A 57671-nucleotide genomic window follows, 5' to 3' on the forward strand; every position below is an offset into this window, starting at 1 on the left:
CAGCACGACCTGAGTTTTTTCGCCGGTATGGACGACCTGTCGGAACTCATCGTTTTCTTTTGCCATCTTGACGATGGGCATCGTGGCTCTCTTGCTGTCGGACATGATGGCCTCCTTTTCCGTGTCACGGTTCACCTGCAACGTAAGGCTGTGCGGGGTGGTTCCATCAAAGGGGCCAGAAAACCAGGATGGATGGTACCGAGACTGTGACGACCAGAATCTCAAGCGGCAGGCCCATGCGCCAGTAATCACTGAATTGGTAGCCGCCCGCGCCCATGATCAGCGTGTTGTTCTTGTGTCCGATGGGCGTCAGGAATGCACAGGACGCTGCCACGGCCACCGCCATCAGAAACGCATCAGGCGAGACACTCAGCGCGCGCGCCATCTCGATTCCGACGGGGGCGGCGACGATGGATGTCGCAGTGTTGTTGAGGATGTCCGACATTGTCATGGTCAGCACCATCAGCGCCGCCATCACCGCCCATGGCGGCAGACCCTCGGTCAATGTCACAAGCTGAGTGGCAAGCAGGTCTGTCCCGCCGGTGTCCTTGAGCGCGGTGCCAAGCGGAATGAGCGAGCCCAGAAGCACCACCACGGGCCATTCGATCCGCTGATAAATGGCGCCGGCGGTCAGGACACCTGTCACGATATAAGCCACCACCACACAGCCCAACGCGATCGGTAGCGAAACAAGCCCTAAAGTGGCCGCAAACACGGCTGCGGCGAAAAACCCGACGGCCAGCCACACCTTTTCCGGTTGGATCACCGACAGGTCGCGTTCGGCCAGCGGAATACAGTTCAGCCAATCGCTCACGTTGGCCGCATCGTCCTTGGGGGTGAGCAGCAACAGGATATCGCCGGGCTGAATCCGAGCATTTTGTAGATGGTTGCGGATTTGTTGCCCCTGTCGTGAAACGCCTACGACCACGGTCCTGTGACGCCAGTTCAGGCCGATGTCCCGGGCGGTCTTGTCCGCGATTCGCGCATCGCGGGGTACCACCAGTTCCAGCAATTCAAGCCCGTGGGAATTCTCCTTGGTCGCGTCGCGCCGTTCCGCATCGGTATACTCGAGATCCTTGCTTGAGCGAAACTCCTCCAAGGCTTCGGCGGTGGCTTCCAGAAGGAAAATGTCGCCAGCTTTGATCTTTGTCCGCCGGTTGCTGCCGAAGCGGCGTTTGCCATCGCGGATCAGGCCAATGATGTTTGCGCCTTTGACACCCATCTCGTCGTAAAGCTCATCGAGGATGTGATCTATCAGATCGTTGTCCTCGGGGACGGACAATTCGGCGATATAGACTGATGTATCGCGTAGGTGCGCACTGCTGTCCTGGTCTGCGACACGGGCGGGCATAAGCCGCCAACCGATCAGGGCGACGAATATCACGCCGACCAGCGCGGTTAGGGCCCCGACGGGCGTGTAATCGAACATCGCAAAGCTTTCGCCTAGCTCCTCCTCGCGGATGGACGCGACGATGATGTTGGGCGGCGTGCCGATCAGTGTGACCAACCCGCCGAGGATCGTGGCAAAGGAAAGCGGCATGAGCGTGAGGCCCGGCGCGCGCCCTGCCTTGCGCGCGGTTTCCACATCGACCGGCATCAGAAGGGCCAATGCGGCCACGTTGTTGATGAAGCCCGAAAGCGCGGCGCCCAGGCCGCTCATGATGCTGATATGGGTGCGCATCGCGTAGCTTTTCTTGATCAGCGTGCGGGTGATCAATTGAATCGCGCCAGAATCCACCAACCCGCCGGACACAAGCAGCACCAATGCGACGATAACCGTGGCGTGGTGGCCGAACCCGGAAAATGCATCCTCGGCAGGGACGAGGCCCAGAATGACCCCTATGAGCAAGGCCGCGAAGGACACCAGATCAAAGCGCACCCGCCCCCACATGAAAAGCGCGAAAATAACGGCGAAAAGGGCAAAAAGCATCACTTGATCTTGGGTCACGATGACCTCCGTGGCTGGCATGCGTACCAAGCCCTAACGCACGAGACCGCAACCGGGTTGCAGCGATGGCGCCGGGTGACATATAGAAATGCAGATCGTCACCAATATTTCGGAGGTCACCATGGCCGGCCACTCAAAATGGGCCAACATCCAGCACCGCAAGGGGCGGCAGGATGCGGCGCGCTCGAAGCTTTTCTCGAAGCTTGCGAAGGAAATCACTGTCGCCGCCAAAATGGGTGACCCGGACCCCGAGAAGAACCCGCGCCTGCGGCTGGCGGTGAAGGAAGCCAAGACCAGTTCGGTGCCCAAGGACGTGATCGAACGGGCCATCAAGAAGGCCATCGGCGGTGAGGCCGAGGACTATGAGGAAATCCGTTACGAGGGGTATGGCCCGAACGGCGTGGCGGTGATTGTCGAGGCGATGACCGACAACCGCAACCGCACGGCCAGCACGGTGCGCTCGACCTTTTCCAAGAACGGCGGCAACCTTGGCGAGACGGGCAGCGTGGCGTTCATGTTCGAACGCAAGGGCGAGGTGATCTATCCCGCCGAGGCGGGGGATGCCGACACGGTCATGATGGCCGCGATCGAAGCCGGCGCCGAAGACGTGGAGAGCAGCGAGGATGGACATGTCATCTGGTGTGCGGATACCGACCTCAATGATGTGTCGAATGCACTTGAGGCCGAACTGGGCGAGAGCGAGTCGACCAAGCTTGTCTGGAAGCCCACGACCACGACCGAGATGGACCTCGACGGGATGCAGAAGCTGATGAAGCTGATCGAGGCGCTTGAGGACGATGACGACGTGCAGCGCGTGACATCGAATTTCGACGCGTCCGACGAGGTGATGGCGCAGCTCTGAGCCTCTGCGTGATGGTGGGCAGATTGCCCACCCTACGGTTCAGATTTGATTAACGGGACGGGCGGTGGTCAGATATCCAGCTTGCCCTGCGCGCCGCGATCCTCCTCGCGCGCGGCGCGTTTGAAGGCGTCGTCGCGCCGCGCGGGCAGGCGCACGGCGCGGTCGCGCAGGCGAAGCGCCTCCTCGATGGTCACGATCTGAATGCGTGGCACCGGCTCGAATCCCTCCATCTCGAACTGCCCCGCCGCCGCCGCCTCGGCGATCATGGTTTTCTTGGGCTCGGTCAGGGTGAGGAAAATGCCGATCTCGGCGTGCTCGCGTTCGATCACGCCGCGCAGGTCGCGGATCATGCCGACGCCAATGTTGTCGCCCGCCTTGACCGAGACGATGGCGCGCTGCGTCTTGCCGAAATAGACATTGCCGTCGATGCCCCGGTCGGCGCCCTTTTTTCCGAGGTTGCCGGGTTGGGCGGCGATGAGCGACAGCGCCCATTTCTCGAATTCGAAATAGTAATTCTTGTCCTCCCGCCCGCGATTGGCCATGTCGCGCGCGCCGGCGATGTCCTGCGGCACGCCGTGGGTTGTGAAGGCAACCTTGGGGAAGGCGTCGCGCAGGCGTTTCTCGATCAGGCCGATGGCGAGGTGGGTGACGTCGATGCCGATCCACTGCCGCCCGAGTTTCTCGGCGGCGTGGACGGTGGTGCCGCAGCCGCAGAACGGATCGAGCACCACGTCGCCGGGATTGGACGAGGCGGCGACGATGCGTTCCAAGAGGGCCACGGGTTTCTGCGTGGGGTAGCCGAGGCGTTCTTGGGCGCGAGAGTTTATTGGGGAAATATCGGTCCAAACCGTGCCCATGACGCCCCCGTCCATTTCGGACAGATAGCGTTTCAATCTTGGTCGCTTGGACGTATCCGGCGACCCGTCTTTGTGCGTCGGATAATATATCCTTCCATCGTCATGCAAGCGCTGCATCGTTTCGAGAGAATAACGCCAACCTTTCGGCGGGCTTTCATGGCCCTTCCATTCATACATCATATTTGGTCTGGGGTTGGGGCTTGTCATGTTATCAAGCTGATATTTTCCGCGTCCATCACCATCATCGTGGCGATATTTCGAGGCCAGATATTCCTCTGAATGCGGTGCGCGCGGCGTGTTCCAGATAAAGTCATTCGGAGATTTTGCGTAGAAATAAATCGTGTCTGCAACCCGACTCCAAGTCTTTGAGTCGCTATGGGTCGTCGTTCTTTTCCAAATGATTTCGTTCTTGAAGCAGCGTGCCCCGAACACCGCGTCCAGCAGGATCTTCAGGTAATGGCTCGCCGTCGGGTCGCAGTGCAGGTAGAGGCTGCCGGTGGGTTTCAGCACCCGGTGCAGTTCCAGCAGGCGCACGGCCATCATGGTCAGATAGGCCATCATGTCGTTCTCGCCCAGAAACGACCGCATCGCGCGCAGCATCTCCGCCGCTGCCCCGTTGCCCGAGCGCAGCACCTCTCCGAACGCCTCCTCGGCGGCATCGGTCCAGTGCCAGGTATCATCGAACGCCTCGATCTGGGCGGCGCTCTCGTTCCCCTTCGGCCCCTTGAACAGCACGTTGTAGGAGGCGTTCGAGTTGAACGGCGGGTCGAGATAGACGAGGTCCACGCTTTCATCCGCGATGCTCTCGCGCAGGACGGCAAGGTTGTCGCCGTAATAGAGGTGGTTCATTGAGACGCCCCCGGATAAGCCCGTTCAGGATGACGGGTCTTGGTTAACGCGAAGTGTATCCGTGACGCGGCGGCGCGGCAACGGTTGGATGAGGCATCGGCGACCGTCACATCCGCGTCATGCAACCGCGCTAATCAAGCGGTGCATCTGGTGGCTTGTCAGATTTTTACCACCGGATATAGTGGATTTGACGAGACCGGCGTGAGGGCGGGACACTGCGATGATGGATGGTGATTTCAGGACGGATTTTGTGCGCAGCCCCGGGGCCTTGAGGGATCATCCCGCGCTGGTTCTCAATGCCGATTACAGGCCGCTGAGCTACTATCCGCTGTCGCTGTGGACATGGCAGGAGGCGGTCAAGGCGGCCTGGCTTGACCGGGTGGATATCGTGGCCGAATACGACCACATGGTCCGAAGTCCCTCGACCGAGATCAGGATACCTTCGGTCATCGTTCTCAAAGATTATGTCAAACCCCAGAAGCGCGTGGCCTTCACGCGCTTCAACCTGTTTTTACGGGACGAATTCTGTTGTCAGTATTGCGGGACGCGGGGTGAGCTTACCTTTGATCACGTGGTGCCGAGGGCGGCGGGCGGTGTGACGAGTTGGCAAAACGTGGTGGCGGCCTGTTCGGCCTGTAACCTCAAGAAGGGCGCCAAGAGCCTGCACCGGACGGGTATGGCGCTTCGCAAGCCGCCGCGGGCGCCGGGGGCGGAGGAGCTGCGCAATATGGGCCGGAAGTTTCCGCCCAATCACTTGCACGAAAGCTGGCTCGATTTTCTGTATTGGGATGCGGAACTGGAGGCGTGAACCGCGCCGGAGGTTAACGCAGCGTGCGGGAGATTTTCCGCATGACGCCCCGCATGTCGCCGAAACCCCAAGGTTAACAGGCAAAACCCGCATCGGTATACACGTCGGTATTCACGTCGGTATCGCGTCGGTGAATGGCGAGTCGCGCAGGGGGTTAACAGGGCGCCCGGTGGCAGGGCGTTAACACGGCGCAGAGCCGCTGCGCATCGACGGGGTGAAGGTGTATCGGCATTGACCCCTGCTGCCGTAGCGCCAATCGCAACCGCCAAAACGAGGTTGACTACCGACTGGCCGCTCTTTGGGACCGGTATCAGCCGGGTCGATGTGATGATCTGTAAATCATGAAAAAGGGGTCAGGTCATGTCGTTGGCTGCAAACGAGATTGTCGCCCCCACCTGCTTTTTTGATTGGTATCGCCGCAGGAAATGGTCATACAGGCATATGCTGACCGTTCCTCTGAAATCAGTTGCTCATTACGTGCGATACCTACCGTTGTGGTCGGCGTTGACTGTTGTTCGCTGGCGGTCCTTTGATTTGCGCTCTCGTGGGTTGGGCACGACATTCGCAGCGGTCATGCGATGGTTTCCGCCTGCGCGGCGGCGATTTGAGCGCGAGGCAAAGCGTGTGTTTCCGGGCATGACGCGCGGTGCTCGCGCGAAGCTTGGGCAAGACATGGGCCGATATATGGGGCGGACGCTCTTCGAGATATATCACGACGCCGAGTTTCAGACACAGCACCAGAAATTCAGGGCCTCGGGCCCCGGCCTTGATGCGTTGCTCGAGGCCAAGGCCGTCGGCAAGGGGGCAATCATCGTTTCCGGGCATTTCGGGCAATGGGAAGCCATTCGCGCCGTACTCAAGATGCACGGGCTTGAAAGCGGGGCCGTCTACCGCCCGAACAAGAACCGCCATTATGAGCGCCGGCTTCGTGCCGGGATCGAGGCGGCGGGCAGGCCGATTCTGGCAACCGGTCGGGTGGGCACCAGAGCCCTTGTGCGGCATCTCAAGGATGGTGGCATCATTTCCATTCTGCTCGATGAAAAATATGCGGAGGGGGTGCCCCTGCCTTTCCTTGGACACAACGCTCTTACGTCGTTGTCCGCGGCACAGCTTGCGCTCAAATATGATCTGCCCCTGATCCCCGCCTATGGAACCCGCTTGGATGATGAGAATGCCTTCCGGGTGGAGTTCGAAAGTCCGATCCCGCACACCGATAGCATCACCATGACCCGCGCCTTCAATGACAGTCTCTCGGCGCGGATCATGGCGAACCCGGATCAATGGTATTGGATGCTGAGGCGGTGGGACGGTCAGTGAATGTTCAAAGCGTGTCGCGAAAGGCTGTGTTCAGGTTTTCCTGAACCGCTTCGGAGCACAAAGCAAAGCTCCCGAAGGGGGCTTCGGGAGCTTCATGACGCGGGAGTCATATAGCGGCAGAGGCTGATTCCGCGCTCCGCACCATGGCCCGGAAAGGGTTGGCTGCGCAGCAGGGCACCTACTGGGATGCGATCTCGGCCGTGCCGATTATTGGGCGGCTGTCGGCGTGGACGGCTTCGCGCTGTCTTGGGCGGGGGCGGCACTGCCTTGTTGCGGGCTGCTGCCGGATTTGCCCTTGCTGTTGAGCGGGTCATCCTGACGCTGAACCGAGCCTTCGAAATGGGCCCCTGATTCGATGGCGATCGTCTTGTGGATGATGTCGCCCTCAACGCGCGCGGTGGAGGTCAGGCGCACCTTGAGGCCACGGACGCGACCGACGATGCGGCCATTGATCACCACGTCATCGGCGATCACTTCGCCCTTGATCGTGGCGCCTTCGCCGATCGTGAGCAGGTGCGCGCGGATGTCGCCTTCGACGGTGCCTTCGACCTGAATATCGCCGGTTGTCTTGAGATTGCCGGTGATGTGCAGGTCCGAGGACAGCACCGATGCGGGCGGCTTGGCCTTGGGCGCGGAGGCCTTGAAGTCGCTCGACGCGGGGGTCGCGGGCTTGGCCGTCTCGGTGGGTTTTGTGTCAGCCTTCTGCGCGCCGCTGTCGGCGGGCTTGGGGCTTGGGTCGTTGATTTTGCTCTTAGAAAACATCTCGTGCAGCCTTGATGTAGATCATGGGGTTTACGGCTTTGCCGCCGACGCGGACTTCGTAGTGTAGGTGTGTGCCGGTTGAACGTCCAGTGTTACCCATAGCAGCAATCTTCTGCCCACGCGATACCTTTTGGCCTTTTTTGACGTAGAGCTTGGAGTTGTGCGCATAGCGGGTTTCGATACCGAAATCGTGCTTGATCTTGACCAGACGGCCATAGCCGGATTGCCACCCGGCATAGGTGACAACGCCGTCGGCGGTGGCGTGGATCGGGCTTCCGTGGGCGCCGGCGAAATCGGTGCCGGCGTGCAAACGCCCCCAACGCATGCCGAACCCGGAGGTATAGCGGAACGCGGTCTTGAGCGGCACGTCGAATGGTGCGCGTTCGGCCGCGATGCGGTAGAGGTTCAGCTTGTCGAGTTGATCGAGGATCGCGTTGGCGCGGGTCGTGTCCGGCGACAGCTCACCACCGCTTGTCGAGATCGAGAGTGGCCGGAGCGGCCCGCCCTGACCCGAATAGCCGCGCCGCACGCTGTCGAGAAGCGTCTTGGTGTTGAGCCCGGCCTTGCGGAACATCTTGTCCAGCGGTTCGACCGAAATGGTCATGGCGTCTTCGAGCCGCCTGAAAATCTGATCGTTCTGATCCTGCATCAGCCGGATCTGATAGGCCATGTCGTCGGCGTGCTGAATCGCGTCGCGCGCATCGGCGATGACCTTGTCGCGCTGCTGCGCGGTTTCGGCCAGTGCGTTGGTGACGAAATCGAGTGTCCGCGTCTGGGTTTCATCCGTGCTGGCGCTTCGGGTCGTGGCGGCGGCGCCGGTCTCGTCGGTGAGGGCGGCGACGCGCTCGCGCGCGGCATCGCGTTCGCGCATGGTGCGGCGCAGGGTCGACTGAATGACGTCGACCCCTTTTTCCATCTCGCGGCGGCGGGTTTCGGAGGCCAGAAGCTCGGATTGCATGGTGGAGACCTGCGCCAGAACCGCGTTGAAGCGTTCCTGTGCCGCGCGGGCCTCTTCGGCGCGCTTGTCGCGTTCGGCCGACAGCGTGTTGAGGCGCTCTTCGTAGATGCGCTGATCGCGCTTGGCCTGTTCGCGGAAATTGCCCGATCCGATACTGTCCATCAGCAGGATCGCGGTGGCGATGATCGTCCAGGACACGATGAGCGACGCGCCCGCGAACGCAAGGAGTTGAGATCCCGGTTTGAGGCGAATGAAGCGGGTTTCGGTATCCGACCGCAGGAAGACCCTGCGTTCCGGGAAATACCGTTCCAATATGGCGTGAAGCCGAATAGCCAGACGTGTGCGCAAAATCCGTCCTTCTGTGTTGTCCGTCCCCTGAATGGCCCGCTCTTGCCGGCGTGCCTTGGCAGGTGATTACCCGAGCGGATAACGCGTGGGCAAGAAATTTACGAGCCCCGGCCCCTGAAACCCGGCTAAACCCCGCCGAATGGCGAAAAATTGCCGATATGCAACGGTTTGAGAGCTGAAATGGATGCTGCACGCAAAGCGCCGTTGGTTTGACACCGGGTCTGATCGGCGCGAAATTGCCGGGAAAAGGAGACCGCAGGCATGTCATTTCCGATTATCGCGCTTTGGGCGCATCCCCGATCAATGTCGACCGCGACCGAGCGTGTGATGCGTGAGCGAGGCGATCTGGACTGTGCGCATGAGCCGTTCATGTACGATTATTACGTTGCGCGTGGCGCGGGTGTGACGCCGCATTTCGACGTTCAGGAGGATCATCCCGCCGCCTATGACGACATCCGTGACATGCTGTTGCGGCGGGCCGAGACGCGCGGCGTCTTTTTCAAGGACATGAGCTATTACGTGATGCCCCGCCTACTTGAAGATGCGCGGTTCCGTGACCGGGTGCGGCACGCGTTTTTGATCCGCAACCCGGAGGCGGCGATCGCGTCCTATCATCGGCTTGATCCGAATTTCAGCGAAGAAGAGATCGGGATCACGGCCCAGTGGGAGCATTATGACGGGCTGCGCGCAGCCGGGCACGATCCCGTGGTGCTCATCTCGGAGGCGATCCGCGACGCGCCGGCGCGCGAGATCGGACGCTGGTGGCGGTCGGTCGGGCTTGGTGATGCGCCACATGCCTTTGAGTGGGAGGGCGACGCCATACCGGACGATTGGGAGCAGGTGGGTGCATGGCATGGTGCGGTCAGCCAGAGCACGGGCATTCGCCCGATGGAGCCGGGGCACGAGGCCCGCGCGCACGAAAAATTCGAGCGTGCGGCGGAAGAGGCCCCGCACCTGCGCGACTGGCTGGCGCGGCTGCGGGGGCCCTATGAGCGGCTGCGTGCCGTGGCCGAACGCCAGCAGGCCGAGAATGGCTAAAGCGCTTCGCGAAACGCTTTAGCTGCGGTTTGCGTCGGATGGTTCAGAGGGCGCGCGCGGCCTCGAGCACCTCTTCGGCGTGACCCGGCACCTTGACCTTGCGCCAGACCTGCGCGATGCGCCCGTCGCCGTCGATCAGGAAGGTCGTGCGTTCGATGCCCATGAAGGTCTTGCCATACATCTTCTTTTCCTTCCAGACGCCGTAGCGCTCTGCTGTGTCGCCTGCCTCGTCCGAGACGAGCGGGATGCCCAGATCGTGCTTGATCACGAACTTGTCATGACTGGCCACGCTGTCCTTGGAAATGCCGATAACCTTGACCCCGGCGGTGGCGAATTCGTCCGCAAGTGCGGTGAAGGCCGTTGCTTCCTTGGTGCAGCCGGACGTGTCGTCGCGGGGGTAGAAGAACAGCACGACAGGTGCCGGGCGCAAGTCACTGAGCCGAATTTCGCCACCTCCGTCACGCGGGAGGGTAAAATCGGGGGCAATATCGCTTATTTCTGTCATAACACGCTCGCTGTTGCTGCTTTAGGAATTTCAAATTAGGCCGCGGCGGGCAAGTATAAAGAGGCGCATGGCAGCACAGGATCATATGACCCGAACGGAGCGGGGCCACGGCCCGGCGCGGGACGCGACGCGACACCGACGCCGGAGACGGCGTCGGACGGTGGGTCTTTGGTCGCTTCTGAGTGTTGCTCTTCTGATGATTATGGGCGGGCTTTTCGTGCTGTCCTATCTGGGCACCCCCATCGTGGTGCCCGACTGGCTTCATGCCAAGGTGGTCGAGCGCCTCAACGAGGAGACCGGCGGCGTTGAGGTTGAGATGGGCGAGGTTGTCGTGGTGGTCGAGCAGGGCTGGCAACCGCGCCTCGAACTTCGGGATGTCCTCTTTTCAGAGCGTGGAGGCGCGCCGATTGCCTCCCTGTCGCGTCTGAGCGGGACCGTCGCGATGGAGCCGCTTCTGCGGGGCGAGTTGCAACCCAAGGTGATCGATCTTTCGGGGGCCGCGCTGTCGCTCAGGCGGGACACGGACGGCAATATCAACATTGCACTGGGCGGCGGTGGCGATGTGGATCTGGCCAAGGTGATCGCGCAGATCGACCGGGCGATGCAAAGCCCGGGCCTTGCGACGCTGAGCCGGGTCGGGGCCGACAACATCACGCTGCGCTATGAAGATGCGCGGGCGGGACGCGCGTGGAATGTCGATGGCGGTAGCCTCGGACTCACGCGGACCGGTGATGACCTGCGCCTTCGGGGGGATTTCACCCTATTGGGCGCGCGGGCCTATGCCACCACCCTCGAGATGAGTTTCGCCAGCCGCATCGGTGACGCGGCGGCGGAAATGTCGTTCAACATCGAGGATATGCCAGCCGGTGAGATCGCGGGGCAATCGCCGGCGCTGGCTTGGCTTGCCGCACTTGATGCGCCGATTTCGGGTGCGCTTCGGGCGCGGCTTGACGAAAACGGGCGGCTTGGCCCGCTGGATGCGACGCTACACATCGGGAAGGGGGTTCTCAAACCCAATGACGCGGTGAAACCCGTGGCCTTTACCCGCGCGCAGACTTATTTCACCTATGACCCGCGCGAACAGGCGCTGAGATTCAATGAAATTGCGATAGACAGCAAGTGGGGGCAGGTCCGGGCCGAGGGGCAGGCGTTTCTGATCGGCCCCGAAGATGGCTGGCCTACCGAGCTTCAGGCGCAGCTTCGGTTGCGCGATATCGTGGCGAACCCGATGGACTTTTATCCCGAGCCGGTGCGCATGGAAGCCGCGACCATGGACATGCGGCTTGTCCTTGATCCCTTTGACCTGACGCTGGGAGAGTTGACGCTTCTGGATCAGGGGCAGCGCCTTGTCATGAACGGATCGCTCAAGGCCGTGGACGAAGGCTGGGATCTTGCGATGAATGGCGAGATGGATGCGCTGAGCTATCAGCGTCTGGTGGAGTTGTGGCCCACCGAGGTCAAGACCAACACGCGCGAATGGCTTGTGGAGAACATCTCGGACGGGCAACTGACGGATATCCAGATGGCGGTGCGGTCCGACCCGGGAGAGGTGCCGGACGCCTATATCAATTTTGCCTATCACGATCTGAAAACCACCTTCGCCAAGGGGATGCCGCCCATTGAGAACGGTGTTGGACAGGCGTCGCTTTATGGCAACCGCTTTGCGATCACGGCGACGGGCGGGCATGTGCAGGCCGAGGAAGGCGGGCGCATCGACATCGCGGGCACCAGTTTCATCATCCCGGATGTGAGCATACGTCGGGGGCCTGCGCGCGCCGAGGTCAAGATGAACAGCACCATCACCGGCGCGCTGTCGCTTCTGAACGAAGCGCCGCTCAACCTTATGGACAAGGCGGGGCAGCCTGTGACGCTGGCTGAGGGGCGGGCCGAACTGGAGGGGCGGCTTGAGTTCCTCCTCAAGCCCGAGCTCAAGACCGAGGACGTGGCCTTTGACGTCGCGGGGACGCTCCGAAATCTGCACAGCGAGACCATTGTCGAGGGGCGCGTCCTGTCGGCCGACACGCTTGAAGTGAAGGCGAGCGGCGAGGAGGTGCGCATCACCGGCGACGCGCGTCTTGGGCAGGTTCCGATCAGTGGCGTGTGGCATAGCGCGCTGGGCAAGGCGAACGCCACGGGCGGCAGCCGCCTTGAGGGCAGTGTCGAACTTTCGGAGCAGTTCGTGGAGGAGTTCGGCATCGGCCTGCCGCCCGGATCGATCAGTGGCCGGGGCACCGGCGAGATCACGGTCAACCTGACCAAGGATGGCGCGGGACGTTTTGTTCTTGAGTCGGATCTTCGGGGGCTTGGGATGCGGCTGTCGCAACTCAACTGGGCGAAGCCCGCGGCAAGCGCGGGGTCGCTCAGGGTCGAGGGAGAGCTTGGACAACCGCCGTCGATCGAGCGTCTCGCGCTGGATGCGCCGGGCTTGGAGGCGGCGGGAACGGTGCGGCTGCGTCCCGACGGTCAGCTTGACCAAGCCGCCTTTACCAAGGTGCGGGTCGGTCAATGGCTCGATGCGCCGGTGACGCTGATCGGGCGGGGTGCGGGCGCCACCCCGGCGGTTCAGGTCTCGGGCGGGCGTGTCGATCTTCGGCAGACATCGCTGAGTGCGGGGCCGGGTGCGGAAAGCCGACGGGGGGCGCCTGTGACGCTGATGCTTGACCGGTTGACGATTTCGGACGGGATCGCACTGACCGCGTTTCGCGCCAACCTTGATACCAAGGGAGGCACGAGTGGCCAGTTTTCGGGAAAGGTCAATGGCGGCGCGCCGATCAACGGCACGATCATCCCCGAAAAGGGCCGCAGCGCGTTTCGCATCATATCGGACAACGCTGGCGGCGTGCTGCGTTCGGCCGGGCTTTTGAAACAGGCGCGTGGCGGGTCGATGGAACTTATCCTGAAACCCGCCGACGAAGAGGGGAGCTATAACGGGCGGCTGAAGGGAGAGAACCTTTGGCTCACGGATGCGCCGGCGATGGCCGCGCTTCTCAATGCGCTGAGTGTCGTGGGGCTGCTTGAACAGATGTCGGGCAATGGCATTCATTTCGGGGATGTCGACGCACAATTCAAACTCGGTCCCGAGCAGCTTACGCTTTACAAAGGGCGGGCTACGGGGGCGTCGCTGGGGATCACGATGGATGGCTATTACTGGATGGATCAGGGCCGGATGGACATGCAGGGCGTGATTTCACCGGTCTATATGCTCAACGGGATCGGCGGGGTTCTGACCCGCAAGGGCGAGGGGCTTGTCGGTTTCAACTATCAGATGAAGGGCTCGGCACAGGATCCGAGGGTCAAGGTGCTTCCGCTCACGCTCTTTACGCCGGGGATGTTTCGCAACATATTCCGCCGCGCGCCGCCCGGCGAACAACGCGCCGAGGATCGGCTGCGCGAATTAGAGCAGGAAACCGGACGCAGCGGCGTGGCCACGGGCGGGCCGCAGGGTGAACGATAAAAGACCGGGCAGGGCCGCGAGATGAAGCTGAGCGATTTCGATTTCGATCTGCCCGAGGCCCTGATCGCGACGCGGCCGGTGCGGCCGCGCCCGGCGGCGCGGCTTCTGGTGGCCGAGGGCGACGCGATCACGGATGCGCATGTGGCCGATCTGGGCCGGTGGCTGCGACCGGGGGACCGCCTGATCCTGAATGATACCAAGGTGATCCCGGCGCGGCTCAGTGGCATGCGCCATCGCGACGGATCAGAGAGCGGCGCGCGGATCGAGGTGACTTTGCTGGAGCCGGTGCCGGGTGGGCAATGGGCCGCGCTTGTCAAACCGCTCAAGAAGCTGCGCGAAGGCGAGCGGATTGTCTTCGGTGCCGGGCTGAGTGCCGATCTGGTGGACAAGTCCGAGGGGCGCGGGCATTTGCGGTTCAACCTTGATGGCACGGATTTCGATGCGGCGTTGGCCGAGGCGGGTGCGATGCCCCTGCCGCCCTATATCGCGGCACGACGGGCGGCGGATGCACAGGACCACGAGGATTATCAAACCGTCTGGGCGCGCCATGCGGGGGCTGTGGCCGCGCCGACCGCATCGCTGCATTTTGACGAGGCCCTTTTGGCCAAACTGAAGGCGCAGGGCGTGGAGACGACGCATGTGACGCTGCATGTCGGGGCGGGCACGTTTCTTCCGGTGAAGGTAGAGGACGTGACCACCCACCGGATGCATGCCGAATGGGGCGAGGTGAGCCCGAACGCCGCCGCCGAGATTGCCGCGACGCGCGCTGCGGGCGGGCGGATCATTCCGGTGGGCACGACCGCGCTGCGCCTGATCGAGACGGCGGCACGCGACACCGGTGAGATCGCGCCGTGGCAGGGCGACACGGACATATTCATCTATCCCGGCTTTGATTTTCGCGTGACCGATGCGCTGATGACCAATTTTCACCTGCCGAAAAGCACGCTGATGATGCTGGTCTCGGGGTTGATGGGGCAGGAGCGTATCCGCCGCATCTATGATCACGCTGTCGAGGCGGAATATCGCTTTTTCTCATACGGTGACGCCTCGTTGTTGATCCCGGAATGAAACCCTGTCAACGGGGGCGAAACTTGGCGCGGATGAGTCGCGTTCATGTCGGACAGACCACCCGCGACGTGGCAGGAAGGCCGCGGAAAGACTCGGAGTCAGCGAATGATCAAGGTTATGTCAAGCGCCTGGGCGCTGCTTCTGGGCATGATGCTCTTGCAGGTCGGCAATGGCATGCAGGGCACGCTTCTTGGTATTCGGGGCGAGATCGAGGGCTTTTCTACGATAGAAATGTCGCTCGTGATGTCGGGATATTTCGTCGGGTTCCTTTTTGGGTCACGGATGGCGCCGGATATGATCCGCAGGGTCGGGCATGTGCGTGTGTTCGCCGCGCTCGGATCGCTCATTTCTGCGGTGATGATCCTTTATCCGGTGCTTCCGAACCCGGTGGCGTGGGGCGCGGGGCGCATCTTGATCGGGTTCTGCTTCTCGGGGGTTTACGTGACTGCCGAAAGCTGGCTCAACGAGGCGGCGGATAACGAGAATCGGGGCAAGGCGCTTTCGCTTTACATGATCATGCAGATGGTCGGTATCGTCAGTGCGCAATACCTTCTGATCCTTGGTGAGCCGAGCGGTTTCGTGCTGTTCATCATTCCGTCGGTTCTTGTTTCGATCGCTTTCGCGCCGATCCTTCTTTCGGTGAGCCCGACGCCCGCTTTCGACACGACCAAGCCGCTCAGCCTGAGGGAAATCATGCGGATTTCACCGCTCGGCTGTGTCGGTATGTTCCTTCTGGGCGGGGTTTTTTCGGCACAGTTCGGCATGGCGCCGGTTTACGGGGCCGAGGCGGGGCTGAGCGTTGCGCAGATTTCGACCTTCGTGTCGTTCTTCTTTATCAGCGCGCTTATCGTGCAGTATCCCATCGGTTGGCTGTCGGACCGAATGGACCGGCGCGTGATGATCATGGCGGGGGCCCTGATCATCGGAGTTGGCGGTCTGATCGGAGTTTTCCTTGGGGACGTATTCATCCTTCTGTGTGTGGCGGCGGCGATGATCGGGGGCATGTCGAACCCGCTCTATTCACTGCTCATCGCGTATACGAACGACTTTCTGGAACATAGTGACATGGCCGCCGCCGCCGGCGGGATGGTCTTCATCAACGGTCTGGGTGCTGTGTTCGGTCCGCTTTTGACCGGGTGGATCATGGGCGTTCTCGGGCCTTGGGGCTTTTTCATGTTCATCGCCGTGCTTGGCTTTGCGATGGCGGGGTATGCCGGATACCGCATGACGCAGCGCCCCGCGATCTCGGTCGAGGATCAGGATGCCTATGCGGTCGTGATGCCGTCGGCCTCACCGGTGGCGGTTGCGATCGCGCAGGAATGGGCCATCGACGAGGCGCAAAGCGAAGATGACGAAGACGAAGCCGCCAAAGAGGCATGACGCGCGAAATGATTGCGTTAACGTGAGCGGAGTGTCGCTATTGAAGCATTTTATGACTTTCACCTTATGTTAACGGCGCGTTAACATTCATAAATCTGTCGTATGGATTGAAGAGGAGCATTCCATGGCAACGCCCGAAGAGGTGCTGAATTTTTGGTTGGACGAGGTTGGTCCGAAGGGCTGGTATGAGCGTTCCGACGAACTGGATGAGACGATCCGCGACAAGTTTCTGGAAGCCTGGCAGCAGGCGCGCGATGGCACCTACGGATTGTGGCTGACTTATCCCAACGGCACGCTGGCCTATATCATTCTGATGGATCAGTTTCCGCGCAACATGTTCCGGGACGAAGGCAAAGCCTTCTCGACCGATCGGACCGCGCTGGCCGCGGCCAAGGCGGCGATCAACCGCAAATGGGATTTGCGCATCGATGAGCCCGCACGGCAGTTTTTCTATCTTCCGCTGATGCATTCCGAGAACCTTTGTGATCAGGAACGCTCGATCCGGCTTGTCTGTGAGCGGATGCCCGAGACCGGCGCTGACACGCTCCTGCATGCCCGTGCGCACCGTGAGGTGATCCGGCAGTTCGGGCGCTTCCCCTATCGCAACGAGGCGCTGGGCCGGGCGACGACGGGCCCTGAGCGCGGGTATCTGGACGCGGGCGCCTATGGCGAGACGCTCCGTCGACTGCAAGGGGCCGACGCGGCCTGACATTGGCCTAATTCTCCTTTAGGATGGTGGGGCGCGGCAATGATTGCCGCGCCCTTTTTCGTGCCGCGTTGCGGCCCGGCGGGAAATAGTTTAATGCTGAACTAAAGCGCTTCGCCTCAAACTTGAGGCACTCACTTAGGGCGAGACGCGCGCAACGCTAAATCTGTGCGAGGCGTTTCCCGAAAAGCCGTGATGCGGGTTTTTCGCGAAACGCTTTAAATATAGGATCGGAGTTGGACTATGGCGGCGCAAAGCTTTGACATGATCGTAATCGGGGCCGGGCCGGGCGGCTATGTGGCGGCTATCAGGGGGGCGCAACTGGGCCTCAAGGTCGCGGTGGTGGAGCGCGAGCATCTTGGCGGTATCTGTCTTAACTGGGGGTGCATCCCGACAAAGGCGATGCTGCGGTCTTCGGAGGTGTTTCACCTGATGCACCGGGCCAAGGAATTCGGGCTGAGCGCGCAGAAGATCGACTATGATCTTGATGCGGTGGTCAAACGGTCGCGCGGCGTGGCCAAGCAGCTTACGTCCGGCGTGGGCCATCTTCTCAAGAAGAACAAGGTCACGGTGATCATGGGCGAGGCCACGCTTCCGGCGAAGGGCAAGGTGAGCGTCAAGACCGACAAGGGCGAGACGCAGGAGCTTAGCTCCAAGCATATCGTTCTGGCCACCGGGGCGCGGGCCCGTGAACTTCCGGGGCTTGAGGCGGACGGCGATCTTGTCTGGACCTACAAGCACGCGTTGCAGCCGCCGCGCATGCCGAAAAAGCTTCTGGTGATCGGATCGGGCGCGATCGGGATCGAATTCGCTAGTTTCTACAATACGCTGGGCGCGGAGACGACCGTGGTCGAGGTGATGGACCGCGTGCTTCCGGTGGAAGACACCGAGATCAGCGGTTTCGCCAAGAAAGCCTTTGAAAAACAGGGCATGAAGATCATGGAGAAATCCACGGTCAAGCAGCTGGACAGGGGCAAAGGCAAGGTCACGGCGCATATCGAGCGCGGCGGCAAGACCGAGAAACACGAGTTCGACAGCGTGATTTCCGCGGTGGGCATCGTCGGCAACATCGAAGGGCTGGGCCTTGAGGATCTGGGCGTAAAGGTCGACCGGACCCACGTGATCGTGGACGAGTATTGCCGCACCGGCGTGGACGGGCTTTTCGCTATCGGCGATCTGGCGGGCGCGCCATGGCTGGCTCACAAGGCGAGCCACGAGGGCGTTATGGTGGCCGAGCTTGTGGCGGGGGGGCATCCGCACGCGGTGCGCCCCGAAGCGATTGCGGGCTGCACCTATTGTCATCCGCAGGTGGCGAGCGTCGGTTTGACCGAGGCGCAGGCCAAGGACGCGGGGCACGAGATCAAGGTCGGACGCTTTCCCTTTATCGGGAACGGCAAGGCCATCGCACTTGGCGAGGCGGAGGGCCTGATCAAGACGGTGTTCGACGCCAAGACCGGCGAACTTTTGGGGGCGCACATGATCGGGGCCGAGGTGACGGAGCTTATTCAGGGCTACGTGGTGGGCCGACAGCTCGAGACCACGGAAGAAGACCTGATGAATGCCGTTTTCCCGCATCCGACGCTGAGCGAGATGATGCATGAAAGCGTGCTTCAGGCTTATGACCGCGCCATTCATATCTAGGGTGCCGGTGGGTTGAAAACCCACCCTACGGGGGCAGGAGAAGACGTGCCGAGTATTAACCGCATCGTGATGCAGCAGACCTCGAAGGAGTGGCTGAGCGCGCTGCCTCTTGACCGGATGGATTGTGCAGAGGTGTCTGGCAAGAACGGGCGGCGCTACAATTTCCGGAGCTATGAGCGGTTCCGCTTTCCGAAATACGATATCTGCGACAGCCCCTATATGGACCGCGATGGCGCGGTTCTGAGTTTCGATATCGTGCTGGCCAATCAGGTTTGGGAGCATCTGGACCGGCCTTATGCCGCCACGCGCCATGTGCGCGAGATGCTGCGCCCCGGTGGATATTTCTGGGTCGCGGTTCCATTTTTCATACCCTACCACGGGGCGCCTGTGGATTGTTCGCGCTGGACGGCGCGGGGATTGAAAAATCTGTTGATCGAAGCCGGGTTTGAAGCAGGCAAGATACGGGCGGCGCAATGGGGCAATCGCCACGCGGCGCGGCGTAATCTTGAGGATGACTGGCCGCCGGAATATGATCCCGAGCGCGACGATTTGACGAACGATCCGGATTGTCCGGTTTGCGCATGGGCGCTTGCGGAGAAATGAAGCGGCGAGGGTGCCGGGCTGAAGCCCGGCCTACGGGTGAGCAGTTGGTTAGAGTGCCGGGCTGAAGCCCGGTCTACGGGTGAGCGGTTGGTTAGAGTGCCGGGCTGAAGCCCGGTCTACGCATTTTTGCGGAGGTAGTCGCGGAGGGCGATGGCGTTGTTGTGGTCTTCGTCCTTGGCGGCATAGACCAGCGTGACGCGGCCCTCGCGCGCCCGGTCGATCAGGCCATTCACCGCGTCGTTGTCGTCAAGCTCACCGTGGTAGCGTTTGCGGAAGTCATCCCATTTTTCAGGGTCATGGCCGAACCATTTCCGCAGGTCCTCGCCGGGGGCTACGTCTTTCATCCAGTCATCGAGCTGTGCGGCCTCTTTCGAGACGCCGCGGGGCCACATGGCATCCACGAGAACGCGGTGCCCGTCATTGTCGGCGGGCTCGTCATAGGCGCGTTTGAGACGGATATCCAAAAAGGTCTCCTTCGGTCGTTGCTCAGCTATAGGCGATCATGCGGCCAAAGATCAGCACGGTGGGCCAGAGCGCCAGCGACAGAGCGGCGGGCAGCCGCAGGTGCGCATGGCCCGGGCGAGCCAAGTGGAGATGCAGAGCGGCGTTCAGAATTGCGGCCGCCAGCAGCGCCATTTTCCACCGGAACCACGGGTTCATGATGTAGTCGGTCGCCTGTGTGACAAAGAGGAGCGCCCCGCAGGTGATGGCCAAGGCCAAGCCAGCGGCGGCGAAGGGGCGCAACAGCGCCACCGCGTCCTCAACCCTGCCGCGCCGCACGAGCCCAAGAAGGCGCAGATCCATAGGCACCACCGCCCCCAAGAGCAGAGCGAGGCCCAGAATGTGCCCGGCATTGACGAGCGGATAGACCCACCGCGACTGCTTGAGGAACTGCGCCAGCGCGCCCGCTTCGAGCCACGCGGCAAGATCGGTCACACGCGGCCTTCGTAGAGAATGTAGCGGGTGCCGTCGATCACCACCGCCTCGGCCTTGACGAGCCTCTCGTCAGGATCGGCGGAGCGTTCGCCCTGAATGGTGATCTCGGTTCCGGGTGCCATCATGTCGTCGGTGAGGCCCGCGCGCTCGTTGCGCCAGGGTTGTCCCACTTCGGCGGTCCAAATCTCGCCCTCGGCGTCGATGGTGAGCACGCCGTGGGGATTGCCCAGATCGGCCTCGGTGATGATGCCGGTCAACTCGAATTCGCCCGAGTCGGTCCAGCGCCAGCCGTGATGCGCCATCGCCGGAGCGGCCAGAAGGCCGGCGGTCATGGCTATGAATGCGCGTCTTGTCCTGTGCATGGTATCCTCCTTCGCTATGGTGGAAGGTAGGCGACATTTGCGGCATGTCATCCCACGCGCCGCGAGGGTGGAGTTTTTCTGCTCATCCGTTCGTGAAATGTTCTCAATTTTTCATTGGAGTCCGGGAGTCGATACACTATCTGTTAACTTCGTAGCCGAGGGGGCCACATGGCAGAGCAGACACATATCGAGGTGCGCGGCGCGCGCGAGCACAATCTCAAGAGCATCGACGTGGACATTCCGCGCAATGAGCTTGTGGTGATTACCGGCCTCAGCGGGTCCGGTAAATCGAGCCTCGCTTTCGATACGATCTATGCCGAGGGGCAGCGGCGCTATGTCGAGAGCCTCAGCGCCTATGCGCGGCAGTTCCTCGATATGATGGAAAAGCCGGATGTGGACCATATCAGCGGCCTGAGCCCGGCAATTTCCATCGAGCAGAAGACCACCAGCAAGAACCCCCGTTCGACCGTCGGCACGGTGACGGAAATCTATGACTACATGCGTCTTTTGTTCGCGCGGGCGGGCACGCCCTATAGCCCGGCCACCGGCAAGCCCATCGAAGCGCAGCAGGTGCAGGACATGGTGGATCGGGTGATGACCATGGACGAGGGCACGCGCGCCTTTCTTCTGGCCCCCATCGTGCGCGACCGGAAGGGCGAATACCGCAAGGAATTCCTTGAGCTGCGCAAGCAGGGCTTTCAACGGGTGAAGGTGGACGGCACCTTCTACGAGTTGGACGAGCCGCCGACGCTCGACAAGAAGTTCCGGCACGACATTGATGTGGTGGTGGACCGGCTTGTGGTCAAAGACGGGCTTGAGACGCGGCTGGCCGACAGTTTTCGCACCGCGCTCGATCTTGCTGACGGAATCGCCATTCTGGAGACAGCGCCGAAGGAGGGGGAGCCGGAGCGGCTGACTTTTTCGGAGAATTTTGCCTGTCCTGTCAGTGGCTTCACAATTCCCGAGATCGAGCCGAGGCTTTTCTCGTTCAACGCGCCGTTCGGGGCCTGCCCGGATTGTGACGGTCTGGGGATCGAGCTTTTCTTTGACGAGCAACTCGTGGTGCCGGATGCGGCGCTCAAGCTTTACGACGGGGCGCTGGCTCCGTGGCGGAAAGGCAAGAGCCCGTATTTCCTTCAGACCATCGAGGCCATCGCGAAGCATTACGAATTTGATACGCAAACCCCTTGGAAAGACCTGCCCGCGCATGTGAAGCAGGTCTTCCTATACGGGTCGGGAGACGATGAAATCCCGTTTCGCTATGACGAGGGTGGGCGCGTTTATCAGGTGACCCGAAGCTTTGAGGGGGTCATCCCCAACATGGAGCGGCGCTATCGCGAGACGGACAGCAATTGGATCCGCGAGGAATTCGAACGGTATCAGAACAATCGCCCCTGCGGCACATGCGGTGGCTATCGGCTGCGTGAAGAGGCGCTGGCGGTAAAGATCGGTCCCGAGGGGGCCCGCCTGCATATCGGGCAGGTCGTGCAGATGTCGATCCGCGAGGCGTATGAGTGGTGCGAAACCGTGCCCGGGGCGCTGAGCGCGCAGAAAAACGAAATCGCGCGGGCCATTCTCAAGGAAATTCGCGAGCGGCTTGGGTTTTTGAACAATGTCGGGCTGGAATACCTGACCCTGAGCCGGAACGCCGGGACGTTGTCGGGCGGCGAGAGCCAGCGGATCAGGCTGGCCAGCCAGATCGGCAGTGGGCTGACCGGGGTGCTTTACGTGTTGGACGAACCCAGCATCGGCTTGCATCAGCGCGACAATGGCAGGCTTCTGACCACGCTCAAGAACCTGCGGGATCAGGGCAATACCGTGATCGTCGTGGAGCATGATGAGGAGGCCATACGCGAGGCCGATTACGTGTTTGACATTGGCCCCGGCGCGGGCGTGCATGGCGGGCAGGTCGTGAGCCACGGGGTGCCCGAGAGTGTGGCGGCGGACGAGAATTCGGTGACCGGACAATACCTGTCGGGGATGCGCGAGATCGCGGTGCCGGCATCGCGGCGCGAGGGCAACGGCAAGACCGTGGAGGTGGTGAAGGCGACGGGCAACAACCTCAAGGAGGTGTCGGCGCAATTCCCGCTGGGTCGTTTCGTCTGTGTGACGGGCGTGTCGGGCGGGGGCAAGTCCACGCTGACGATCGAGACGCTGTTCAAGACCGCATCCATGCGGCTTAACGGAGCACGCCAGACGCCAGCCCCATGCGAGACGATCAAGGGGCTCGAGCATCTCGACAAGGTGATCGACATCGACCAGCGCCCCATCGGGCGGACACCGCGTTCGAATCCAGCGACTTATACCGGGGCCTTCACGCCGATCCGGGACTGGTTCGCCGGGCTGCCCGAGGCCAAGGCGCGCGGCTACAAGCCGGGACGGTTTTCGTTCAACGTCAAGGGCGGGCGCTGTGAGGCGTGTCAGGGCGACGGTGTCATCAAGATCGAGATGCACTTCCTCCCGGATGTCTATGTCACCTGCGAGACCTGTCAGGGCGCGCGGTATAACCGCGAGACCCTGGAGATCAAGTTCAAGGGCAAGAGCATCGCGGATGTCCTTGATATGACGGTGGAAGATGCGCAGGAGTTCTTCAAGGCGGTGCCCAGCATCCGCGAGAAGATGGATGCGCTTATGCGGGTTGGCCTTGGCTATATCAAGGTGGGTCAGCAGGCGACCACCCTCTCGGGCGGCGAGGCGCAGCGCGTCAAGCTGAGCAAGGAATTGGCCAAGAGGTCGACCGGGCGAACGCTCTATATCCTCGATGAACCGACGACGGGGTTACATTTCGAAGATGTTCGAAAACTGCTAGAAGTCCTGCATGAGCTTGTGGATAGTGGCAACACCGTGGTTGTCATCGAGCATAATCTTGATGTTGTCAAAACCGCCGACTGGATCCTTGATATCGGTCCGGAGGGGGGCGATGGCGGTGGCGAGATCGTGGCCGTGGGCACGCCCGAGACGGTGGCCGAGGTGGCGGCGAGCCACACGGGCAGTTACCTCAAACCGATGCTTACGGTGCGTAAACTGGCGGCGGAGTAGGGCTCAGAGCCCGGCGCGGTAGAGCCAGATCATTCCCCGAACGGCGAAAACGCCAACGAATGACACGACGATGGTTGTCGTCTCGAGCATGGGGTTCTCGTGCGAGCCTCGCACGCTGCGGCGCTGTGACGTTGGTCAGACTACCCCGTTTTGCCAATTCTGGCGCGTGTCTGGCAGACTGATGTGCAATGTGCTTCGGACTTCGCTTCGCGACGCGCGCAAGATCACCTGTCACTGGCGAAACGCCACCGAGCCTTCGCAGATCAGCCGAATTCGAGCTGTTCAGCAGTTCACGACGCCGTTGGCGATATCCGGCGAGAAGAAGCGGTTTGTCGCGTGCATGTTGCAGGCATTGACCCAGGCGGCCGAGGACGAATAGTAGGGCCCCGCATGTTTGAGCCAGCCCTGACCAGACCAGTTTGCCGGCGCAACGCCAATCGTGGGCGGCGTCGTATAGCTGTTCATGAAGATGTAATAGATCGTCTGCTGGGCATAAATTGCAGTTCCCGAAACCGCTGTCAAAGTGATCAGCGCGGCGGCTATGCCCGCGCGCGCCGATGTCAGTCGCGCTGCGAGAAATTTGGTGATCTGTGGCATGTTTCCCTCCATTTTGCGATCACTAGGATATCACAGGGGGCCGAATCGCCCAAATTCGCGACATCTCGCTTATTGCCGCGCGCAGGTGTTGATCCCCAAAAGCGCATAGGGCGGGCAGATGCCCAGCGCGGCCGTCCCCAGCAGAACGATCCCGGCGATCAGCGCGACCCAAGACCAAGTTCCTGAATGTACGAAGAAAAACGTGAGGATCAGCGCGGCGCCGATGAGCCCGCCAATAGTGCGATCGGTGGTGCCGACATTCTTGGCGAACCTGTCCGTGTCTCCTGTCGTGAAATGATGACAGCAGGATACACCGACGGCGCGCGTGCCGATTTGATCGGCGTCAGCCGCGCTTGCGCTTTTCGAATCGGGGGAGCATGGCCGAGAAATCGCGGCCCGTGCCGCCTTCGTTCTCGACGAATTGCGCATAAAGATCGGTGGCCGCCTGACCGAGCGGCGTGTCTGCGTTGGCGTCTTCGGCGGCCTGTTGTGAAAGGCGCAGATCCTTGAGCATGAGTTCGGCGGCGAAGCCCGGCAGATAATCATTGTCGGCGGGCGATTGCGGGCCGACGCCGGGGGCCGGGCAATAGGTGTTCATCGACCATGAATAGCCCGAAGAGGTCGAAACCACGTCGAACATCGCCTCGCGCGAGAGGCCAAGTTTGTCGGCCAGCGCGAAAGCCTCGCAGGTGACGATCATCGTGGCTCCGAGGATCATGTTGTTGCAGATTTTGGCCGCCTGACCATTGCCGGACGGGCCGCAATGCACCGCCTTCTGGCCCATGATGTCGAATAATGCGCCAGCCTTTTCAAAACCGTCTTCATCGCCGCCGACCATGAAGGTGAGCGACCCGTTGGTCGCGCCGCCGACACCGCCCGAGACCGGCGCATCAAGAGCGAGAAGACCGGCCTCGTTGGCCATCTCTGCCACCGCGCGGGCGCTTGCCACATCGACGGTGGAGCAATCGAGCAGGACCGCACCTTTGGTCATCGCGGGAATGATCGCCTCGGCCACCGAGCGCAAGATGCCGCCATTGGGCAGCATGGTGATCACGACCTCCCGCCCTTCGGCGGCCTGATGTGCATCGTCTGCCATTGTGACGCCTTCGATGCTGACCTCGGCGGTGTCAAAGCCCGTCACCTCGTGGCCAGCCCGTGCGAGATTGGCGGCCATGGGGCCACCCATGTTGCCGAGTCCAATGAATCCGATTTTCATGCTGTCGCATCCTTCTTGTCCAGAGTCAGGCTGTTTTCCTTGAGCGGCATCAGCATCTGTGCGGCCGCCATCGTGGGAGGGGATTCGAGATCGTGTTGCCAGTTGGGTGAGCGATCCTTGTCGATTACCGCGGCGCGCACCCCTTCGAGAAAGTCGCCATGCTCCATGGCGCGGAAGGTATAACGGTATTCGAGATCGAGCGCGCGGCGAATATCGGCGGAGGGGCCGCGCAGGCGGTGGATCATCTCGACCGCGCAGGCCATGGAGAGCGGCGAGTTGCGCGATATGGATTTGAGGGCCTTGCTGGAAAAATCGCCCTGATCGTGGCGGAGCGCGTTGAGAATATCGAGCAGCGTATCGCCCGCGAAGAGCGTGTCGATCTTGGCGCGCTGATCCGGCAGGTCGCCGTCCGGGGGGGTGCGGGCCGCCTCTTGGATGGCTGTGGGGCTGCCGCTTTCACAGAGGGTCGCGATCAGGGCGGGCCAATCGTCCCTTGGGATGTAGCTGTCCGCGAAGCCGGCAAAGATCGCATCGCCCGGACCCATGCGCGTGGTGGTCAGCGCAAGGTATTCACCGACCCGCCCCGGCGCGCGCGCCAGAAGCAGCGAACCGCCCACATCCGGCACAAGGCCGATGCCGCATTCGGGCATCGAAATCTGCGTGCTGTCACAGACGATGCGGTGTGAGCCGTGGCAGGAAATGCCGACGCCACCGCCCATGTTGAAGCCCTGCATGAAGGCCACGTAGGGCTTGGGAAATTCGGCGATCAGGGCATTGAGGCGGTATTCGTCAGCCCAGAACCGTTGGCCATAGGCGAAATCGCCCGCGCGGCCGATTTCATAAAGCTTTTGAATATCGCCGCCCGCACAGAATGCCTTGTCGCCCGTCGCGTCGATGATGACGATTGATATTTCATCGTCTTGGGCCCAGGCATCAAGCGTCTCTTCTATCGCCATTGCCATTTCATAGGTGAGCGCGTTAAGCGCCTTGGGCCGGTTGAGGGTGATGCGTCCAGCGCGGCCGTCCTTGCGGATGTTGATGTCAGATGATGTCACGCGGCAAAGTCTCCGATTGGGGCCGATCAGGTTCCGTCTCTGGCCCAAGCGCGGGCCTTGTCGCGATCCTTGGGGTCAAAAAAGCGCATTTCCGCCTGAGGGAAAAGCCCATCGGCCATTTTTGTTGCCCAGTCCAGCCAGTCCTGAGAGCCGACCATCGCGATGCGAGAGAAGGCGTTGCGATATTCGGCCCCCATTTTCGCATCACGCCAGAGCGCGCCCACGTCCCAGCCATCGAAGGCCGGTGTGATCTCGACCAGCATCGGCATCGGACCATCATGCTGTTCGGCGATGCGCGCGAAGGCAGGCTCAAAGCGGTCATAATCCTCGGTGCTGAGCTTGCCCGAAAGAGTGAGGTGCAGCAGGCCGTTTTCGTCGTCATAATGAAGCATGGTCCGTCTCCTTGTTGTCTCTGAGAGGGCAACGGATGATCAGGCGGCATGTTCCGACAGGAGCTTGCGCGCGACGATGAGGCGCATGATTTCATTGGTGCCTTCGAGAATCTCGTGCACGCGCAGATCGCGGACCAGTTTCTCGATGCCGTAATCGGCGAGGTAGCCGTAGCCGCCATGGAGTTGCAGGCATTGGTTGACGATGCGGCTTCCGGCCTCGGTCACGAATTTCTTGGCCATGGCGCAGAATTTCGTTGCGTCCGGTGCGCCGGTGTCCAGTTTCCAAGCTGCTTGGCGCAGGAAGGTGCGGGCGGCCTGAAGCTCGATCTCGATCTCGGCGAGGCGGAATTGAAGGGCCTGAAACTCGTTGATGGGTTTGCCGAAGGCGTGACGTTCGGCCATGTAATCGAGCGTCATGTCGAGCGCGGTCTGCGCGGCCCCGAGCGAACAGGCGGAAATGTTGAGGCGGCCCCCGTCGAGGCCGGCCATGGCGTAGGAGAAGCCGCGCCCTTCGTCGCCCACGAGATTGGCGGCGGGCACCTTGCAATCGTCGAACTGGACCTGTGCGGTTGGTTGTGAGCGCCAGCCCATCTTGTCCTCGAGCCCGCCGAAGGAGAGGCCGGGCGCGCCATCTTCGACCAGCAGGGCCGATATCCCCTTGGGACCGTCCTCACCAGTGCGGCACATCACGACATAGGCGTCTGAATAGCCGCCGCCCGAGATGAACGCCTTGGTCCCGTTGAGCGTGTAGCCATCGTTGGTCTTGGTCGCGCGGGTCTTGAGCGCCGCGGCGTCCGAGCCGGAGCCGGGTTCCGTCAGGCAGTAGGACAAGACGGTTTTCATCGACAGAACGTCCGGCATGACGCGCGCTTTCATTTCGTCGCTGGCGAAGGTATCCAGCATCCGGGCGCACATGTTGTGGATCGACAGGAACGCCGCTACGGAGGGACAGGCCATGGAGAGCGCCTCGAACACGAGCGTCGCATCGAGCCGCGAGAGCCCGGAGCCGCCTGTTTCTTCGCTGACATAGAGCCCTCCGAAGCCCAGTTCCGCGATCTCGGGCCAAAGGTCTTTGGGGATGGTGCCCTGAGCCTCCCATGCGCGGGCATGCGGCGCGATGCGGTCTTGCCCGAAGGCGTGGGCCATATCGAAGATGGCGGTCTGTTCCTCGGTCAGTGCGAAATCCATGGCGGCCCCCGGTTGATGGAATTGAACGTGCGTTTAATTACCAAAGTTTGCGACAGTGTTGCAAGCGGTGTGGCAGGTGCCCTTGGTGATGTGCGGCAAGATGCCAAAACCAAGCCCATTCCCGCGCTCTGCGGTCTCTGCGGCCCACTTCAAAGATCGTGATGGAATTCGTCGATGAGATGGCGGACCACGGCACGCAAGGCCGTGTCCGTGCAATTGTCCTGTGCCAGTGAGTGTTCGAAAACCGTCCGTTGGCGTGTGGAGGAGCCGCCGGTTTGGGCCATTTCGCGGGCTGTCTCGATCTCGCGCAGGGAGGAGAAATGACTGCCATCCTCGGCCACCAGCGCGATCATCTCTTCGAGAAGGTCGGCGAACTCTACGATTTCACCGCGACCGAAGTCGATCAGGCCGCGCTTGGTGCCATAACGCTGGGCGCGCCAGCGATTCTCGGAGACGAGAAACGTATCATAAATGCGCCACCGCTGATTACGGACGGCCAAACGCCAAAGCATGCGGGTGAGCGCCTGAGTAAGTGCCGCGAGGGTGAGCGCGTGCTCCATCCGGGGCTGCACGTCGCAGATGCGCGATTCGATGGTGGGAAACCTTGAGGAGGGGCGTAGATCCCACCAGATCTTGGAGGCATCCTCGATCACGCCGAGGTCGATAAGCGTCGAGACGGAGCGTTCGAACTCCGAGAAGCTTTCCATTCGGGGGGGCAGGCCGGTGCGGGGCAGATTGTCGAAAACCGAGAGACGGTAGCAGGCAAGGCCGGTATCCTGTCCCTGCCAAAAGGGGGAAGACCCGCTGAGTGCGAGGAGATGCGGCAGAAAATAGCTGAGCTGATTCATCAGGTCGGTGCGACGGTCTGGATCGTTGATGCCCACGTGAACATGCATGCCACAGATCAGCATCCGCCGGACCACGCCCGCGAGATCGGATTTCAGCGTGTTATACCGGTCCTTGTCGGTGTTTTTCTGATCGCGCCAGTCCGAGAAAGGGTGACAGGAGGCCGCGATCGGGACGAGGTTGTGCCGCGCGGCATGCCGGGACACACAAGCGCGGAGCCGTTTAAGATCCTCTCGGGCCTCGCCGACGGTGCCGCAGACCTTGGTCCCGATCTCGATCTGACAATTCAGGAATTCCGGCGCGACCTGATCCTGAAGCTCTTTCTGGCAGTCTTCCATCAGGCCCGGAGGCGCCTCGGCCAAGGCGAAGCTGTCACGATCGACGAGGAGATATTCCTCCTCGATGCCGATGGTGAAATCGGGCTCGGTCATGGCCATGGCGCGCCTTTCGGTCTGGTGATGTCAGGAAAGCGTGATTTGGCGGCTGTGCCAAGGAAAATTTCCCGACCGTGCAAAGCCATGGTGCTGGCTGTGCTGTCTGGTGGTGTCAGGAGGGGGGATCGGGGTCAAAAGAAAAGGCCCCGCCGGGGCGGGGCCGTTCCTGTCATCCTGTGTGGCGGTGGGTCAGTCCATCGCCTTGAAGTTGAATTCGCCACCTTCTTTGATGCCGGAGGGCCAGCGCGCCGTCACGGTCTTGGTCCGGGTATAGAATTTGAAGGAATCCGGGCCGTGCTGATTAAGGTCACCGAACATGGATTTCTTCCAGCCGCCGAAGGTGTGATAGGCGAGCGGCACCGGGATGGGCACGTTGACACCGACCATGCCGATATTGACGCGGTGGGCGAAGTTGCGCGCGGTGTCGCCATCACGGGTGTAGATCGCGGTCCCATTGCCATACTCATGATCCATGGCCAGTTTCAGCGCCTCTTCGTAGGACCCCGCGCGCACGCAGGAGAGGACGGGCCCAAAGATCTCGGTCTTGTAGATCTCCATGTCGGGCGTAACGCGGTCAAACAGGTGCGGACCGACGAAAAAGCCGTCTTCGTAGCCCTGAAGCGAGAAGTCACGGTTGTCCACGACAAGCTCGGCCCCTTCTTCGACGCCTTTTTCGATCAGGCCGAGGATACGTTCCTTGGCTTCGCGTGTGACCACGGGGCCGAAATCGACATCGTCGCCATCCGTATAGGGCGCCACGCGCAGTTTCTCTATGCGCGGCACAAGCTTTTCAACAAGGCGGTCGGCGGTTTCCTCGCCGACGGGCACGGCCACCGAGACAGCCATGCAGCGTTCGCCCGCAGCGCCGAACCCGGCGCCGATCAGCGCATCGGCGGCCTGATCCATGTCGGCGTCAGGCATGACGATAAGGTGGTTCTTGGCGCCGCCGAAGCACTGCGCGCGCTTGCCGTTGGCGGTGGCGCGGCTGTAGATATATTGTGCGATCGGGGTGGAGCCCACGAAGGAGACGCCGCCGATGATCTCGTGATCCAGAAGCGTATCGACCGCCTCTTTGTCGCCGTTGACGACCTGAAACACGCCTTTGGGCAGGCCCGCTTCGACGAAAAGCTCGGCCAGCATGAGTGGCACGGAGGGGTCACGTTCGGACGGCTTAAGCACGACGGCGTTGCCGCATGCGAGCGCCGGGGCCACGTGCCAGAGCGGCATCATGGCGGGAAAGTTGAATGGCATGATCGCGGCGACGACGCCCACGGGCTGACGCATGGAATACATGTCGATACCGGGGCCGGCATCGTCGGTATACTCGCCCTTGAGCATTTGCGGCGCGCCGATGCAGTATTCGACAACTTCAAGGCCGCGCTGAAGATCGCCCTTGGCGTCCGGCAGCGTCTTGCCGTGTTCGCGGCTGAGCGCCTCGGCCAACTTGTCCATGTCGCGGTTCATGAGCGCGACCATTTTCATCATGACACGGGCACGTTTTTGCGGATTGGTGGCGCCCCATTCCGGTTGTGCCTTGGCGGCGCGTTCGACGTAGTCGGCGGTTTCCTCAGCCGTGGCCATGGGCAGCTTGGCCTGAACTTCGCCGGTGGCGGGGTTGAAGACGTCGGAAAAGCGGTCGGACGTGCCTTTGGTCCGGGTGCCGTCGATAAAGTGATACAGCTCGTTCATGTGTCATCCTCCTGCAGATTTGCGCGCAGGGTAGCGTTGCAAAATTGACTGGAAAAGAGGCAATGTATCAAAAGGGGATTTGCAAAAATGCAAAAGGGGGCTGAAGGCAGTGGCAAACTGGGACGATCTCAAGGTGTTTCTCGCGGTGGCGCGAAGCGAAAGCCTGTCGGGGGCGGGCAAGGTTCTCAAGGTTGATCCGGCCACGGTGGGCCGCCGCATCGCGCGGTTCGAGGCGCAGATGGGCGCGCTGTTGTTCACGAAATCGCCGCAGGGCTACGCGCTGACCGCTGAGGGGCAGCGGCTGATGATGCGGGCGATCCGCGCCGAAGATGAGATGAGCCGTGCGTTTGAAGGGCTGGCCGGAGAAACCGGGCAGCTTAGCGGCCAAATACGACTTGGGGCGCCCGATGGGTCGGCGAATTACTTGTTGCCGCAGGTCTGCGCCGCCATCGCCGAGCGCAATCCCGATCTGGAAATCCAGATCGTGGCCCTCCCACGGGTCTTCAACCTGTCGAAGCGCGAAGCGGACATGGCAATCGGGGTGAGCGCGCCGACGGCGGGGCGGCTGCATGTCGAAAAGCTTTCGGATTACAAACTTCATCTGGCGGCGGCCCGCGGATATCTGGATCAGGCCCCGCCGATACGGACACTGGCGGACCTCGGTCAGCATCGCATCGTCGGTTATATTCAGGATATGATCTTTGACCGTGAGTTGGATTATCTGGGTGAAACGGGGCTTGATGCGGTGCATCTCGCTTCGAATTCGGTCTCGGTTCAGATCAACTGGATCCGGCAGGGGGCCGGGGTCGGGGTCGTGCATGATTTCGCCATCCCCTCGGCGCCGGGGGTGGAGAAAATCCTGACAGATGAAGTCAGCCTCACGCGGAGCTTCTACCTGATCCGGCATGCGGACAATCTGCGACTGGAGCGGCTCAACCGTTTTGCTGCGGTGCTGCGTGACGGGATGCGCGCAGAGGTGGCGCGCCTTGAGGCCCTGACTTGACAGGCAGGTGCGCAATGCACGACGCTTAAACACCATGTAGGACAGGAGGAATGGCAGATGCTGGTGCGGCAGATACTCAAAGGCAAGGGTGAGGGGGCCGGAAAGGTGATCACGGTCAAGCCCGGAGATCGCATTTCGGAGGTGGCGGCGATCCTTGCGGAGCGTCGGATTGGCGGGGTGATCGTGTCGACCGACGGAGAGACGGTTGAGGGCATTCTGTCGGAGCGCGATATCGTACGGTCTCTGGCGGCACGCGGGGCCACCTGTCTTGACGATAAGGTGGAAGACCTGATGACGCGCAACCCGGTCTGCTGTGGGCGCGAAGACAGCTCGGATCAGGTGTTGACCCGGATGACCGAGGGGCGGTTCCGCCACATGCCGGTTGTCGAGGAGGGCAAGCTTATCGGGATCGTGACCATCGGTGACGTGGTGTCGGCGCGGCTGAGCGAGCTTTCGATGGAGAAGGACGCGCTTCAGGGTATGATCATGGGGCGATGAGCCCCGGACCATCATGGGGCGGTCGCCTCAATTGTCGCCTGCTTTCGAGGCTTGCAAATCCGCGCGCATCGGTGTTGCTTGCAACGCGACCTGACTGACGGAGTCCCACATGCGTATTGGCCTTTATCCCGGCACGTTCGATCCCATCACGCTGGGCCATATCGATATCATCCGCAGAGCGAGCGCACTGGTCGACCGTTTGGTGATTGGCGTGGCGATCAACCGCGACAAGGGGCCGCTTTTCGACCTTGAGGAGCGCGTGGCGATGATCGAGGCCGAATGCGCCAAGCTGAGCGATTTGACCGGTATCGAGATTGTCGCGCACCCGTTCGACAACCTGTTGATAGACTGTGCCAAGGATGTCGGCGCGGGCCTGATCGTGCGGGGCCTGCGCGCCGTGGCGGATTTTGAATACGAATTTCAGATGGTTGGTATGAACCGCGCGCTGGATGACAGTATCGAAACGGTATTTCTCATGGCGGATGCCAACCATCAGGCGATTGCCTCGAAGCTCGTGAAGGAAATTGCCCGGCTTGGCGGGGATGTGCGCAAGTTCGTGACGCCCGAGGTGAACGCCGCGCTTGAAGAGAAAATGCGCTGATCGGGTGAAACGCTTATAGCTGCCGGTCGATGGTCACGGCGGTAACCGCCATTTGGCACGACGACGCCCCTTCATTGTCATACCATGCCAGCAGGCTGACAATGCGCCTGTCGGTGATGGCGTCAACAGACCGGAATCACCGCCAGAAGGCTGTCCATTCGACCAACGCTGCGAATTTCCGTCCAAGAAAGAGCGTGCCCGCCCAGTCCTGATAGACCCAGTCAAGCGCGAGCAGTACCAGAATGGCGAGGCCGAGAATGAGCGCGATGCGGTTGGTCATGATGGGGCGGCCCGGAAAAGGAAAGCGTCCTGCCGGGTATGCCCGACCGGGCGATTTACCGCAAGCGGCCTTGGCTTTGGGTGGAGGCGTGAGTGGTTAGTGGCCCTTGCATCAAATCGTCGATCAGCAAGCCCAGAAGCGCCCCGCGCCCCGACACGCCCGCCTTGCGGTAAACAGCGTTGAGTTGGGCTTTGACCGTTCCCTCGGCCGACCCGCGCAATCGGGCGGTGTCGGCGATGGACAGCCCCTTGATGGCGAAAAGCGCCACATCGTTTTCGGCAGGGGTGAGGCCCCAGCGATCGAAATGCGCAAGCATGATGTCGTGAAACGCGCCCGAGGCGATCGAGACTTGGTCCTCAAGGTGCGCCTTGCGGCGTAGAAGGCGCATCAGGTAGCGCGCTTCGAACACGATCGCGGAGATCAGTGCCAAAGCCGCCAATGTCTCGACCGCGATATGCAGGTTGGTCAACCCGCGCAGCCCGTTCGGGCCGAGATCGTCCACAACATCCCACAGGAAGAACGCGGCGCAGAGTGACTGCACCGCGATCAGGGCACCCAGCATGCCGGGCCTGTCGGAAACCCTTTGGGTCATTTGACGAGATTTACCGTGTCCGGCACCTTTTTGCGACCCGTTACCATGGCACGCGGCAGGTTGACACCGGTGCGCCAGCTTTCGAAGATCACCGCCGCCACATGCAGCACCACAGAGAGCCAGGCCCAGTTGACCAGCGCCTCGTGCGTCTCTTCCACCCAGTCTATGCCCCAAAAGGCATTGGTGGTCATCATGTAGCCGGTCGCACCGATAGCCAGCATCGTGGCCAGAAGATTGAGGATCATCAGCGCCCCAAGTGGCGTGTGACCCAGATGGGTGCGATTGCGGCGGGTGGCGATGTCGCTGATCTGGGCCATCACCGTGCTGCGGCGTGGCCAGAACGCGGCGAAGCGCGCACTGTGAGAGCCGACAAGGCCCCATAGGATGCGCGTAGCCACGAGCGCCAGAACGGCGTAACCCACCCATTCGTGCAGGGTGCTGTCGTCGTCGATCACCAGCGCGTTGGCGGCGAAGCTTGCCACCAATGCCCAGTGAAAGATCCGCACAAACGGATCCCAGATGCGATATTCAGTCATGGAATTGCCTTTCCTGGCGCGGCCTGCACAGGGGGTATGCAGGCCGCCGCGGGCGTCAGTCGTCGATCTCTGTCTTCACGACATTCAAGTCGCGGTCGAGGTAGATCTCGTAGCGTTGGCCGTTTTTCAGTGCGTAAGCCTCAAACATGCCGTCTTCGGTTTCCACCTTGCGGACGTCGTAGCCGTCTGCGGTGAGGGTTTCGGCAATCTTGGCGCGGGTGGTGTCATCGAGCGCCATCGAGCTGTAGCTGTCCGAGGCATGGACCATGCCGCCGGCGGCGATGGCCAGAGTGAGGGCGATTATGCGAGTCATTTGCTGTCCTTTCCGGGTTTGTCTTGCGGGATGCGGATTTGCTCCCGACTGGGAACACCCTGACAAGACCGGGCGGCGCGGGCCATTGCACCGGGGGCATAGAAGCGGGTGCATAGACCCAAGGTTTATGGCCGGTTTCCGCCGACGGACGCAAAAAACCCCCGAAGCTCAGGGCCTCGGGGGTGTTCGGTGGCGGGACGTCAGCAATCCCTGCGGTATGTTTCGCGAAACAGGCCCGACAAGGGGTCGGTAAAGGTCAGCCCAGCTTGCCCATGGCGACGGCCACGTCGGCCATGCGCACCGAAAAGCCCCATTCGTTGTCATACCAGGCCAGCACACGGACAAGGCGGTTGCCGATGACCTTGGTCTGGTCCGGTGCGAAGATCGAGCTTTCCTCGGTATGGTTGAAGTCGATCGAGACCTTGGGCTCGGGGTCGTAGCCCAGAACACCCCTCATCGGGCCGCTTGCGGCCGCTTCGATGGCGGCGTTCACCTCCGCCTCGGTCACGTCGCGGGCGGCGACGAAGGTCAGATCCACCGCTGAAACATTGGGTGTGGGCACCCGGATGGCAGAGCCGTCAAGCTTGCCCTTGAGCGCGGGCAGCACCTCGCCCAGGGCCTTGGCGGCGCCGGTGGAGGTGGGGATCATCGACATCGCGGCGGCGCGGGCGCGGTATAGATCGTTGTGCCGGCGGTCGAGCGTGGGCTGATCGCCTGTATAGGCGTGAATCGTGGTCATGATGCCACTTTCGATGCCGATCGCGTCATGCAGGGCTTTGGCGACGGGTGCGAGGCAATTCGTGGTGCAAGACCCGTTGGAAACCATCGTGTCGGAGGCCGTCAGATCGCCATCGTTCACACCGAACACGACGGTGCGGTCCACGTTCTTGCCGGGGGCGGACAAAAGCACTTTGCCGGCGCCACGCTCAAGATGCTTTTTCGCTTTCTCGCCGTCATTGAACTTGCCCGTGCATTCAAGCACGACATCGCAGCCAGACCAGTCAAGCGCGTCCATGTCATAGGTCGAGAACATCTGCATCGGGCCGCGCCCGAGGTCCATGGTGCCATCGCCGAGCGTGATGTCGTTTGCGAACCGGCCATGCACGCTGTCGTATTTGATCAGGTGGGCTGCCGTCTCGAGCGGGCCGGTGGCGTTGACCTTGACGACCTCGATGTCATCCCGACCCGATTGCGCGATATGAGCGAGCGTGCAGCGGCCGATGCGGCCGAACCCGTTGATGCCGACTTTGATGGTCATGGGGTTCTCCTGTCTGAATGGCGTTGGCCGCGATATAGAGGCGGGGGAGATTGCCCGAAAGCCATAAAGCGCGGCTGTTAGCGTTAAATACCCCGAGGTGCTTTGTTCTTGCCGCAAATATCCTCGCCGAAGGCATGAAAGATGCGGCGGAACATGAGGCCAAGCGGGACGTTCGGGCGATGTGGCCTAGGCGGAAGCTTGACCCGATTGGCCGCAACAGCTAGTGTGTTTACCTTTCGTTCACCCCATATATACGGTTTCCTCATGTCCCGATTCGCTGCTCCGATTTCCCGGTCGATCTGGGATATGAAATACCGGTTCAAGGATGCCTGTGGCACCGCGCATGATGCCTCGGTCGAAGATACCTGGCGCCGGATCGCACGATCGCTGGCCGAGGTCGAGGCGGATCCGAAGATGTGGGAGGACCGCTTCTATGCCGCGCTGGAAGATTTCCGTTTCCTGCCGGCGGGGCGGATCACAGCGGGGGCGGGCACGGCGCGCAGTGTGACCTTGTTCAACTGTTTCGTGATGGGGACGATCCCCGACGACATGGGCGGTATTTTCGACGCGCTGCGCGAAGCGGCGCTGACCATGCAGCAGGGGGGCGGGATCGGGTATGATTTCTCGACCATCCGGCCCAAAGGCGCGGACGTGAAGGGGGTGGGCGCCGATGCCTCCGGCCCCCTTAGTTTCATGGATGTGTGGGATGCGATGTGCCGCACGATCATGAGCGCGGGAAGCCGGCGTGGCGCGATGATGGCGACAATGCGCTGTGATCACCCCGACATCGAGGAGTTCGTGGCGGTCAAGGCCGATCCGGCGCGGCTTCGCATGTTCAACCTGAGCGTTCTGGTCAGCGATGCCTTTATGGAGGCGGTCAAGGCGGACGGGCCTTGGGAGCTGAGCTTTGATGGCAAGGTCTACAAGACGATCCAGGCCCGAGACCTGTGGAACCGGATCATGCAGGCGACCTATGATTTTGCCGAGCCGGGGGTGATCTTCATCGACCGGATCAACGCCGCCAACAACCTGCATTACTGTGAGACGATCTCGGCGACCAACCCTTGCGTCACCGCCGGGACATGGGTCGCGACCGAGGAAGGCGCGCGACAGGTGCGCGACCTGATCGGGCTGCCGTTCCGGGCAGTGGTGGATGGCAAGGCATATGATAGCGGGCCGGAGGGATTCTTTGCTACAGGGGTAAAGCCGGTGCTCCGCCTCGCCACGACCTGCGGACGCAGCCTGCGGCTAACTGCCGATCACCGGGTGCGCAAGGTGACGGAGAAGACCCGCTGGCGGCTGGAAAGCGATTGGGTGGCGGCGGGCGATTTGCGGCCCGGTGACGAGGTGATGCTGCACGATCACCGTCGTGCCGATGCGACGACGAAGCCCGAGGACGAACGCGGCTACCTGTTGGGCCTGCTGATCGGCGATGGCGTGATCCGGGCGGATAAGACGCTGATATCGGTCTGGCCCAAGGCGGCCTGTGGCAATGGTACCCTGTTGGCGAGCCCGGTCATGGAGCACGTGGAGACGCTGCTGCGCGACCTGCCGCACCGCGCCGATTTTGCCGGATGGCAAGAGATTCCGGGCCGGGGTGAGTATCGCATCGGCACCGCCGCGCTGACGACGCTGGCACAGGCGTATGGGCTGCGGCAAGGTCACAAGACGCTGACCGCCGAAATCGAGGCTGCTTCGCCCGGTTTTTGTGCCGCCGTGCTGCGCGGGGTGTTCGATGCCGACGGGTCGGTGCAGGGCAGCCAGGAGAAGGGTGTTTCGGTTCGACTTGCGCAGAGCGATGCCAGCCTGTTGCAGGCGGCACAGAGGATGCTGGCCCGGCTGGGGATTCAATCATCCCTCTACCGCGACCGCCGAGCGGCGGGCGAGAGCACATTGCCGGACGGCAAGGGCGGGCAGCGCGCCTATCCGGTCCGCGCGCAGCACGAATTGGCTATTTCCGGAGACAACCTGCCGGTCTATGCCGACAAGGTAGGCTTTGCCGATCCGGAAAAAGCGCGCCGGCTGCAGGCAGCGCTCAGCGGCTATCGCCGGGCGCTGAACCGTGAACGGTTCACTGCCGTGGTGGCGGATGTGGCAAAGGATGGCGAGGCGGAGGTCTTCGACGTCTCGGTGCCGGGGGTGAATGCCTTCGATGCCAACGGTCTATATGTGCACAATTGCGGCGAACAGCCCTTGCCGCCCTATGGGGCCTGCCTGTTGGGCAGTATCAACCTCGCAAAGCTGGTGATCGATCCGTTCGGGCCGCGGGCGCGGCTCGATGCGGCGGCGCTCAAGGACCTGGTTCGCGTGGCGGTGCGGATGATGGACAACGTGGTGGACGTGTCGCAATTCCCGCTTGCGGCACAGGCCGAGGAGGCACGTAACAAGCGCCGCATCGGTCTGGGTGTGACCGGGCTCGCGGACGCGCTTTTGATGCTGGGCGTGCGCTATGGCTCGGACAAGGCGGTGCGGCAGACCGAAATATGGATGCACAAGATTGCCGTTGCCGCTTATCTTGCGAGCGTCGATCTGGCGCGGGAAAAGGGAGCGTTTCCTCTGTTTGACGCTGACGAATTCCTTGCGTCGGGCACCATGCAGGAAATGGACGACTCGGTACGCGCGGCCATCGCCAAACATGGCATCCGCAACGCGCTTCTGACCTCGATCGCGCCCACCGGGACGATCAGCCTTTATGCTGGCAACGTGTCCTCCGGGATCGAGCCGGTTTTTGCCTATTCCTACACCCGCAAGGTTCTTCAGAAGGATGGAAGCCGCACCGAGGAGGAGGTCGTGGATTACGCCGTGCAGATGTGGCGCGATACATTCGGCGACGCAGAGCTGCCCGACCATTTCGTCAACGCACAGACGCTGGCCCCCGAGGAGCATGTGAAGATGCAGGCGGCGGCCCAGAAATGGGTCGACAGCTCGATTTCCAAGACGATCAACTGTCCGGCGGATATCAGCTTTGCCGATTTCAAGGACGTTTACATGCAGGCGTGGGATACCGGCTGCAAGGGCTGCACGACATACCGGCCGAACGATGTGACGGGGTCGGTGTTGAGTGTTGGGGAGGGAAAACCGAAGACTGAGCTGCCAAAACTCGCGTCTACGATGGAACGACTTATTTGGGCGCAGAATCATGCAGGCTATGAAACTCAGAAGGCGGCAGCAGAAGCAGTTGGAGTGACGACGACGCGTTACAACAACTGGATAACTGGCGAACGAAACTTGACACGTGACGCAGCGGACTCAGTCGCAAGGACCTTTGGTGTATCAGCAGGCTGGCTTCTGTTTGGCAACGATGAGGTAACAGCTACCAAGCCCGGCGGCACCGCCGGGCTGCGCACGGCCGCCCCCACGGGCGGTGGCTTCCCCCCCACCAGCGGCCGGGAACTGCCCTCAGAGCTTGAGGGTGCGCAGCCGCGAATGGGGGGCACTTTCGACGACGGCGACGTCATTTACATGGCCGAGCCGCTGGACCGGCCCACGGAGCTGGAGGGTGCGACCTACAAGCTCAAATGGCCCGACAGCAGCCACGCGATCTATGTCACCGTCAACGATATCGTTTTGGCCGGGCATCGGCGGCCCTTCGAAGTGTTCATCAATTCCAAGAACATGGAGCATTTCGCATGGACCGTGGCGCTGACCCGGATGATCAGCGCGGTGTTCCGGCGCGGCGGTGATGTGAGTTTCGTGGTCGAAGAGTTGAAAGCGGTGTTCGATCCGCGCGGCGGTGCTTGGATGGGCGGCAAATACGTGCCGTCGATCCTCGCGGCCATTGGCGGCATTCTCGAACAGCACATGATCCGCACCGGTTTTCTCGAAGGAGAGGGGATGGGCCTCAAGACCGATCCGCGTGCGGAGGTCGTCAATCTCGGCAACCGCGGCACGGCTTGTCCGGCCTGCGGGGCCTATGGCATGCAGATGATCGAGGGGTGCATGACCTGCCCGAGCTGTGGCTATTCCAAATGCGAGTGAAGAGGGAGGCGTGCTGATTGTCGTTGCGGGCGTAGTTATGCCAAATCGGCGAATTTTACTGCCACGCGTCGGCGAAAGTTCTGCCAGCGTCTGTAAGGCACTGGCAGGTATAGACTTTTTCCGAAGTAGATTTCGGACCCCGAAATCTGGCCCTTCAGACTGAGTTTGCGCGCCAGCACCGGCAGGGGTGTGTCGGGCGCGGCCCTCTTGATGAGGCCGCGCCGAGCAACCTCGTGCCGGTGATGACGCGGACGCTGGAAACGAAATCATTTGACCGGAGCAGGGATCTTCTGACGCGGCCCATGGCGGGCCCGCGCATTCCACCAGGAAAGGTGATCCCATGAAACACATTCCCGATATCCGTGCCCTGCTCCGGCACATGAACAAGCTTGGTGAGTTTCTGCGCTGGCTCCGCGCAGAGGGTGACAGTCTTGTCGCCTCTCCGTCATAAACAGTGAAAATTTCGGAAAAATTTATGACCGCAGTTCCGAAGTCGCCGGTAGACTGCCATTCTGCCGCGTTTTGGTTCACTACATCATCAACGCGAAGATCAAAGCCGGATGATTTTGATAGTTTTTCCAACTCTGCGCTGTCAGGCGCAATGATCGCATTGGCCAGGGGATCATCCAGAAGAACTTCGAAGGCATGTTCGGGTTCAACGTTGAAAACCATTGCCGCGAGATTCTTCGCAAGATGTGGATCAGACGCGAGATCAACAATTCTTGAGTCAAGCGCCTCCTCGTTGTTCAAAACTCCCGGATCCGATGTAATCAGATCCCGATGAGCCAAAAAGGTTGCAACAGTTGGCAAAGCAAACCGCCCCTGATGCAACGCGTATAAGCCACTTACATCGTTCACAAACGAAACGACTTGGCGCGGTGTTGTTACACCACCCTCTGCGCGAAGTATCTCTGAGAATATGCGATAGGTGCGAAAGCTATCATCGCTTGAGATTTGACCTCGTAGAGATCGATCCAGAATACCGGAAAAAAACTCTTTCGCGTTAGACATGATCGGAGGGGCAACCGTGAGGATCTCATCAAAGGTTTTCGAGAACAGCTCTCGGGACGACAGACGAGTTACCCCATTGGTTTGAGTTCCAGAAGTAAATCCTGCGCTCTCACTAACGGTCTGCTCGATCAGAGCCCGGTCGTAAGGAACAATCGCAGTGATGGTTTCATCCGGGACGGTATCATTTAGACTTAAAGAGCCTGAGAATACGGAGCGCACAAGCGCCCACGTTTCCTGTATCTCTCCCTGAGGAAGTCGATCGATATTGTCCAATACAACCACGACACGCTTACGCTTGTCTTGGACGGCAGAGAGAGCTTTCCTGAGAGTCGACTGAAACTCATAATCGTTAGGGTCGATTTCACGACCACGTTGGACCGATTTGTGGTCTTGGTGTTGCTTTGAAGTAATCAGCAACACGCTTGAAATTGCCGCCTTGAACCCAGCTTTTTCGTTGGACCCGTAGAACTGACGATGCAACGCTGCGAGTATTGTGCTAATTGCCAAAGCGCCAAAAACTGCCGCCGGCGCTGAAGACAGGTAATCCAGGAGGTCGGTTTCCGGTAGCTTACTCAACTCGTCAAACTCGACCTTGGCCCAAAAGTAGTAGATCGGGAACAATGGCAGCAGGAAGAGTAGAATGATCCCAAACCATCCCAAAATTGGTTGGTTATTGGTCGTAATCTCTCTCTTTTTGCCCCGAATGTCTGCTTCGATTTCCCTTAGATGTTTCTTTTTCTGCGGGAACTCGGATATCGCCCAAGCAACAAAATGCTCCAAGAACGATCGACGAAAACCACCCCCTTGAGACTTCCAAATGTCAAAAGTGAAGAAATGATGAGAGACGTCCTTATTGGTTGAGCCGTCGTTCAGTTTCTGAGCTGCAATCTCGACGACACTGGATTTTCCGCTTCCCCAAGGGCCTTCAAGGCCAATTGCTCGATCGGCATCGTCAAAGCTTCTAATGGCGTCAGCCAGAGATTGGGCTGTTCGGTCATGCCCTCTTCCCCGAAACTGGTCTTTGTCGGTGGGAGTGTCGAGGATAACTTCTCGGATGATTTTCTTTGACATGCGCATTCTTTTTTTGGGCAACCAATGGTTAAGCGCTTTTAGGGGGCACTTTAGAACAAATAGGCCTTTGAGACACAATCATGCAATCAAGGATTGCTTGTAAGAGCAGCATGCCCTTAAAAGGTACGCCAGATAAAAAGCTTCTAACCGGGTGCGAGGCAGTAGAAGCAGCTTCTTGGCTCGTTGTTGTTAGCAGAACGATGAAACATCGCGCATATAGGCACAGATCTCTCGAGACAAAAACGGCTGGCTCAAAAAGTTCTGAAGCCTGCGCCAACGCGCTGGACGCTGAACGGCGTGCCTCCTGCGCCATGCCGATCAAGGCCCGACCAACTCAACCCCTGCGGGTGCAGCAGCGAGCGGTCGACCTCAAGGCACGTCAAGTTTGTTGAGCATTAGTTGAAATTCTGCTTTGGGTATAAGCATTACCTTCCCATATTTTCTATGGTTCTTAGGACGCTTAGCGAGCACAGAGGCACTTCATGGCAATTAAGAAAAGCGATATCTATCGATCCCTCTGGGAAAGCTGCGACCAGCTCCGCGGAGGCATGGATGCCTCGCTTTACAAGGATTACATCCTAACACTTCTTTTCCTGAAGTATGTCTCCGACCGTGCCGGCCAGTCTAACGCCCTGATCGAAGTGCCTGAGGGATGTTCCTGGTCAGATCTCCGCGCCCTGCGTGGCGACAAGGAAATTGGCGAGAAGATGGACAAGGTCATCTCGCGCATTGCCGAGGAGAATGATCTCAGCGGCGTGGTCGATCGTGCCTTCTTCAATGATCCCGAGAAATTCGGACGCGGTCAAAAGATGATCGGGACGCTGACCAACCTGATCAACATCTTCAGCCGTGAGGAACTGGACTTCGCGCGCAACCGCGCGGACGGCGACGACCTGCTCGGTGACGCCTACGAATACCTCATGCGGAATTTCGCGACCGAGTCCGGCAAGAGCAAAGGTCAGTTCTATACCCCGGCAGAGGTCTCGCGCGTCGTCGCCGCGGTCTGTGGCGTTCAACGGGCCACAAACCCCAAGCAAAGCGTCTATGACCCGGCCTGCGGATCGGGGTCCCTGCTATTGAAAGCGGCGGAGTCCGCCCCGATCGATCTGTCGATCTTCGGCCAGGAAATGGACATCACGACCCGCGGTCTCGCGGTGATGAACATGATCCTGCACGCAAAGGAAACGGCGGAAATCGCCCAGGGCGACGTGCTGGCCGATCCCGAGTTCACGACATCCGGCGGGCAGCTGATGCAGCACGACTTTGTCGTCGCCAATCCACCGTTTTCGCTAAAGGCCTGGGCCAATGGCTTCGAGACCGACCCGGCGGAAGAGCCTTTCGGGCGGTTTCATATCGGCACCCCGCCCGACAAGAATGGCGACTTCGCCTTCCTTCTCCATATCCTCGCCTCGATGAAGGCTACAGGTTCCGGTGCGGTGATCCTTCCGCATGGTGTTCTGTTCCGCGGCAACAAGGAGGCGGTGCTGCGTGAAAAGATCCTGCGGCGGGGGTATATCAAGGCGATCATCGGCCTGCCGCCGAACCTGTTTTACGGCACGGGTATCCCTGCCTCGATCCTGGTGCTGGACAAGTCCGAGGCGACCGAGGAGCGCCCGGTCTACATGATCGATGCCTCGCGGGGCTTCCTGAAGGACGGCAACAAGAACCGCCTGCGCGAGCGGGACATTCACAAGATCACCGATGCCTATATGGCAAGCGCCCCGATATCGTTCTTTACGCGAATGGCATCGCCCTGGGCGTGATCGAGCTGAAACGGTCGACCGTCGGCGTCGGAGAAGGCATCCGCCAGACCCTCGACAATCAGGACCCGCGCTTCATCCGGCATTTCTTCACCACAGTGCAGATGTGTTTCGCCGGCAATGACAGCGAGGGCCTGCGCTATGCCGCGATCCAGACGCCACAGCCCTACTGGCTCGCCTGGAAGGAAGAGAGCGAGATCATCAACCGGCTGGACCGCGACATCACCCAGATGATGGCGCCGGAGCGATTTCTTGAGCTGGTCCACGATTTCACGCTGTTCGACGCCGGCACCAAGAAGATCGCCCGCCCCAATCAGTATTTCGCGGTGAAAGCTACACAGGACCGGGTGCGCGACCGCGAGGGCGGCATCATCTGGCAAACGCAAGGCTCGGGCAAAAGCCTGATCATGGTGATGCTGGCGCGCTGGATCCAGGAGCATAACCCGGATGCGCGGGTTCTTATCATCACCGACCGCAAGGAGCTGGACCAACAGATCGTCAACCAGGTCTTCGGCGGGACAGGGGACAAGGTGCGCCGCGCCAAGAGCGGCGCCGACCTGATGGATGCGCTGGCCAGCCCCGAGGACCGGGTTGTCTGCTCGCTGGTCCGTCAGATAAAATCCGGACACGGGACTGATTATCCAGACGAAATATCAACGCCCGGCTGCAAGGCCCTCTACGACAACCTTGACCAGGACATTAAGCAAACCCTGGAGTTGGATCGTGCGGTCAGGACAACCGCGCAGGCCGGTTGGCGTGGCAACCGTATGAAGGAGCGGAAGGTCCTGCGTGCTCTGGAGGATATACTCGGGTCCGCAGAGATGTCCCAGGAAGTCCTGGATCTCGTAAGAGAACACGATGAGTACTGACGCCGTCGCGCAGGTCGAGATCGCCGGGCTCACGGTCGAGATCGTTCGGAAGAACATCAAGAACCTGCATGTCGGGGTTTATCCCCCCATGGGGCATGTGCGCGTTGCTGCACCGCCTGCCATCAGCGATGACGCCGTCAAGATGGCCGTGCTGACCCGCCTCCCCTGGATCAAGAGGAAACAAGCCGAATTCCGAAAGCAGCCGCGGCAAGGCCCTCGCGAATACGTCTCAGGTGAAACCCACTATGTTTTTGGACGGGCCTGCAGACTGGAACTTACAATCGGGCGTCCCAAGCTGGACCTGCAGCCCGGCAATCGGCTCGCCATGACATCACCAGAAGGCGCTGGCATCGAGGACCGCCATGCACAGCTGGGGCGCTGGTATCGACGACTTCTCCGGGCCAAGGTCGAGCCGCGCATTGCGAAATGGTCGAACCGCCTGCATGTCCCTGTGCCGAGTTGGGGCATCCGACGCATGAAAACGAAGTGGGGCAGCTGCAACCCGGATAGCGGAAAGGTTTGGGTCAACCTCGAACTTGCCAAGAAACCGCTTCACTGCCTCGACTATATTATCCTGCATGAAATGGCGCATTTCGTATCACCGCGCCATGATGACCGGTTTGTCTCCACACTTGACCGCCACATGCCCGGGTGGCGACAAGTTCGCTCAGATCTCAACGCGCTACCTCTTGCCCATGAACCAGGTTTTGAAGGTGGTGTGACAGCCAGGATCACGCCGGACATAGTGACCTGATCGTCCGGAGGTGGAGATATAGCTGAAAGTTAGTGATGGCCCCTGAGGGGCGGCATATCAAGGCGGTGTTCATGCGCCGTCAGTTCTCCGAAGAGAAAAGGATATGCCGCAGGACGAAGTCTACCCTCACGCCGTTGCCTGATCCAACGGGATTTTCACCCGATCCGCTGACAGACATCCTGCGTTCTGGCGCGCGTCGCCTGATCGAGCAGGCGGTGGAAGCAGAGCTGTCAACTCTGCTTGCCGCCCATGCCGATGAGACGACCGAAGATGGCCGGTCCCGCCTCGTGCGCCACTTAGACAGGACAAGCACATGCATCTCGGCTATGGTCCTGAGTCGAAATGCCTATTCCTTACGCTGATGCCGATAGAATTTTTGTCTCGGAGAAGCGGCTCTTGAAGCCGCTGCGTTGGGAATCTGTTCCAAAGAGCAACAAGAAAACCGAATATTTCAGGAAACTCGAGGCACGCGTTCAGATAGACTCAGGGATCCCACGCGGCGTGTTTTTCCGTGCCATGGTTTACCCTGGCTCGCTCACCCACGTAACTTTCCAGCTCGACTGCGATCTACCTACAGGTAGGACAAATATCGCGCTGTATCGCTTCGAACTGAATCCGGTTAAGCCACACATGAATAGGCTATACGGCCCAGACGAAATCAACGGCCTTCGCATTGATGCCGGCGTGCCGCATGAGCATATCTTTTACGATAGCCTACGCAACGATGGCTCTCTGCGCAAACGAACAGACGAGCAAGCGCGAATTGTTGAAGACCCGCCGGAAGATTTTTCTACCGCTCTCGACTATGTTTGTCGTAGAACCAACATAATAAACGAAGGGGACGTCCCAAATCCGGGCGACCAAGGCCAACTGCTGTGAAAACGACTGAGAACGATACACAAGCCATTGATAGAGTTCATAAAGCTCTGTCTCGCATTGCTGCCGTCCGCGGCATCGATGGCCGACTCGTGATTGACGTTCCAGTCATGTATCCGAGCGGGGCAACTGCCGTTGTTGAGATTGAGCGGAACAACGATAAATACTGGGTTTCTGACATGGGCCATGGTCTCGTCGAGACCGAATTCGTCGCTGCACAAGACTTCTATGCGAACGCCGCGAAAAGGATTGCAGATGAATTCGCCGTGCAGTTTGATGGTCACTCCATGTTTGCCCTCTGGGTTCCAGAAGGGCGACTGGAGGCGGCTATCGTGTGCGTCGCCAACGCGTCAAACCAAGCAGCATCCGAGGCAATCCGGAGTGCATCTGAAGCGAAGGAACGCAAGGAAAACGAAAAAATCTTTGACCGCATCCGTAGCGTTTTCGGACCAAAGATGGTCGCCAAGACAGCAGACATTGCAGGCCGACATGCGCACTGGGACGCACACAACGTTGTGGTTTTCCCAAACAGGCAGAAGGCAGTCTTCGAGGCTATGTCGCTTCACGCGAACTCGGTTTCGAGTAGGTTTCTTATGTTCTCAGATATACGCGCGGCAGATGAGGCCGTTTCGCTGAATGCAATGGTCAAAGACATAGAGACGTTGGACGAAAAAGCTCAGATGGTTGGTGATGTCGCAAATATCGTCGCAATGAGCGCGACCGACGAGGATATCCGAAAATACGCGATGGCTTCTTGATGAAGTTCACGCCCCTGGCACGATTGCATTGATTGCCGCGACGGCCTCTTCTTCAGTCGCTGTGCCTGCGTCGAGCACTGCAAGAGCTGCCGAGATCTGCGCGAAGCCGTCGTAATACGCCGCTCAGACCTCGATGCCTGGGACGATAAAATCGTGGGTAACGTTCGGGTCCGGGATGTAATGAGATATAGCTGAAAGTTGGTAATGGCCCCTGAGGGGCGGCATATCATGGCGGTGTTTACGCGCCGTCAGTTCTCCGAAGAGAAAAGGATACGCCACATGACGAAGCCTACCATCACGCCGCCGCCTGATCACGCCGTCACCAACTTTCGGGTATAGCTACCGGAGGTGCGGTCACGCCCATTGGAAAATCCGCGGGTTAGGATCATCGGCTCTATGCATCCTCGAATCATTCGAGGTCTTTCGACGTAAGCGCATGGCTTTAAGAGCGTCCCGGCATTGGTATTTCTGCAACACCTAAATCATTGGATATCACGCTGTTTGCCCGGAAATTTGACGCTTGTCGCTGAGGGCGAGAGCGCAGCTGATCCGCCTCTGCAACACTTTGCAATAATATATACATAAATAACAATCGGTTAGTAATTTTCATTGATCCCACATTGTCCATATTTTCCTGCGACGAAACGATTTTCGAAAATAAATTTCGGGCGAAAATCGCGGTTGTTTGGCGAGGAACAGTGCGTACCTTGAAGGCCACATGAAACATGCGGCAGCGAACTTTAGTAAAAAATTGACCCTTTCGTTTCGTGCTACGTGCAAAGGGCTAATGTTTGATCTGTCGGGCCTGAAAGACTGGGAAGTGGGGCGTCAGACACGCGATTGAAGAGGACACGAAAAGTGGCTGTTTACATCTAAATCCAAATCCACCCATGCGGATCGATAGATCCAAAAGGGCCAAGCGATCACCAACGGGAATCCAAGTGGTCGCTTTCAGAAAATCCCGAAAATAGAACCGCCGCCTTCGGGCAGCGTCGGACTGAAGTCCGGCGGGTGGTCTTCCTATACGAAAGGAAATCAAAATGCCGATTTATTCGGAGGGTCGCGTATTGCCTGCGCAATCCCGTGGGGATCGCAGTATCAAGAATGCGTCGACTGCACATTGTACCGGCTTCACCGTCCTTGGTGAGAACTCAGGTACCCGCTTTCAAGCGGAGTCACACCTTGAACTCTGCCACTTGCAGATCGAGGCCACCCGGCCCGATGTCGCCGCAGTCCAGGAGCAGGTGCTTTTCACATTCGGCCGGCAAAATGAGAAATGGCACTTCTTCGACATGGTCGTCACCAAAGCCTCGGGAGAGCGCATTGCATATCCGGTCAAGCCCGAAGTGCGCCTCAAGTCCGGTCGTCATGTCGAGGAAATGCGCACCATCGCCTGGTGGGTTCAAGAGAAGGGGTTCGCCAAGTCGGTGCGTCTCTTGACCGAGGCCGATATCGATCGGGTCGTCCTTCACAACGCGAACATCAACGCAGCATTGCGCGACATTGATCCGGAAGCAGAGGACGCAGCGCGTGCCGTGGCGCAGGAGTTGTGCGGTGCTGTTCGCCTTGACCTTCTCACGCAGAAAACTGGCCTCGCAGCCCGCGGCTATCGAGCCCTTCTGCGGCTGATTTCAGCAGGTGAGCTCGCGCCCCTGCATTCCGAAAAAATCACCCCTGAGAGCCTCGTTGAATGGAAAGGAAAGCGTCAATGACCATCGTCCCCAACAAGCACAGCCTTGGCGAAGCCAAGCCGGTGAAGACCAGATTTCGTCTGGATATCCATGATCGGCTTCTCATTCATGGCAAGCCCTACCGTTTCCTCGGCATGTCTGGCGACAACGCCGAGCTGATACCCGCAAGCGGTGTCGGGCTGACAGAGGTCTTCCCGATGGGCACGCTGGCCCGCTTGAGCACATCGGGTGATATCAAGCACGAGGTTGGCTACTACCTACCGGACGAGCTAAAGCCATCGCCGGCGACTTCGGCCTTTGATTTCCATCCATCGAACCTGACCGGAAAAGCCAGGTTCAGGTTTGAGTCGCGCCTCAGCCAGATCAAGGCAATCAGTGACATGGAGTCTGAAGGTCTCATTCGTCCAAACACAGTGGAGATCGAGGCCGCGCGCCCCGAGATCGCATCGCGCGCAGAAGCTTACTTGAAAGCCGAGGCGACGGAACGCGACCTGCTCGAAAGCGAAATGGAAAAAGGTCGCCTGCCGGATCGGGTACGCAAGGGTGTTCGCCGAAATCGGGGGGGCGTGGCCAAGGAGGGCGTCAAACTCTATAGCTCCGACTACCTACGGAAACTCTACGCAGATTACCAAGCCCACGGACTTCCGGCATTGGCCGACGACCTCTCGAAATCCGGCAACAGGACCAGCCTTCTTCGGCCTGAGGAACAGGCGCTGCTGATGGACATCATCAAGCGCAGTTATCTCACGCCCGAGCAGAAGTCGATCAAGGCAACGGTCGTGGATGTGCAGCGAGGGTTTAGGGACGAAAACAATCGCCGTGAGCGCAACAAACGCAGTGAGGAAGAAGAGGTTACACTACTGCACGTGCCGGGCCGTGATGCGGTTCGTCGGACAATCAAGAAGCTTGACCGTTTGACGGTTCTTATCGCTCGGTACGGGCGCGAGGAAGCGATGAAGAAGCTCCGGCCCGTCGGTAAGGGGCTCGAAGTCTCACGCCCGGGCGAGCGCGTCGAAATCGATGAATGGTGCATTGATCTGCTCTCCATCATGCGATCTGCAAAGCTCGAAACGGTCTTTGGCGAAGAACATCTCAAAGCGCTTGGTCTTGATGGTGAAAAAGCCCGGTGGTGGCTTGTTGCCGCCATCGATTGCCGCACCAGGATCTGCCTCGGAATGAAGCTGACCCGCAATCCATCGGGCAGCGCGGCACGCGAATGCCTTCGCATGGTGGTCAGCGACAAGGGCGAATGGTCTGACAGTGTCAGATCGAATTGCACGTGGCCACACGCCCTTGTTCCGGAACTCCTCGCTTCCGACAATGGTCCAGGTTTCAAGGCGAGCGTTTTCCAGAACGCCTGCCTCGATCTCCAGATGATTGTGTTGCGCACGATTGGTGGTATTCCCGGTATGCGCGGGGAAATCGAACGACTGTTCTACACCGCTGTCCTCGATTTGATGCCGCGACTTTTTGGTCGCACGTTTTCCAACCCTCGCGAACGGGGCGATTACCCGGCCGAGGACCGCGCCTGTCTCGACGCCGAAGATGTGGCATTCGCTTTGGTGCGATGGATCGTCGATATTTACCACAACAAGCCTCACGAAGGTCTTGGGGGTCGTACGCCGCTTGAACAGTGGGACGCCGACATGGAAAGCGGGAATTACCCCTTGCGTGCTCTGCCTGATGTTCGCTCGAAACGGCTCGCCTTCGGAAGCCAACTCCCGCGCACCGTAACGCGCGAGGGTATCACGGTGATGGGCGTTCGGTATCACAGCGAAGACCTCGCCCTGTTCTACATGCAGCCGGGCTCCAATCGGGTGGACGTAAGATGGGATCAAACTGATCTTGGTGCGATCGAGGTTTATCTCGACGGTGCGTGGCGTGAGGTTCCCTCTGTGCACGACCGGTTCCGCGGTGTGAACCTGCATGTCTGGCTGAAAGCCCGCCGTGCCCTGCGCGCGAAATCAGCGTCACGACGGGCTTGGGAAGAAGAGGTCGTGTTCAAGGCCATCGATGACATCGAAGCTCTTGTGCAGGAAAAATCCACGGCTTTTGGGATCCTGGACACCTCCATTTCCGACAAGCGTCTGGAAGAGATCGAGGCGGAGCTGTTCACGTCCTTCCGCACCACCGAAGCGCGCTCGCTTCGGGTCGATGGCAAGGAAGCAGGCCGTGAAATCGCCCCGCGCGAGCCCGATCCCGACCGTCCGGTCAGGACCACGACCCGTCGCAAGACCTCCGATGATGTGCCCGCGTCGCCGGATGTCCAGAACCACCAAGACCCTGACCAAGGATCCGCGGCACCTCGCAGCGGCCAGGACACGCCGCCTGTCAAATCAGCCACCCGCCAGCGGACAGCATGGGTTCCGCGCAAACCCAAGGAGGACGACCAATGACCATTAAAATTCCCAAGGGCAAACTGGTGCAGAGCCTGCGCGACATGCACGTGCCCAACGAGCGCACCGCTGCGGTGCAGAAACACCTTGCCCGGCTACTGCAGGTCGATGACGAGGATCGCCTGACCGCCGAGCCATGCCGATTTACCGCGGACAAGGAAACGCGCGGCATTGCCGTCATCGAAGCTGCTGGAGGTGGTAAAACCACTGCAATCCGGACCGTGCTGCAATCGACCAGCGCGCTGAAGATGAACCCCGAAACGGGCCATCCGCGGTACCTGGAGATCCAGATTCCCAGTCCTGCGACGCACAAGAGTGTTGGCCTTGCAATCCTGGAGGCAACCGGCATGTCCGGTGTCTCCTCGACTGCCAAGGCCTGGGAAATCTGGGGCGCCGTGCGGAAGCGGTTGGGTCAGATGGGCATCAAGGTCCTGTGGTTGGATGAGGCCCAGGACCTCGTCATGGCGCAGTCGGCAAACGAGACCGAAACGACTTTGAGGACGATCAAGACGCTCATGCAAGGTGACAACGCGGTGATCCCGATCCTCAGCGGAACACGGAGGCTCGGTGAGATGACCAGCTTCGATCCGCAGGTGTCGCGGCGCTTCACCAAGATCGCGCCGTCGGATCTCGACCACAGCACAGACCAGGACGACATTTTCGGGATGATCGACGGCTACTGCGACGAGGCTGGCATCACAGCGCGGCTGCCCGATGATTTGGCGGTCCGCCTGATGACGGGCAGTCGCTATCGTTTCGGGCGGGCGATCGAGACCATCGTCAACGCGATCGAGTGCGCCATTTTCGACGGTGCGACCTTCCTGACCATCGATCATTTCGCCGAGGCCTGGGCCATGCAGGAAGGGTGTGATCCCGGCTCCAACATCTTTTGGGCGCCTGATTGGATGTCCATCTCACTGGATGCAGGGGCCGAGGCATACGAACAGGCGCGCTCCAAGCGCCAGCAGAAGAAGATCGAGCGGGGTTGAACCATGGTCATGCTGCCTGTCCTCCCACTGATCGAGGGTGAGAGCACCGTTTCCTGGTGCTCTCGGCTCGGTCCGTTTCACGCCGGCCTGTCCGGTCCAGACTTCCTGAAGCTTATGCAGATCAGTCGCCAGAGCGTCGTCGACACGACCGATGACTGCATTGGCAGGCTGGCTGACCTCACCGGGATCGCCGCGGACCGCATACGGACCTCCGGCGTGCAGCGTGTCGGTGAGGCGCGCTTCAAGCATCGCGACGAGGTTTTCGGCATGCGGTTCGCGCTGCGCACCCATACGTCTTTCTGCCCGGCCTGCTTGCTGGAGGATGCAGATCCCGCTGGGCACAGCTCGGGGCAGCGCGTTGGCCGGATCGGCTGGATGTTCAGTCCTGTCAGAACATGCCCCCGGCACGGGCTTGTTCTTCATCGGCGCCCCAACAGCGGGTTTCATGAGCAGTTTCAGGACATGACCCTCGTGGCGCCGGACGATGCCGCCCTGGAGAAGCTGGCGGGCAATGCGCCGTCAGCGAATACCTTTGGCTTGCAGTCCTATGTCGAGCGGCGCTTCGATGGCGTGTCCGGTCCCGACTGGCTCGACACCCAGGATGTGGACCAGGCGACAAAAGCCTGTGAGATGCTCGGGGCCTGCCTTGTGTTCGGAGCGCATACCAACCTTGATAGGCTCTCGCTTGGTGATTGGTCGGAGGCCGGCAGCGCCGGATTCGAGGCGGCTCGCGATGGCGTCGACGGGTTGCGCAAGGCGCTTGAAGAGATTTCACGCGTGTCCTTTCGCCAAATTTCCAAGGGTGGCCCGCAAGCTGCCCTGAGTAGAATGTACCAGTGGCTGCAATTCAAGAAGTCGAAGACGGATCCCGGACCGATCCGGGATGTCGTGAGGGAGTTTGTTCTGGACACGATGCCGGTTGACCCCGGCAGCACCTTATTCGGCACTCCTGTCGATACGCGTCGCCGTCATTCGCTGGCCAGCCTGTCGCGGTCGACCGGTGTTCACCAGGCGACCTTGCGCCGGGCGCTGAAACTCACAGATGTTCTTCTGGCTGACGTGGACGCCGACGATCAGTTTACCGTCGACGCAGGGCAGGGGGAAAAGCTGGCCGATCGCATTTGCAATTCAATTCCGATCAGCAAGATCCCGGAGTACCTGAACTGCAATCGGACCCAGGCGCAGATGCTCGTGAAACGGGGCACCGTATCTCAGCTGGTGCCGGGTCTCGGCCGCGGCGGTGGTGTCCTCACCAAGGTGGCCGTCCGGGACCTCGATGATTTCATATCTCGCTTTCGGGCGCATGGGACACCGGTGTGCCAGGCAAGCGACGGAATGGTCGACGTCATCAATGCGTCCGAGATCGTGCGGCGACCGGTGATGGACATCGTTCAGCTTGTTCTGGATCGCAAGCTGACATCGCTTGAACTCTTGTCAGAAGACCTGGGGTTTCGTTCGGTACTGGTCTCCCCGGACGAGGTCCGCGCCGTGATCTCGGAACTTGAAGGCGAGATCGGTTTGTCCACGCATGATGTTGCCGCCCGTCTCGGAATATTCACATCCGGCGTCACACACCCTCGGACGAAGGTCGACAGGTCGGGTCGCCCGTTTCTCCCCTCACTCGAAACCGTGGCCTCGAGCGGCACCGTCCGTCATCGCTTCGCGGAAGAGGAACTGAAACGGTTCCAGGCGGACTACGTCGCGCTTGCGGATCTGGCCAGGGCGAGGGGCAAGGCCCCGAAGGTGGTCGCGATGGAGCTGCGGAAACTTGATATAAAGCCGATTATGAGGCGGGAACTCCTGAACGCTGCAATCTACAGGCGCGCCGATTTGTAGTCTCAGTTCCCGAAGATCTTGCTGAATGAAGCCGCCCAACCGGGCGGCTTTTTTGTTGCCTGATGCCTGTTTGGCAAGGCTAATCCTGAATTTGTTTGGCAAAACATTACCGCACCCCTTGGCAATAACGCCCGCCGACTTTGAGATCGAAAAAATTTGGCCTTTGATTTTATTGCATTTTTTCGATTTCAGATTTCGCGTTTGGCATAACTATGGCTGCTCTGACACTGATTGTGTCGTTGCCGTGACTTGGTGTGTTTGTGCGCGCGGTGTTTTGTTCAGCGGCAGTGGCGCGCGATTTCGCGGTTTAGCAGCCCCGTTTCGACAAGCTGACAGCGGTCGCGGGCCTGATAGTAATACCCGCGCGCATACCACATGACCGCGTCGTCCATGCTTCCGTCGGAAACAAGCCACGCGCCACGCAGATAGCGGACCGCGTATTTGAGGTTCGTCTCGGCATCGAGCAGGTCCGAAGGCGCGCCACGAAAGCCCATCTGTCCAGCGGTTTCGGGCAAGATCTGCATCATGCCGTAATAAGGTCCGTTGCGGGCGTGCGGACGGTAATCGCTTTCGCGCTGAATGACGCGGTGAACGAGCGCGCGGGGCACCTCGTTGGTATCGGCATACCTGTTCACCAGCAGCCGGATTTCCGGTGTTTCATTGGGGTATAGGTCGGGGCCGCTGGATGCTCGGTGCGCCACATCGCGGGAACCGCAGGCGGTGAGCGAGAGCATCAGAAACAAGACGGCAAGGCGGCGCATGGGACGGCTCCGGCGATTTCACTTGGTCTGTCATGCGCGTTTGGCCCGTTTCGAGCAAGATGTTTGCACAGCGGTTGGCGGGACTTTGCCATCTATCGGCGTCACAGGCCCGATTTCATGCGCAATTTGCGGATTTTTCGGTCTTCTTGACGAAACTCCTTCCCTCGGACCGGTGGGATTTTGTCATATTTCGCCGAAAGCTTTCGAATCCGGGCCTTCCGTGCCCCAGTTTAAGGAGATCTTCCATGACCCTTCCAGCCCAAGCGCGTGTCGTGATCATCGGTGGCGGTGTCGTCGGGTGTTCGGTGGCCTATCACCTTGCCAAGAGGGGCTGGAGCGATGTGGTTCTGCTTGAGCGCAAGCAGCTGACCAGCGGCACGACGTGGCACGCCGCGGGCCTGATCGGGCAGCTCAGGGCGTCGCAGAACATGACGCGGCTGGCGCGGTATTCGGCGGAGCTTTACCTTGGGCTCGAGGATGAGACGGGCGTGGCGACGGGCTTGCGGCAGGGCGGCTCGGTTTCGGTCGCGCTGACCGATGAGCGGCGCGAAGAGCTTTTTCGGCAGGCGGCGATGGCGCGGGCCTTTGGCGTGCCGGTGGAGGAGCTTTCGCCGCAAGAGGTCAAGGAGCGATACGAGCATATCAACCTTGATGGCGTCACCGGGGGCGTGTGGCTTCCGACCGACGGGCAGGCCGATCCGGCCAATATCGCGCTGGCGCTGGCCAAGGGGGCGCGGCAGAACGGCGCGCTGGTCAAGGAGCGTGTCAAGGTCACCGGGATCGCCCGCGAGGGACGGCGCGTGACGGGCGTGGACTGGGCCGCCGACGATGGCAGCGATCAGGGCCATATCGCGTGCGAGATGATCGTGAACTGTGCCGGCATGTGGGGCCACGAGGTGGGCCGCATGGCGGGTGTGAACGTGCCGCTGCATGCGTGCGAGCATTTCTATATCGTAACCGAGGGCATCAGCGGGCTGAGCCAGATGCCAGTGCTGCGGGTGCCGGATGAATGCGCCTATTACAAGGAGGATGCGGGCAAAATCCTGCTCGGGGCCTTTGAGCCGCATTCGAAACCGTGGGGCATGGATGGCATTCCCGAGAGTTTCGAGTTCGACCAGTTGCCCGAGGATTTCGACCATTTCGAGCCCATCCTCGAGGCGGCCTGCAACCGGATGCCGATGCTGGCCGAGGCGGGCATCCACACGTTCTTCAACGGCCCCGAGAGCTTTACCCCCGATGACGCCTATCACCTTGGCCTGTGTCCCGAGATGGACAATGTCTGGGTCGCTGCCGGGTTCAACTCGATCGGGATTCAGAGTGCCGGGGGGGCCGGACATGCCCTTTCGCAATGGATGGACAGCGGCGAGAAGCCGTTCGATCTGGGCGATGTAGATATCAGCCGGATGCAGCCCTTTCAGGGCAACCGGCATTACCTGTTTGAACGCTCGAAAGAGACGCTGGGCCTGCTTTATGCCGATCACTTCCCCTATCTTCAGAAGCGCACCGCGCGGGGCGTCCGGCGCACGCCGTTCCATCACCACCTGAAGGAGCGTGGCGCCGTCTTTGGCGAGGCCGCCGGGTGGGAGCGCGCCAACTGGTTTGCCGACGAGGGGCAGGAGCGCGAATACCGATATTCATGGCAGCGGCAGAACTGGTTCGGCAATGCCGCCGCCGAGCACAAGGCGATCCGCGAGGGGGTGGGTATGTATGACATGTCGTCCTTCGGCAAGCTGCGGGTCGAGGGGCCGGATGCGACCGCGTTTCTCAACCATGTGGGCGGAGGCGAATATGACGTGCCGGTGGGCAAGATCGTCTATACCCAGTTTCTGAATGTGCGCGCCGGAATCGAGGCGGACGTGACCGTGACGCGCCTGAGCGAGACCGTCTATCTGGTGGTGACGCCGGCGGCGACGCGGCTGGCCGATCAGACATGGATGGAGCGGCACAAGGGCGATTACCGCGTCGTGATCACCGATGTGACGGCGGGCGAAGGTGTGCTGGCCGTGATGGGGCCGAAGGCGCGCGAGGTGATGCAGGCGGTCAGCCCGAACGATTTCTCGAACGAGGTAAACCCCTTCGGCACGGCGCAGGAGATCGAGCTTGGTATGGGGCTCGCGCGGGTTCATCGCGTGACCTATGTGGGTGAGCTTGGCTGGGAAATTTACGTAGGTGCGGATATGGCGGGCCATGCGTTTGAAACGCTGTGGGAGGCCGGGCAGGCGCATGGGCTGAAGCTTTGCGGTATGCATGTCATGGACAGTTGCCGGATCGAGAAGGGGTTCCGGCATTTCGGCCATGACATCACCTGCGAGGACCATGTGCTTGAGGCGGGGCTGGAATTTGCGGTGAAAACCTCGAAGCCCGAGTTCATCGGCCGCGACGCCGTGCTGCGCAAGAAGGAAGAGGGGCTGCGCAACCGGATGGTACAATTCCGCCTGACCGATCCCGAGCCGCTGCTCTATCACAATGAGCCGGTGATCCGGGACGGAGAGATCGTGGGGTATCTCAGTTCGGGCAGTTATGGCCACCACCTTGGTGGGGCGATGGGGATGGGCTATGTTCCCTGCGCGGGCGAGAGCGCCGAGGAGGTGCTGGCCTCGAGCTATGAGATCGACGTGGCGGGCACGCGGGTGAAGGCAGAGGCGAGCCTGCGACCGATGTATGACCCGAAGGGCGAGCGCGCGAAGGCATGAGGGGGCTGCGGGAGGCTTCGGCCTTCGGGAAGGATGGTGGCGCCGGGCGGGGCGACGGTGTAAAGGGCGGGCATGACCGCCGCCACCGACTATGACCCGCCCGACGATCCGCTGACGGTTCTGCACGACGATCACGAGATCGTCGTCGTGGAGAAGCCCGCCGGGCTCTTGAGCGTGCCGGGCAAGGGCGCGCATCTGGCCGACTGCCTGCTCAGCCGGGTGCAGGACGTGTTTCCAACCGCGCTTCTGGTGCATCGGCTGGACCGGGACACGTCGGGGGTGATGATCT

49 protein-coding genes and 3 pseudogenes (2 of these 52 cut by a window edge) are annotated in these 57671 nt (G+C 60.6%); 28 read left to right on the forward strand and 24 right to left on the reverse strand.

What is annotated here, in order from left to right; translation table 11 throughout:
* Positions 1-105, reverse strand: partial view of a cupin domain-containing protein gene (locus V8359_RS14460; RefSeq protein WP_336429740.1) — the 5' end (the start) only. The gene continues 276 nt to the left of window position 1, outside the view; the window shows 105 of its 381 coding nt (coding positions 1-105); the start codon lies at positions 103-105; its stop codon lies beyond the left edge, outside the window.
* 61 nt (positions 106-166) lie between these two features.
* Positions 167-1948: an SLC13 family permease gene (locus V8359_RS14465; protein ID WP_336429741.1), complete on the reverse strand. Its 1782-nt coding sequence runs from the start codon at positions 1946-1948 to the stop codon at positions 167-169.
* A gap of 121 nt (positions 1949-2069) precedes the next feature.
* Between V8359_RS14465 and V8359_RS14470 the strand changes: the two genes are divergently transcribed.
* Entirely contained in the window at positions 2070-2810 is a 741-nt protein-coding gene (locus V8359_RS14470; protein WP_336429742.1) for a YebC/PmpR family DNA-binding transcriptional regulator, read from the forward strand.
* Between the two features lie 68 nt (positions 2811-2878).
* Here the strand turns inward: V8359_RS14470 and V8359_RS14475 are convergent, their stop codons facing one another.
* Entirely contained in the window at positions 2879-4516 is a 1638-nt protein-coding gene (locus tag V8359_RS14475; RefSeq protein WP_336429743.1) for a DNA methyltransferase, read from the reverse strand.
* Positions 4517-4739: 223 nt separating this feature from the next.
* Here V8359_RS14475 and V8359_RS14480 point away from each other — a divergent pair, with 223 nt between their 5' ends.
* Both V8359_RS14480 and V8359_RS14485 read left to right on the forward strand, forming a co-directional pair.
* Positions 4740-5324 carry an HNH endonuclease gene (locus V8359_RS14480; RefSeq protein WP_336429930.1) on the forward strand — a complete coding sequence of 195 codons (585 nt, stop codon included), beginning with the start codon at positions 4740-4742 and terminating at the stop codon, positions 5322-5324.
* A gap of 441 nt (positions 5325-5765) precedes the next feature.
* A complete protein-coding gene (locus tag V8359_RS14485) occupies positions 5766-6641 on the forward strand; it encodes a lysophospholipid acyltransferase family protein (protein WP_336429931.1) in 876 nt (291 codons plus the stop codon).
* A gap of 207 nt (positions 6642-6848) precedes the next feature.
* Here the strand turns inward: V8359_RS14485 and V8359_RS14490 are convergent, their stop codons facing one another.
* Positions 6849-7403, reverse strand: coding sequence for a bactofilin family protein (locus V8359_RS14490; protein ID WP_336429744.1), 555 nt, complete (start codon positions 7401-7403; stop codon positions 6849-6851).
* Positions 7393-8709 (reverse strand): M23 family metallopeptidase, encoded by a 1317-nt coding sequence (locus tag V8359_RS14495; protein ID WP_336429746.1) that lies wholly within the window; start codon positions 8707-8709, stop codon positions 7393-7395. The genes V8359_RS14490 and V8359_RS14495 overlap by 11 nt, the downstream gene beginning before the upstream one ends.
* 261 nt (positions 8710-8970) lie before the next feature.
* On the opposite strand from V8359_RS14495, the gene V8359_RS14500 reads away from it, so the two are divergent.
* Complete coding sequence (locus tag V8359_RS14500; protein ID WP_336429747.1) at positions 8971-9747, forward strand: hypothetical protein; 777 nt, start codon at positions 8971-8973, stop codon at positions 9745-9747.
* Between the two features lie 43 nt (positions 9748-9790).
* On the opposite strand, the gene V8359_RS14505 is transcribed toward V8359_RS14500, so the two are convergent.
* Positions 9791-10252, reverse strand: a complete 462-nt coding sequence (locus V8359_RS14505; protein ID WP_336429748.1) for a peroxiredoxin — start codon at positions 10250-10252, stop codon at positions 9791-9793.
* Between the two features lie 160 nt (positions 10253-10412).
* On the opposite strand from V8359_RS14505, the gene V8359_RS14510 reads away from it, so the two are divergent.
* The 6 genes from V8359_RS14510 (at position 10413) to V8359_RS14535 (ending at position 19104) form a co-directional block, all read left to right on the forward strand.
* On the forward strand, positions 10413-13706 hold the full coding sequence (locus tag V8359_RS14510) for a YhdP family protein (protein WP_336429749.1): 3294 nt from the start codon (positions 10413-10415) through the stop codon (positions 13704-13706).
* Between the two features lie 21 nt (positions 13707-13727).
* Positions 13728-14774: a tRNA preQ1(34) S-adenosylmethionine ribosyltransferase-isomerase QueA gene (gene queA / locus V8359_RS14515; protein ID WP_336429750.1), complete on the forward strand. Its 1047-nt coding sequence runs from the start codon at positions 13728-13730 to the stop codon at positions 14772-14774.
* A 105-nt stretch (positions 14775-14879) separates the two neighbouring features.
* The gene (locus V8359_RS14520) at positions 14880-16154 is read left to right on the forward strand and encodes an MFS transporter (protein ID WP_336429751.1); all 1275 of its coding nucleotides are present in this window, start codon (positions 14880-14882) and stop codon (positions 16152-16154) included.
* A gap of 124 nt (positions 16155-16278) precedes the next feature.
* On the forward strand, positions 16279-16863 hold the full coding sequence (locus V8359_RS14525; protein WP_336429752.1) for a DUF924 family protein: 585 nt from the start codon (positions 16279-16281) through the stop codon (positions 16861-16863).
* Positions 16864-17103: 240 nt separating this feature from the next.
* Positions 17104-18501, forward strand: coding sequence for a dihydrolipoyl dehydrogenase (gene lpdA / locus V8359_RS14530; protein ID WP_336429753.1), 1398 nt, complete (start codon positions 17104-17106; stop codon positions 18499-18501).
* A gap of 45 nt (positions 18502-18546) precedes the next feature.
* A complete protein-coding gene (locus V8359_RS14535; protein ID WP_336429754.1) occupies positions 18547-19104 on the forward strand; it encodes a class I SAM-dependent methyltransferase in 558 nt (185 codons plus the stop codon).
* Positions 19105-19220: 116 nt separating this feature from the next.
* Here V8359_RS14535 and V8359_RS14540 read toward each other — a convergent pair whose 3' ends face one another.
* From V8359_RS14540 to V8359_RS14550, 3 genes are read right to left on the reverse strand one after another with little or no spacing between them, the layout of a single operon-like run.
* Positions 19221-19568, reverse strand: a complete 348-nt coding sequence (locus V8359_RS14540; protein WP_336429755.1) for a DUF488 domain-containing protein — start codon at positions 19566-19568, stop codon at positions 19221-19223.
* A 22-nt stretch (positions 19569-19590) separates the two neighbouring features.
* Positions 19591-20040 carry a hypothetical protein gene (locus V8359_RS14545; protein WP_336429756.1) on the reverse strand — a complete coding sequence of 150 codons (450 nt, stop codon included), beginning with the start codon at positions 20038-20040 and terminating at the stop codon, positions 19591-19593.
* Complete coding sequence (locus V8359_RS14550; RefSeq protein ID WP_336429757.1) at positions 20037-20402, reverse strand: DUF6152 family protein; 366 nt, start codon at positions 20400-20402, stop codon at positions 20037-20039. Before V8359_RS14550 ends, V8359_RS14545 begins: the two co-directional genes overlap by 4 nt.
* A 168-nt stretch (positions 20403-20570) precedes the next feature.
* On the opposite strand from V8359_RS14550, the gene uvrA reads away from it, so the two are divergent.
* Positions 20571-23441: an excinuclease ABC subunit UvrA gene (uvrA, locus tag V8359_RS14555; RefSeq protein WP_336429758.1), complete on the forward strand. Its 2871-nt coding sequence runs from the start codon at positions 20571-20573 to the stop codon at positions 23439-23441.
* 282 nt (positions 23442-23723) lie between these two features.
* On the opposite strand, the gene V8359_RS14560 is transcribed toward uvrA, so the two are convergent.
* From V8359_RS14560 to V8359_RS14595, 8 genes are all read right to left on the reverse strand, one after another.
* The gene (locus tag V8359_RS14560) at positions 23724-24038 is read right to left on the reverse strand and encodes a hypothetical protein (RefSeq protein ID WP_336429759.1); all 315 of its coding nucleotides are present in this window, start codon (positions 24036-24038) and stop codon (positions 23724-23726) included.
* A 69-nt stretch (positions 24039-24107) separates the two neighbouring features.
* A complete protein-coding gene (locus tag V8359_RS14565; protein ID WP_336429760.1) occupies positions 24108-24467 on the reverse strand; it encodes a YgaP family membrane protein in 360 nt (119 codons plus the stop codon).
* On the reverse strand, positions 24382-25254 hold the full coding sequence (gene mmsB / locus V8359_RS14570) for a 3-hydroxyisobutyrate dehydrogenase (RefSeq protein WP_336429762.1): 873 nt from the start codon (positions 25252-25254) through the stop codon (positions 24382-24384). Before mmsB ends, V8359_RS14565 begins: the two co-directional genes overlap by 86 nt.
* Positions 25251-26309, reverse strand: coding sequence for an enoyl-CoA hydratase/isomerase family protein (locus V8359_RS14575; RefSeq protein ID WP_336429763.1), 1059 nt, complete (start codon positions 26307-26309; stop codon positions 25251-25253). Before V8359_RS14575 ends, mmsB begins: the two co-directional genes overlap by 4 nt.
* Positions 26310-26335: 26 nt before the next feature.
* The gene (locus V8359_RS14580; protein ID WP_336429765.1) at positions 26336-26701 is read right to left on the reverse strand and encodes an STAS/SEC14 domain-containing protein; all 366 of its coding nucleotides are present in this window, start codon (positions 26699-26701) and stop codon (positions 26336-26338) included.
* 39 nt (positions 26702-26740) lie between these two features.
* Positions 26741-27889 carry an acyl-CoA dehydrogenase family protein gene (locus V8359_RS14585; protein WP_336429766.1) on the reverse strand — a complete coding sequence of 383 codons (1149 nt, stop codon included), beginning with the start codon at positions 27887-27889 and terminating at the stop codon, positions 26741-26743.
* A 149-nt stretch (positions 27890-28038) separates the two neighbouring features.
* Positions 28039-29166 (reverse strand): carboxylate-amine ligase, encoded by a 1128-nt coding sequence (locus V8359_RS14590; protein WP_336429767.1) that lies wholly within the window; start codon positions 29164-29166, stop codon positions 28039-28041.
* A 192-nt stretch (positions 29167-29358) separates the two neighbouring features.
* Positions 29359-30858 (reverse strand): CoA-acylating methylmalonate-semialdehyde dehydrogenase, encoded by a 1500-nt coding sequence (locus V8359_RS14595; protein WP_336429768.1) that lies wholly within the window; start codon positions 30856-30858, stop codon positions 29359-29361.
* A gap of 109 nt (positions 30859-30967) precedes the next feature.
* Between V8359_RS14595 and V8359_RS14600 the strand changes: the two genes are divergently transcribed.
* The 3 genes from V8359_RS14600 to coaD all read left to right on the forward strand — a co-directional run bounded on the left by V8359_RS14600 (position 30968) and on the right by coaD (position 32960).
* Positions 30968-31861 carry a LysR family transcriptional regulator gene (locus V8359_RS14600; RefSeq protein ID WP_336429769.1) on the forward strand — a complete coding sequence of 298 codons (894 nt, stop codon included), beginning with the start codon at positions 30968-30970 and terminating at the stop codon, positions 31859-31861.
* 57 nt (positions 31862-31918) lie between these two features.
* Positions 31919-32359, forward strand: a complete 441-nt coding sequence (locus tag V8359_RS14605) for a CBS domain-containing protein (protein ID WP_336429770.1) — start codon at positions 31919-31921, stop codon at positions 32357-32359.
* Between the two features lie 109 nt (positions 32360-32468).
* A complete protein-coding gene (gene coaD / locus V8359_RS14610) occupies positions 32469-32960 on the forward strand; it encodes a pantetheine-phosphate adenylyltransferase (protein ID WP_336429771.1) in 492 nt (163 codons plus the stop codon).
* A gap of 136 nt (positions 32961-33096) precedes the next feature.
* Here the strand turns inward: coaD and V8359_RS14615 are convergent, their stop codons facing one another.
* From V8359_RS14615 to gap, 5 genes are all read right to left on the reverse strand, one after another.
* Positions 33097-33240 carry a hypothetical protein gene (locus V8359_RS14615; protein WP_336429772.1) on the reverse strand — a complete coding sequence of 48 codons (144 nt, stop codon included), beginning with the start codon at positions 33238-33240 and terminating at the stop codon, positions 33097-33099.
* A 55-nt stretch (positions 33241-33295) separates the two neighbouring features.
* Positions 33296-33832 (reverse strand): helix-turn-helix transcriptional regulator, encoded by a 537-nt coding sequence (locus V8359_RS14620; protein WP_336429773.1) that lies wholly within the window; start codon positions 33830-33832, stop codon positions 33296-33298.
* Positions 33829-34368, reverse strand: coding sequence for a cytochrome b/b6 domain-containing protein (locus V8359_RS14625; protein WP_336429774.1), 540 nt, complete (start codon positions 34366-34368; stop codon positions 33829-33831). Before V8359_RS14625 ends, V8359_RS14620 begins: the two co-directional genes overlap by 4 nt.
* Before the next feature lie 55 nt (positions 34369-34423).
* A complete protein-coding gene (locus V8359_RS14630; protein WP_336429775.1) occupies positions 34424-34681 on the reverse strand; it encodes a PepSY domain-containing protein in 258 nt (85 codons plus the stop codon).
* A gap of 256 nt (positions 34682-34937) precedes the next feature.
* Positions 34938-35939: a type I glyceraldehyde-3-phosphate dehydrogenase gene (gap, locus tag V8359_RS14635; protein WP_336429777.1), complete on the reverse strand. Its 1002-nt coding sequence runs from the start codon at positions 35937-35939 to the stop codon at positions 34938-34940.
* Positions 35940-36203: 264 nt separating this feature from the next.
* On the opposite strand from gap, the pseudogene V8359_RS14640 reads away from it, so the two are divergent.
* Positions 36204-36428: pseudogene (locus V8359_RS14640) on the forward strand (ribonucleotide reductase N-terminal alpha domain-containing protein); the annotation flags it as partial.
* Between the two features lie 60 nt (positions 36429-36488).
* Positions 36489-39917, forward strand: coding sequence for an LAGLIDADG family homing endonuclease (locus V8359_RS14645; RefSeq protein WP_442970389.1), 3429 nt, complete (start codon positions 36489-36491; stop codon positions 39915-39917).
* A gap of 888 nt (positions 39918-40805) precedes the next feature.
* On the opposite strand, the pseudogene V8359_RS19345 reads toward V8359_RS14645, so the two are convergent.
* A pseudogene (locus tag V8359_RS19345) lies at positions 40806-42005 on the reverse strand (P-loop NTPase fold protein); the annotation flags it as partial.
* Between the two features lie 476 nt (positions 42006-42481).
* Here V8359_RS19345 and V8359_RS14655 point away from each other — a divergent pair.
* The 10 genes and pseudogenes from V8359_RS14655 to V8359_RS14700 all read left to right on the forward strand — a co-directional run bounded on the left by V8359_RS14655 (position 42482) and on the right by V8359_RS14700 (position 53928).
* Complete coding sequence (locus V8359_RS14655; RefSeq protein WP_336429779.1) at positions 42482-43762, forward strand: type I restriction-modification system subunit M; 1281 nt, start codon at positions 42482-42484, stop codon at positions 43760-43762.
* Positions 43759-44628 (forward strand): DEAD/DEAH box helicase family protein, encoded by an 870-nt coding sequence (locus tag V8359_RS14660; RefSeq protein ID WP_336429780.1) that lies wholly within the window; start codon positions 43759-43761, stop codon positions 44626-44628. Before V8359_RS14655 ends, V8359_RS14660 begins: the two co-directional genes overlap by 4 nt.
* On the forward strand, positions 44618-45382 hold the full coding sequence (locus tag V8359_RS14665) for a M48 family metallopeptidase (RefSeq protein WP_336429781.1): 765 nt from the start codon (positions 44618-44620) through the stop codon (positions 45380-45382). Before V8359_RS14660 ends, V8359_RS14665 begins: the two co-directional genes overlap by 11 nt.
* Before the next feature lie 71 nt (positions 45383-45453).
* A pseudogene (locus V8359_RS14670) lies at positions 45454-45678 on the forward strand (hypothetical protein); the annotation flags it as partial.
* Between the two features lie 46 nt (positions 45679-45724).
* Positions 45725-46261, forward strand: coding sequence for a hypothetical protein (locus V8359_RS14675; protein WP_336429782.1), 537 nt, complete (start codon positions 45725-45727; stop codon positions 46259-46261).
* Entirely contained in the window at positions 46258-47016 is a 759-nt protein-coding gene (locus V8359_RS14680; protein WP_336429783.1) for a hypothetical protein, read from the forward strand. Before V8359_RS14675 ends, V8359_RS14680 begins: the two co-directional genes overlap by 4 nt.
* A 1040-nt stretch (positions 47017-48056) precedes the next feature.
* On the forward strand, positions 48057-48728 hold the full coding sequence (locus V8359_RS14685) for a hypothetical protein (protein WP_336429784.1): 672 nt from the start codon (positions 48057-48059) through the stop codon (positions 48726-48728).
* Entirely contained in the window at positions 48725-51103 is a 2379-nt protein-coding gene (locus tag V8359_RS14690) for a Mu transposase C-terminal domain-containing protein (protein WP_336429785.1), read from the forward strand. Before V8359_RS14685 ends, V8359_RS14690 begins: the two co-directional genes overlap by 4 nt.
* Positions 51100-52092: a TniB family NTP-binding protein gene (locus V8359_RS14695; RefSeq protein WP_336429786.1), complete on the forward strand. Its 993-nt coding sequence runs from the start codon at positions 51100-51102 to the stop codon at positions 52090-52092. The genes V8359_RS14690 and V8359_RS14695 overlap by 4 nt, the downstream gene beginning before the upstream one ends.
* A 3-nt stretch (positions 52093-52095) precedes the next feature.
* Positions 52096-53928, forward strand: coding sequence for a TniQ family protein (locus V8359_RS14700; protein WP_336429787.1), 1833 nt, complete (start codon positions 52096-52098; stop codon positions 53926-53928).
* 278 nt (positions 53929-54206) lie between these two features.
* On the opposite strand, the gene V8359_RS14705 is transcribed toward V8359_RS14700, so the two are convergent.
* Positions 54207-54689, reverse strand: a complete 483-nt coding sequence (locus V8359_RS14705) for a lytic transglycosylase domain-containing protein (RefSeq protein ID WP_336429788.1) — start codon at positions 54687-54689, stop codon at positions 54207-54209.
* Between the two features lie 245 nt (positions 54690-54934).
* Between V8359_RS14705 and V8359_RS14710 the strand changes: the two genes are divergently transcribed.
* The gene (locus V8359_RS14710) at positions 54935-57382 is read left to right on the forward strand and encodes a GcvT family protein (protein ID WP_336429789.1); all 2448 of its coding nucleotides are present in this window, start codon (positions 54935-54937) and stop codon (positions 57380-57382) included.
* A gap of 72 nt (positions 57383-57454) precedes the next feature.
* A protein-coding gene (locus tag V8359_RS14715) for a pseudouridine synthase (RefSeq protein WP_336429790.1) crosses the window boundary here: on the forward strand, positions 57455-57671 show its 5' portion. 437 nt of this gene lie beyond the right edge of the window; only the first 217 of its 654 coding nucleotides appear in the window; its start codon is at positions 57455-57457; its stop codon lies off the right edge, out of view.

The organism is Roseovarius sp. E0-M6, from assembly GCF_037083845.1.
In the GTDB taxonomy this organism is placed as follows: domain Bacteria; phylum Pseudomonadota; class Alphaproteobacteria; order Rhodobacterales; family Rhodobacteraceae; genus Roseovarius.

Coding starts and splice junctions, on each gene's coding strand:
- V8359_RS14695 (WP_336429786.1), top strand. CDS start 51,100: ATGACCATTAAAATTCCCAAGGGCAAACTGGTGCAGAGCCTGCGCGAC.
- V8359_RS14565 (WP_336429760.1), bottom strand. CDS start 24,467: ATGCGCAATTCGTCGAGAACGAAGGCGGCACGGGCCGCGATTTCTCGG.
- V8359_RS14580 (WP_336429765.1), bottom strand. CDS start 26,701: ATGCTTCATTATGACGACGAAAACGGCCTGCTGCACCTCACTCTTTCG.
- V8359_RS14475 (WP_336429743.1), bottom strand. CDS start 4,516: ATGAACCACCTCTATTACGGCGACAACCTTGCCGTCCTGCGCGAGAGC.
- V8359_RS14700 (WP_336429787.1), top strand. CDS start 52,096: ATGGTCATGCTGCCTGTCCTCCCACTGATCGAGGGTGAGAGCACCGTT.
- gap (WP_336429777.1), bottom strand. CDS start 35,939: ATGACCATCAAAGTCGGCATCAACGGGTTCGGCCGCATCGGCCGCTGC.
- V8359_RS14560 (WP_336429759.1), bottom strand. CDS start 24,038: ATGCCACAGATCACCAAATTTCTCGCAGCGCGACTGACATCGGCGCGC.
- V8359_RS14500 (WP_336429747.1), top strand. CDS start 8,971: ATGTCATTTCCGATTATCGCGCTTTGGGCGCATCCCCGATCAATGTCG.
- queA (WP_336429750.1), top strand. CDS start 13,728: ATGAAGCTGAGCGATTTCGATTTCGATCTGCCCGAGGCCCTGATCGCG.
- V8359_RS14655 (WP_336429779.1), top strand. CDS start 42,482: ATGGCAATTAAGAAAAGCGATATCTATCGATCCCTCTGGGAAAGCTGC.
- V8359_RS14625 (WP_336429774.1), bottom strand. CDS start 34,368: ATGACTGAATATCGCATCTGGGATCCGTTTGTGCGGATCTTTCACTGG.
- V8359_RS14630 (WP_336429775.1), bottom strand. CDS start 34,681: ATGACTCGCATAATCGCCCTCACTCTGGCCATCGCCGCCGGCGGCATG.
- uvrA (WP_336429758.1), top strand. CDS start 20,571: ATGGCAGAGCAGACACATATCGAGGTGCGCGGCGCGCGCGAGCACAAT.
- V8359_RS14615 (WP_336429772.1), bottom strand. CDS start 33,240: ATGACCAACCGCATCGCGCTCATTCTCGGCCTCGCCATTCTGGTACTG.
- V8359_RS14605 (WP_336429770.1), top strand. CDS start 31,919: ATGCTGGTGCGGCAGATACTCAAAGGCAAGGGTGAGGGGGCCGGAAAG.
- V8359_RS14550 (WP_336429757.1), bottom strand. CDS start 20,402: ATGCACAGGACAAGACGCGCATTCATAGCCATGACCGCCGGCCTTCTG.
- V8359_RS14470 (WP_336429742.1), top strand. CDS start 2,070: ATGGCCGGCCACTCAAAATGGGCCAACATCCAGCACCGCAAGGGGCGG.
- V8359_RS14645 (WP_442970389.1), top strand. CDS start 36,489: ATGGGCGGTATTTTCGACGCGCTGCGCGAAGCGGCGCTGACCATGCAG.
- V8359_RS14675 (WP_336429782.1), top strand. CDS start 45,725: ATGCCTATTCCTTACGCTGATGCCGATAGAATTTTTGTCTCGGAGAAG.
- V8359_RS14585 (WP_336429766.1), bottom strand. CDS start 27,889: ATGGATTTCGCACTGACCGAGGAACAGACCGCCATCTTCGATATGGCC.
- V8359_RS14665 (WP_336429781.1), top strand. CDS start 44,618: ATGAGTACTGACGCCGTCGCGCAGGTCGAGATCGCCGGGCTCACGGTC.
- V8359_RS14690 (WP_336429785.1), top strand. CDS start 48,725: ATGACCATCGTCCCCAACAAGCACAGCCTTGGCGAAGCCAAGCCGGTG.
- V8359_RS14710 (WP_336429789.1), top strand. CDS start 54,935: ATGACCCTTCCAGCCCAAGCGCGTGTCGTGATCATCGGTGGCGGTGTC.
- V8359_RS14485 (WP_336429931.1), top strand. CDS start 5,766: ATGCTGACCGTTCCTCTGAAATCAGTTGCTCATTACGTGCGATACCTA.
- V8359_RS14525 (WP_336429752.1), top strand. CDS start 16,279: ATGGCAACGCCCGAAGAGGTGCTGAATTTTTGGTTGGACGAGGTTGGT.
- V8359_RS14685 (WP_336429784.1), top strand. CDS start 48,057: ATGCCGATTTATTCGGAGGGTCGCGTATTGCCTGCGCAATCCCGTGGG.
- V8359_RS14520 (WP_336429751.1), top strand. CDS start 14,880: ATGATCAAGGTTATGTCAAGCGCCTGGGCGCTGCTTCTGGGCATGATG.
- V8359_RS14590 (WP_336429767.1), bottom strand. CDS start 29,166: ATGACCGAGCCCGATTTCACCATCGGCATCGAGGAGGAATATCTCCTC.
- lpdA (WP_336429753.1), top strand. CDS start 17,104: ATGGCGGCGCAAAGCTTTGACATGATCGTAATCGGGGCCGGGCCGGGC.
- V8359_RS14505 (WP_336429748.1), bottom strand. CDS start 10,252: ATGACAGAAATAAGCGATATTGCCCCCGATTTTACCCTCCCGCGTGAC.
- coaD (WP_336429771.1), top strand. CDS start 32,469: ATGCGTATTGGCCTTTATCCCGGCACGTTCGATCCCATCACGCTGGGC.
- V8359_RS14490 (WP_336429744.1), bottom strand. CDS start 7,403: ATGTTTTCTAAGAGCAAAATCAACGACCCAAGCCCCAAGCCCGCCGAC.
- V8359_RS14705 (WP_336429788.1), bottom strand. CDS start 54,689: ATGCGCCGCCTTGCCGTCTTGTTTCTGATGCTCTCGCTCACCGCCTGC.
- V8359_RS14595 (WP_336429768.1), bottom strand. CDS start 30,858: ATGAACGAGCTGTATCACTTTATCGACGGCACCCGGACCAAAGGCACG.
- mmsB (WP_336429762.1), bottom strand. CDS start 25,254: ATGAAAATCGGATTCATTGGACTCGGCAACATGGGTGGCCCCATGGCC.
- V8359_RS14620 (WP_336429773.1), bottom strand. CDS start 33,832: ATGACCCAAAGGGTTTCCGACAGGCCCGGCATGCTGGGTGCCCTGATC.
- V8359_RS14480 (WP_336429930.1), top strand. CDS start 4,740: ATGGATGGTGATTTCAGGACGGATTTTGTGCGCAGCCCCGGGGCCTTG.